The sequence below is a fragment of the Williamsia sp. 1135 genome, from assembly GCF_002095395.1.
Classification (GTDB): domain Bacteria; phylum Actinomycetota; class Actinomycetes; order Mycobacteriales; family Mycobacteriaceae; genus Williamsia.
Map to the genome: position 1 here is coordinate 173015 of NZ_MJEI01000106.1, position 55686 is coordinate 228700.

At 64.9% G+C, this 55686-nt stretch carries 62 protein-coding genes (1 of these 62 running past the window's edge); 45 read left to right on the top strand and 17 right to left on the bottom strand.

Features of this window, described 5'->3' with window-relative positions; translation table 11 throughout:
• The 3 genes from rhaI to BFL43_RS25330 form a co-directional block, all read right to left on the bottom strand.
• Positions 1–941, bottom strand: the 5' portion of a protein-coding gene (gene rhaI, locus BFL43_RS25320; RefSeq protein ID WP_084895921.1) for an L-rhamnose isomerase. Its footprint begins 229 nt before the window's first position; 941 of the gene's 1170 nt are visible here — the first part of the coding sequence; its start codon is at positions 939–941; its stop codon lies off the left edge, out of view.
• 1 nt (position 942) lies between these two features.
• Entirely contained in the window at positions 943–2337 is a 1395-nt protein-coding gene (locus tag BFL43_RS25325) for an MFS transporter (protein WP_240498478.1), read from the bottom strand.
• Between the two features lie 95 nt (positions 2338–2432).
• On the bottom strand, positions 2433–2750 hold the full coding sequence (locus BFL43_RS25330; RefSeq protein WP_084895923.1) for an L-rhamnose mutarotase: 318 nt from the start codon (positions 2748–2750) through the stop codon (positions 2433–2435).
• Positions 2751–3081: 331 nt separating this feature from the next.
• Between BFL43_RS25330 and infA the strand changes: the two genes are divergently transcribed.
• The 8 genes from infA to truA all read left to right on the top strand — a co-directional run bounded on the left by infA (position 3082) and on the right by truA (position 7803).
• Positions 3082–3300: a translation initiation factor IF-1 gene (gene infA, locus BFL43_RS25335; protein ID WP_020109371.1), complete on the top strand. Its 219-nt coding sequence runs from the start codon at positions 3082–3084 to the stop codon at positions 3298–3300.
• A gap of 84 nt (positions 3301–3384) precedes the next feature.
• A complete protein-coding gene (gene rpmJ, locus BFL43_RS25340) occupies positions 3385–3498 on the top strand; it encodes a 50S ribosomal protein L36 (protein ID WP_040515091.1) in 114 nt (37 codons plus the stop codon).
• 180 nt (positions 3499–3678) lie between these two features.
• Positions 3679–4047 (top strand): 30S ribosomal protein S13, encoded by a 369-nt coding sequence (gene rpsM, locus BFL43_RS25345; protein ID WP_084835438.1) that lies wholly within the window; start codon positions 3679–3681, stop codon positions 4045–4047.
• A 3-nt stretch (positions 4048–4050) separates the two neighbouring features.
• Positions 4051–4458 carry a 30S ribosomal protein S11 gene (gene rpsK / locus BFL43_RS25350; RefSeq protein WP_084835439.1) on the top strand — a complete coding sequence of 136 codons (408 nt, stop codon included), beginning with the start codon at positions 4051–4053 and terminating at the stop codon, positions 4456–4458.
• Between the two features lie 22 nt (positions 4459–4480).
• Positions 4481–5086 (top strand): 30S ribosomal protein S4, encoded by a 606-nt coding sequence (gene rpsD / locus BFL43_RS25355; protein ID WP_084835440.1) that lies wholly within the window; start codon positions 4481–4483, stop codon positions 5084–5086.
• A 103-nt stretch (positions 5087–5189) separates the two neighbouring features.
• Entirely contained in the window at positions 5190–6245 is a 1056-nt protein-coding gene (locus BFL43_RS25360; RefSeq protein WP_084835441.1) for a DNA-directed RNA polymerase subunit alpha, read from the top strand.
• Between the two features lie 52 nt (positions 6246–6297).
• Positions 6298–6879, top strand: a complete 582-nt coding sequence (gene rplQ / locus BFL43_RS25365) for a 50S ribosomal protein L17 (protein WP_084835442.1) — start codon at positions 6298–6300, stop codon at positions 6877–6879.
• Between the two features lie 81 nt (positions 6880–6960).
• The gene (gene truA / locus BFL43_RS25370; RefSeq protein WP_084895924.1) at positions 6961–7803 is read left to right on the top strand and encodes a tRNA pseudouridine(38-40) synthase TruA; all 843 of its coding nucleotides are present in this window, start codon (positions 6961–6963) and stop codon (positions 7801–7803) included.
• Between the two features lie 81 nt (positions 7804–7884).
• Here the strand turns inward: truA and BFL43_RS25375 are convergent, their stop codons facing one another.
• Positions 7885–8370, bottom strand: coding sequence for a TM2 domain-containing protein (locus tag BFL43_RS25375; protein ID WP_084895926.1), 486 nt, complete (start codon positions 8368–8370; stop codon positions 7885–7887).
• A gap of 30 nt (positions 8371–8400) precedes the next feature.
• Positions 8401–9954 carry a MinD/ParA family protein gene (locus BFL43_RS25380; RefSeq protein ID WP_143695553.1) on the bottom strand — a complete coding sequence of 518 codons (1554 nt, stop codon included), beginning with the start codon at positions 9952–9954 and terminating at the stop codon, positions 8401–8403.
• A 192-nt stretch (positions 9955–10146) separates the two neighbouring features.
• Here BFL43_RS25380 and BFL43_RS25385 point away from each other — a divergent pair, with 192 nt between their 5' ends.
• From BFL43_RS25385 to ahcY, 15 genes are all read left to right on the top strand, one after another.
• Positions 10147–10458 carry a hypothetical protein gene (locus tag BFL43_RS25385; RefSeq protein WP_084895930.1) on the top strand — a complete coding sequence of 104 codons (312 nt, stop codon included), beginning with the start codon at positions 10147–10149 and terminating at the stop codon, positions 10456–10458.
• The gene (locus tag BFL43_RS25390) at positions 10455–10820 is read left to right on the top strand and encodes a YbaB/EbfC family nucleoid-associated protein (protein ID WP_084895932.1); all 366 of its coding nucleotides are present in this window, start codon (positions 10455–10457) and stop codon (positions 10818–10820) included. Before BFL43_RS25385 ends, BFL43_RS25390 begins: the two co-directional genes overlap by 4 nt.
• Before the next feature lie 98 nt (positions 10821–10918).
• On the top strand, positions 10919–11236 hold the full coding sequence (locus tag BFL43_RS25395; protein ID WP_084895934.1) for a type VII secretion target: 318 nt from the start codon (positions 10919–10921) through the stop codon (positions 11234–11236).
• Positions 11237–11255: 19 nt separating this feature from the next.
• Positions 11256–12584 (top strand): hypothetical protein, encoded by a 1329-nt coding sequence (locus tag BFL43_RS28720; protein WP_240498480.1) that lies wholly within the window; start codon positions 11256–11258, stop codon positions 12582–12584.
• A gap of 40 nt (positions 12585–12624) precedes the next feature.
• Positions 12625–12930 (top strand): PE family protein, encoded by a 306-nt coding sequence (locus BFL43_RS25420; RefSeq protein WP_084895944.1) that lies wholly within the window; start codon positions 12625–12627, stop codon positions 12928–12930.
• A gap of 20 nt (positions 12931–12950) precedes the next feature.
• On the top strand, positions 12951–13994 hold the full coding sequence (locus tag BFL43_RS25425; RefSeq protein ID WP_084895946.1) for a PPE domain-containing protein: 1044 nt from the start codon (positions 12951–12953) through the stop codon (positions 13992–13994).
• A gap of 5 nt (positions 13995–13999) precedes the next feature.
• Positions 14000–14821: an ESX secretion-associated protein EspG gene (locus tag BFL43_RS25430; RefSeq protein WP_240498496.1), complete on the top strand. Its 822-nt coding sequence runs from the start codon at positions 14000–14002 to the stop codon at positions 14819–14821.
• A 130-nt stretch (positions 14822–14951) separates the two neighbouring features.
• A complete protein-coding gene (locus tag BFL43_RS25435; protein ID WP_084895950.1) occupies positions 14952–15272 on the top strand; it encodes a WXG100 family type VII secretion target in 321 nt (106 codons plus the stop codon).
• Between the two features lie 70 nt (positions 15273–15342).
• Positions 15343–15633 carry a WXG100 family type VII secretion target gene (locus BFL43_RS25440; RefSeq protein ID WP_084895952.1) on the top strand — a complete coding sequence of 97 codons (291 nt, stop codon included), beginning with the start codon at positions 15343–15345 and terminating at the stop codon, positions 15631–15633.
• Between the two features lie 220 nt (positions 15634–15853).
• Positions 15854–17392, top strand: coding sequence for an amino acid permease (locus BFL43_RS25445; RefSeq protein WP_206186747.1), 1539 nt, complete (start codon positions 15854–15856; stop codon positions 17390–17392).
• A 176-nt stretch (positions 17393–17568) separates the two neighbouring features.
• Positions 17569–18813, top strand: coding sequence for an alkane 1-monooxygenase (locus tag BFL43_RS25450; RefSeq protein ID WP_084895956.1), 1245 nt, complete (start codon positions 17569–17571; stop codon positions 18811–18813).
• The gene (locus tag BFL43_RS25455; RefSeq protein WP_084895958.1) at positions 18810–18974 is read left to right on the top strand and encodes a rubredoxin; all 165 of its coding nucleotides are present in this window, start codon (positions 18810–18812) and stop codon (positions 18972–18974) included. Before BFL43_RS25450 ends, BFL43_RS25455 begins: the two co-directional genes overlap by 4 nt.
• A gap of 9 nt (positions 18975–18983) precedes the next feature.
• Complete coding sequence (locus BFL43_RS25460; RefSeq protein ID WP_030164608.1) at positions 18984–19163, top strand: rubredoxin; 180 nt, start codon at positions 18984–18986, stop codon at positions 19161–19163.
• A gap of 52 nt (positions 19164–19215) precedes the next feature.
• A complete protein-coding gene (locus BFL43_RS25465; RefSeq protein WP_084895960.1) occupies positions 19216–19872 on the top strand; it encodes a TetR family transcriptional regulator in 657 nt (218 codons plus the stop codon).
• 41 nt (positions 19873–19913) lie between these two features.
• Entirely contained in the window at positions 19914–21392 is a 1479-nt protein-coding gene (gene ahcY / locus BFL43_RS25470) for an adenosylhomocysteinase (RefSeq protein WP_084895962.1), read from the top strand.
• A gap of 87 nt (positions 21393–21479) precedes the next feature.
• Here ahcY and BFL43_RS29090 read toward each other — a convergent pair whose 3' ends face one another.
• The 4 genes from BFL43_RS29090 to BFL43_RS25490 form a co-directional block, all read right to left on the bottom strand.
• Positions 21480–22331 (bottom strand): hypothetical protein, encoded by an 852-nt coding sequence (locus BFL43_RS29090; RefSeq protein WP_168176726.1) that lies wholly within the window; start codon positions 22329–22331, stop codon positions 21480–21482.
• A gap of 22 nt (positions 22332–22353) precedes the next feature.
• Positions 22354–23208 carry a hypothetical protein gene (locus BFL43_RS25480; RefSeq protein ID WP_084895966.1) on the bottom strand — a complete coding sequence of 285 codons (855 nt, stop codon included), beginning with the start codon at positions 23206–23208 and terminating at the stop codon, positions 22354–22356.
• A gap of 200 nt (positions 23209–23408) precedes the next feature.
• Positions 23409–23891 (bottom strand): hypothetical protein, encoded by a 483-nt coding sequence (locus BFL43_RS25485; RefSeq protein WP_084895968.1) that lies wholly within the window; start codon positions 23889–23891, stop codon positions 23409–23411.
• Positions 23892–24026: 135 nt separating this feature from the next.
• The gene (locus BFL43_RS25490; protein WP_084895970.1) at positions 24027–24662 is read right to left on the bottom strand and encodes a dTMP kinase; all 636 of its coding nucleotides are present in this window, start codon (positions 24660–24662) and stop codon (positions 24027–24029) included.
• Between the two features lie 103 nt (positions 24663–24765).
• Here BFL43_RS25490 and mtrA point away from each other — a divergent pair, with 103 nt between their 5' ends.
• From mtrA to BFL43_RS25540, 10 genes are all read left to right on the top strand, one after another.
• Positions 24766–25443, top strand: coding sequence for an MtrAB system response regulator MtrA (gene mtrA, locus BFL43_RS25495; RefSeq protein ID WP_084835465.1), 678 nt, complete (start codon positions 24766–24768; stop codon positions 25441–25443).
• A complete protein-coding gene (mtrB, locus tag BFL43_RS25500) occupies positions 25440–27083 on the top strand; it encodes an MtrAB system histidine kinase MtrB (RefSeq protein ID WP_084895971.1) in 1644 nt (547 codons plus the stop codon). The genes mtrA and mtrB overlap by 4 nt, the downstream gene beginning before the upstream one ends.
• Positions 27076–28842, top strand: a complete 1767-nt coding sequence (lpqB, locus tag BFL43_RS25505; RefSeq protein WP_084895973.1) for an MtrAB system accessory lipoprotein LpqB — start codon at positions 27076–27078, stop codon at positions 28840–28842. The genes mtrB and lpqB overlap by 8 nt, the downstream gene beginning before the upstream one ends.
• A gap of 122 nt (positions 28843–28964) precedes the next feature.
• Complete coding sequence (locus tag BFL43_RS25510; RefSeq protein WP_084895975.1) at positions 28965–29654, top strand: ComF family protein; 690 nt, start codon at positions 28965–28967, stop codon at positions 29652–29654.
• 384 nt (positions 29655–30038) lie between these two features.
• On the top strand, positions 30039–30698 hold the full coding sequence (gene raiA, locus BFL43_RS25515; protein ID WP_240498497.1) for a ribosome-associated translation inhibitor RaiA: 660 nt from the start codon (positions 30039–30041) through the stop codon (positions 30696–30698).
• A 129-nt stretch (positions 30699–30827) separates the two neighbouring features.
• Entirely contained in the window at positions 30828–33647 is a 2820-nt protein-coding gene (secA, locus tag BFL43_RS25520; RefSeq protein WP_084895978.1) for a preprotein translocase subunit SecA, read from the top strand.
• A gap of 161 nt (positions 33648–33808) precedes the next feature.
• Positions 33809–34321: an Rv3235 family protein gene (locus BFL43_RS25525; RefSeq protein WP_084895980.1), complete on the top strand. Its 513-nt coding sequence runs from the start codon at positions 33809–33811 to the stop codon at positions 34319–34321.
• Between the two features lie 79 nt (positions 34322–34400).
• On the top strand, positions 34401–35828 hold the full coding sequence (locus BFL43_RS25530) for a wax ester/triacylglycerol synthase family O-acyltransferase (RefSeq protein ID WP_346425996.1): 1428 nt from the start codon (positions 34401–34403) through the stop codon (positions 35826–35828).
• A gap of 31 nt (positions 35829–35859) precedes the next feature.
• Positions 35860–36384, top strand: coding sequence for a hypothetical protein (locus tag BFL43_RS25535; protein WP_084895982.1), 525 nt, complete (start codon positions 35860–35862; stop codon positions 36382–36384).
• Between the two features lie 122 nt (positions 36385–36506).
• On the top strand, positions 36507–37628 hold the full coding sequence (locus BFL43_RS25540) for a ferredoxin reductase (RefSeq protein ID WP_084895984.1): 1122 nt from the start codon (positions 36507–36509) through the stop codon (positions 37626–37628).
• Positions 37629–37722: 94 nt separating this feature from the next.
• Here the strand turns inward: BFL43_RS25540 and BFL43_RS25545 are convergent, their stop codons facing one another.
• A complete protein-coding gene (locus BFL43_RS25545) occupies positions 37723–39177 on the bottom strand; it encodes a DEAD/DEAH box helicase (RefSeq protein ID WP_084895986.1) in 1455 nt (484 codons plus the stop codon).
• A gap of 416 nt (positions 39178–39593) precedes the next feature.
• Between BFL43_RS25545 and BFL43_RS25550 the strand changes: the two genes are divergently transcribed.
• Both BFL43_RS25550 and BFL43_RS25555 read left to right on the top strand, forming a co-directional pair.
• Positions 39594–40892 carry a fatty acid desaturase gene (locus BFL43_RS25550; protein ID WP_084895988.1) on the top strand — a complete coding sequence of 433 codons (1299 nt, stop codon included), beginning with the start codon at positions 39594–39596 and terminating at the stop codon, positions 40890–40892.
• Positions 40893–41002: 110 nt separating this feature from the next.
• A complete protein-coding gene (locus BFL43_RS25555) occupies positions 41003–42256 on the top strand; it encodes a fatty acid desaturase (protein ID WP_084895990.1) in 1254 nt (417 codons plus the stop codon).
• 76 nt (positions 42257–42332) lie between these two features.
• On the opposite strand, the gene rsgA is transcribed toward BFL43_RS25555, so the two are convergent.
• Together rsgA and aroA are read right to left on the bottom strand one after the other, a co-directional pair.
• Complete coding sequence (rsgA, locus tag BFL43_RS25560) at positions 42333–43325, bottom strand: ribosome small subunit-dependent GTPase A (protein ID WP_084896183.1); 993 nt, start codon at positions 43323–43325, stop codon at positions 42333–42335.
• On the bottom strand, positions 43322–44584 hold the full coding sequence (gene aroA / locus BFL43_RS25565; RefSeq protein ID WP_084895992.1) for a 3-phosphoshikimate 1-carboxyvinyltransferase: 1263 nt from the start codon (positions 44582–44584) through the stop codon (positions 43322–43324). Before aroA ends, rsgA begins: the two co-directional genes overlap by 4 nt.
• Positions 44585–44742: 158 nt before the next feature.
• Here aroA and BFL43_RS25570 point away from each other — a divergent pair, with 158 nt between their 5' ends.
• From BFL43_RS25570 to BFL43_RS25580, 3 genes are all read left to right on the top strand, one after another.
• Positions 44743–45492, top strand: a complete 750-nt coding sequence (locus BFL43_RS25570; RefSeq protein WP_143695555.1) for a hypothetical protein — start codon at positions 44743–44745, stop codon at positions 45490–45492.
• Between the two features lie 97 nt (positions 45493–45589).
• Complete coding sequence (locus BFL43_RS25575; protein ID WP_084895996.1) at positions 45590–46327, top strand: SOS response-associated peptidase; 738 nt, start codon at positions 45590–45592, stop codon at positions 46325–46327.
• Entirely contained in the window at positions 46324–46722 is a 399-nt protein-coding gene (locus BFL43_RS25580) for a DUF5313 family protein (RefSeq protein ID WP_084895998.1), read from the top strand. The genes BFL43_RS25575 and BFL43_RS25580 overlap by 4 nt, the downstream gene beginning before the upstream one ends.
• Before the next feature lie 10 nt (positions 46723–46732).
• On the opposite strand, the gene BFL43_RS25585 is transcribed toward BFL43_RS25580, so the two are convergent.
• Positions 46733–47635 (bottom strand): NADP-dependent oxidoreductase, encoded by a 903-nt coding sequence (locus BFL43_RS25585; RefSeq protein ID WP_084896000.1) that lies wholly within the window; start codon positions 47633–47635, stop codon positions 46733–46735.
• Positions 47636–47748: 113 nt separating this feature from the next.
• Between BFL43_RS25585 and BFL43_RS25590 the strand changes: the two genes are divergently transcribed.
• Positions 47749–48144 (top strand): helix-turn-helix domain-containing protein, encoded by a 396-nt coding sequence (locus BFL43_RS25590; protein ID WP_084896002.1) that lies wholly within the window; start codon positions 47749–47751, stop codon positions 48142–48144.
• Positions 48145–48147: 3 nt separating this feature from the next.
• Here the strand turns inward: BFL43_RS25590 and BFL43_RS25595 are convergent, their stop codons facing one another.
• Positions 48148–48627 (bottom strand): aminoacyl-tRNA deacylase, encoded by a 480-nt coding sequence (locus BFL43_RS25595; protein WP_084896004.1) that lies wholly within the window; start codon positions 48625–48627, stop codon positions 48148–48150.
• Positions 48628–48770: 143 nt separating this feature from the next.
• On the opposite strand from BFL43_RS25595, the gene BFL43_RS25600 reads away from it, so the two are divergent.
• The 4 genes from BFL43_RS25600 to BFL43_RS25615 all read left to right on the top strand — a co-directional run bounded on the left by BFL43_RS25600 (position 48771) and on the right by BFL43_RS25615 (position 51870).
• Entirely contained in the window at positions 48771–49460 is a 690-nt protein-coding gene (locus BFL43_RS25600) for a sigma-70 family RNA polymerase sigma factor (protein ID WP_276206122.1), read from the top strand.
• Positions 49457–49765 carry a mycothiol system anti-sigma-R factor gene (gene rsrA / locus BFL43_RS25605; RefSeq protein ID WP_084896007.1) on the top strand — a complete coding sequence of 103 codons (309 nt, stop codon included), beginning with the start codon at positions 49457–49459 and terminating at the stop codon, positions 49763–49765. The genes BFL43_RS25600 and rsrA overlap by 4 nt, the downstream gene beginning before the upstream one ends.
• Before the next feature lie 335 nt (positions 49766–50100).
• Complete coding sequence (locus tag BFL43_RS25610; protein WP_084834957.1) at positions 50101–50319, top strand: biotin/lipoyl-binding carrier protein; 219 nt, start codon at positions 50101–50103, stop codon at positions 50317–50319.
• Between the two features lie 54 nt (positions 50320–50373).
• Positions 50374–51870 carry a histidine kinase N-terminal domain-containing protein gene (locus BFL43_RS25615; RefSeq protein ID WP_084896009.1) on the top strand — a complete coding sequence of 499 codons (1497 nt, stop codon included), beginning with the start codon at positions 50374–50376 and terminating at the stop codon, positions 51868–51870.
• Positions 51871–52009: 139 nt separating this feature from the next.
• Here the strand turns inward: BFL43_RS25615 and BFL43_RS25620 are convergent, their stop codons facing one another.
• Together BFL43_RS25620 and BFL43_RS25625 are read right to left on the bottom strand one after the other, a co-directional pair.
• Positions 52010–52264: a WhiB family transcriptional regulator gene (locus BFL43_RS25620; protein WP_084896011.1), complete on the bottom strand. Its 255-nt coding sequence runs from the start codon at positions 52262–52264 to the stop codon at positions 52010–52012.
• A gap of 268 nt (positions 52265–52532) precedes the next feature.
• Complete coding sequence (locus tag BFL43_RS25625) at positions 52533–53513, bottom strand: diacylglycerol kinase family protein (protein WP_084896012.1); 981 nt, start codon at positions 53511–53513, stop codon at positions 52533–52535.
• 112 nt (positions 53514–53625) lie between these two features.
• Between BFL43_RS25625 and BFL43_RS25630 the strand changes: the two genes are divergently transcribed.
• On the top strand, positions 53626–54096 hold the full coding sequence (locus tag BFL43_RS25630; RefSeq protein ID WP_084896184.1) for a hypothetical protein: 471 nt from the start codon (positions 53626–53628) through the stop codon (positions 54094–54096).
• A 33-nt stretch (positions 54097–54129) separates the two neighbouring features.
• On the opposite strand, the gene BFL43_RS25635 is transcribed toward BFL43_RS25630, so the two are convergent.
• Positions 54130–54792 (bottom strand): acid phosphatase, encoded by a 663-nt coding sequence (locus BFL43_RS25635; RefSeq protein WP_084896014.1) that lies wholly within the window; start codon positions 54790–54792, stop codon positions 54130–54132.
• Positions 54793–54858: 66 nt separating this feature from the next.
• Between BFL43_RS25635 and BFL43_RS25640 the strand changes: the two genes are divergently transcribed.
• Positions 54859–55650 carry an AAA family ATPase gene (locus BFL43_RS25640; protein WP_084896016.1) on the top strand — a complete coding sequence of 264 codons (792 nt, stop codon included), beginning with the start codon at positions 54859–54861 and terminating at the stop codon, positions 55648–55650.
• The last annotated feature ends 36 nt before the right edge of the window (positions 55651–55686 follow it).

Below are 55686 nucleotides of genomic sequence, written 5' to 3' on the forward strand. Positions count from 1 at the left end.
AGCGCGCGGGCGGTCATCTCCTGCACGTTGAGCACCGACCGGATCTGACCGGGGATCTTCTCTTCGACGTTGTGGCACTGATCGAGCATCAGGGCGACCGGTGACCCGGTGGCGAGGCCGCCGCCGCGGATGACCTCGAACATGATGCGGAACAGCTGGAACGGATCTGCCGCACCGACGATCAGGTCGTCGTCGGCATAGAACCGCGAGTTGAAGTCGAACGAACCGAGCTTCCCGAGCCGCAGCAACTGCGCCACGATGAACTCGATGTTCGTCCCCGGCGCGTGGTGGCCGGTGTCGAGGCAGACCAGGGCACGTTCGCCGAGAGCGCTGACCTGGGCGTAGGAAGTTCCCCAGTCGGGCACATCCGTCATGTACGTCGCGGGCTCGAAGAACTTGTATTCCAGCACCATTCGCTGCTCTTGACCGATGTGCTGGTAGATGGTCGCGAGTGACTCCGCGAGGCGATCCTGCCTGCCGCGGATGTCACCCTGGCCCGGATAGTTCGTGCCGTCGGCGAGCCAGATCTTCAGGTCGCGAGAGCCGGTCTCGTTCATCACCTCGATGCATGCGAGGTGATGATCGATCGCTTTTTGCCGCACATGCTTGTCGGTGTGGGTCAGGCTGCCGAACTTGTAGTCGTCGTCCTGGAAGGTGTTGGAGTTGACCGTTCCCAGGCCGACTCCCAGGTCGGTGGCATAGGTGCGAAGCGCCCCGAAGTCGTCGACGAGATCCCAGGGGATGTGGAGTGCGACCTTCGGTGCCAGTCCGGTGAAACGGTGCACGGTCGCGGCGTCGGCGATCTTCTCCTCGACGGTGCGCGGGGTGCCGGGGGTGCCGAAGACCTTGAACCGCGTCCCGGAGTTCCCGAACGCCCAGGAGGGGAGTTCGATGGCCAGATTCTGAAACGTTTCAATTGCGTCGGAGTCGAAGTTTCTCATGTCAGTTTCCTCCTGCGTTGCCTGCTGACGCCGGCACGTTCACCGTCGGGGACGGCTCCTGTCGAACCGGATCCCGTCGAGCTGCAGGTGTGGTGGTCGTCAGTTCGGGACTGATCGGCTCGCCGTAGCGCTCGATCTCGATGTCCTTGAGCTCCTTGCCGCGGGTGTTGGGGGCCCAGACAACCCCGACGATCAGCGAGGCCGTCAGGCAGATCATCAGGATGAGTCCGACCCAGGCCAAACCGGTGGCGGCGAGCAGGGTGGGGAAGAAGTAGCTCAGCAGGCCGGTGGCCGTGCGGACCACGAAGAACATGATGCCCTGGGCGCTGGCCCGGTAAGGGGTCGCGAACAATTCGCTGGCCCAGAGGCTGTAGAAGGCCTGCGCACCGACACCGCTCGAGATGCCCCAGCAGATCGCGAAGATGAGAAGGGTGGTCATGCCGCCGTCGGTGAACAGGACCAGCACGCCCCAGGCGAAGATGCCGGGGATCGCGCCGAGAGCAAAGAGCAGTCGCTGCGACATGTGGTCGGCGAGCCGCATGAAGACGAAGTAGGTCGCGAGCACTGTCATGCCCCAGACCAGCACCTGCAGCAGGTTCTGCTGGACCTCGCTCTCGAGGCCTGCGGTCTCGTAGACGCGCGGCATGAAGATGCCCGCCTGGCCGGCGACGGTGTTCCAGAAGCCGTAGATGCCGATGAGCACGAGTAGTGCGGTGATGTTGACCTTCTTGGAGAACAGGCCGCGCAGTCCTTCGCCTCCCGAGGCGGACGTCTGCGGCGCGTCGACGTTCTCGCGGCCCTCGTCCTTCCAGATCTTCGACTCGACCAGGCCTTGACGGATCCACCAGACCACAGCGGCGACGACGAACAGGTGGAGGAAGATGATCCGTGATCCCAGGAGTCCCAGCGGGGCGAGCGCGGCGGCCAGCGCGAAGCCGACGAGCGGTCCGACCGACCAGGCGAGCTGGGCGGTGCCGACGTGCTTGGCGCGAGCGCCAGAAGGGGCCTGCTCGGCAATGTAGGTCCACGACGCGGGGACGCCGGCGCCGACCGCGATACCGGTGACCACGAACGCGATCATCAGCATTCCGAAGTTCATGGCGAACGCGGCCAGCAGAACGCCGACCATGTAGACGATCAGGTCGTAGGTGTAGATCGCCTTGCGGCCGTAGCGATCACACAGCGGACCGCCGATCGCGGCACCGATCGCGGCACCGAAAGCGTTGGCGCTGAGCGCGGCGAGCAACCCGACGGCGAAGTTGCTGATGCCGAACTCGTCCTGCCAGAAGCCGAGGGTGGTGGCGATGGCGATGATCGAGCCGGCCTCGATGTAGTTGGACATGGCGACCGAGATGGTCGCCTTCCAGCCGGTGGTCTTCTTTGCCCCGATTTTCATGGGGTCTCCTTCAGGGGTTTATGAGATGGGAGGGTACTGCGGCACAAAACGAGGGAAAAACGAGGGAAAAAACGAGGGAAAAAACGAGGGGAGGGTCACGCGAGGTGGAAGTAGTCGTCGAGAACGGTCATGGCGGTGTCTGGATCGGTGCCGGTGTCGAAGTACTGGGCCATCCGGCTCTGCCACTTCTCGTTCACCGCGGTGTTGGCCATCAGCTCGCGGGCCCGGTCGAAATCATCGGTTTCGAGGTATCCGACGACGAGTCCGTCGTCGGGCCGCAGGAACAGCGAGTAGTTCTGCCAGCCGGTCGTGCGCAGGGCCTCGAGCATCTCGGGCCAGACGTCCTGGTGGGCGGCGAGGTAGTCGTCGATGCGGTCTGGTTGCAGATTCATCGTGAAACACACTCTTTGCATGCGGGGCCTGTCGGTGATGAACGTATTTGAAACGTTTCAATTTGTGAGTGGAGTCACGGTAAACCGCCGAATGTGATCGCGTCAAGAGGGACTTTTGAGCCGGCGTCGACGACCGGGGGTGGGGGATATCGGACTTATTTGTCCTGAGCAGCGCAGCAGCGTAAAGTAGATCAACGGTGCACCCGCGCCGGGTTGTTTTCGTGCCCAGATCCGCAGAACTCTGTCGAGTCCTCTGCCAGCTGTCACTCGAATATCCGGGACACGGGCGTGCCATGAAGGTAATCGAACAGAACTGTTCAGGTGTGGTGAACACACCAGAATCGTGGAGGCTATGGCCAAAGAAGGCGCGATCGAGGTCGAGGGTCGAGTTGTCGAACCCCTGCCCAATGCAATGTTCCGCATTGAGCTGGAGAACGGCCACAAGGTGCTCGCCCACATCAGTGGCAAGATGCGGCAGCACTACATCCGCATCCTGCCAGAGGACCGCGTGGTCGTGGAGCTGTCGCCCTACGACCTGACCCGCGGCCGCATCGTTTACCGGTACAAGTAAAGGCTTCCCGGACACCTCCGGGTAAGAACACCAGCTGTGGTGCAGCTTTGCGCTGCGCCTCGGGGCTTTGAAGGAGATCGAGACGTGAAGGTTCAGCCGAGCGTCAAGCCGATCTGCGAGAAGTGCAAGGTGATCCGGCGTAACGGCCGGGTCATGGTGATCTGCGACAACCTGCGTCACAAGCAGCGTCAGGGCTGATCAGCACCCTCGCAAGATCGCTTGCAAGAGCGAGACACAACTGAATACAGGCATGAGAAGACCTTCCAGCACCAGCGGCGATAAACGGATCACCGCCTACCCCCGGCACGGAGGCCGGGGCCCCTCGCAGAGCAGGGGACGGACTGGGAGCAGACCTCCGAGAACCAAAGGAAACGCCACATGGCACGTGTTGCTGGTGTAGACCTCCCGCGCGAAAAGCGCCTGGAGATCGCACTGACTTACATCTATGGAGTTGGTCGTACCACCTCCAAAGAGATCCTTGCCGCGACCGGTCTCAGCGCCGATCTGCGGGCCAAGGATCTCACCGACGAAGACGTTCTGAAGCTTCGCGAGTACCTCGAGGCCTCGGTCAAGGTCGAAGGTGACCTGCGCCGTGAGGTGCAGGCCGACATTCGTCGCAAGATCGAGATCGGCTGCTACCAGGGTCTGCGTCACCGTCGTGGACTGCCTGTCCGTGGACAGCGCACCAAGACCAACGCCCGGACCCGTAAGGGCCCGAAGAAGACCATCGCCGGGAAGAAGAAGTAATCCATGCCTCCTAAGTCACGTAGCGCCGGCCCCAAGAAGGGCACTCGTCGTCGCGAGAAGAAGAACGTCCCGCACGGCAGCGCGCACATCAAGAGCACGTTCAACAACACCATCGTCTCCATCACCGATCCGGCCGGCAATGTCATCGCCTGGGCGTCTTCGGGCCACGTCGGCTTCAAGGGTTCGCGTAAGAGCACCCCGTTCGCCGCGCAGCTCGCCGCCGAGAGTGCTGCCCGCAAGGCGCAGGAACACGGCGTCAAGAAGGTCGACGTCTTCGTGAAGGGCCCGGGTTCGGGCCGCGAGACCGCAATTCGATCACTGCAGGCCGCCGGCCTCGAGGTCGGCACCATTTCCGATGTCACCCCGCAGCCGCACAACGGTTGCCGTCCGCCCAAGCGGCGTCGGGTCTAACGGGAAAGAAGAGGACTAGAAAATGGCTCGTTATACCGGACCCGCAACCCGCAAATCTCGCCGTCTGCGCGTCGACCTCGTCGGCGGAGACCAGGCGTTCGAGCGTCGCCCCTACCCGCCCGGCCAGCATGGCCGCGCGCGGATCAAGGAGAGCGAATACCTGCTCCAGCTGCAGGAGAAGCAGAAGGCCCGCTTCACCTACGGCGTGATGGAAAAGCAGTTCAGTCTCTATTACAAAGAAGCCAACCGTCGCAACGGCAAGACCGGTGACGAGCTTCTGCGTCTGCTCGAGACCCGTCTCGACAACGTCGTGTACCGCGCCGGACTGGCTCGTACCCGTCGTCAGGCCCGTCAGATGGTCAGCCACGGACACCTCACCGTCAACGGTGTGAAGGTCGACGTCCCGAGCTACCGCGTCTCTCGCTACGACATCATCGATGTCCGCCCGAAGTCGTTGCAGACCACGCCGTTCCAGATCGCCAAGGAAATCCAGGGCGATCGTCCGGTGCCGGGCTGGTTGCAGGTCGTGCCCAGCACGCTGCGCATCCTGGTGCACTCGGAGCCTGAGCGCGCACAGATCGACGTGCCGCTGCAGGAACAGCTCATCGTCGAGTTCTACTCCAAGTAGTCCACGAACCAGCCCAGCGCTGATTCGGTTTCCGCGGCAACCGCCGCACAGTTTCATTGTCTAGGGCGTCATATAGCGGGCGTTCAAGAGGAGAAGAAGATACATGCTGATTTCACAGCGACCCACACTGTCCGAAGAGATCATCGCGGAAGACCGCTCGAAGTTCGTCATCGAGCCGCTTGAGCCAGGATTCGGTTACACCCTCGGTAACTCGCTCCGTCGCACCCTGCTCTCGTCGATCCCCGGCGCTGCTGTCACCAGCATCCGGATCGACGGGGTGCTGCACGAGTTCACCACCGTCCCGGGAGTCAAGGAAGATGTCACCGACATCATCCTGAACCTCAAGGGCCTGGTCGTGAGCTCGGAAGAAGACGAGCCGGTCACCATGTACGTGCGCAAGCAGGGACCCGGCGCGGTCACCGGCGCCGACATCGTGCCCCCGGCCGGCGTCACCGTGCACAACCCGGATCTGCACATCGCCACCCTGAACGACAAGGGCAAGTTGGAGATCGAGCTCGTCGTCGAGCGCGGTCGCGGCTATGTCCCCGCCGTCCAGAACAAGGCGTCCGGCGCCGAGATCGGCCGTATCCCGGTCGACTCGATCTACTCGCCGGTGCTCAAGGTCACGTACAAGGTGGAGGCCACCCGCGTCGAGCAGCGCACCGACTTCGATCGGCTCGTTCTCGATGTGGAGACCAAGAACTCCATCACCGCGCGGGACGCGCTGGCCTCGGCCGGCAAGACCCTGGTCGAACTGTTCGGACTCGCTCGTGAGCTCAACGTCGAAGCCGAAGGTGTCGAGATCGGACCCTCGCCCGCCGAGGCCGATCACATCGCATCGTTCAGCCTTCCGATCGAGGACCTGGAACTCACCGTCCGGTCGTACAACTGCCTCAAGCGTGAGGGAGTGCACACCGTCGGCGAGCTCGTGGCCCGCACCGAATCGGATCTCCTCGACATCCGGAACTTCGGCCAGAAGTCGATCGACGAGGTCAAGGTCAAGCTGCACGCGCTCGGCCTGGCACTGAAGGACAGCCCGGCCAGCTTCGATCCGTCCCAGGTGGCCGGATACGACGTTGCCACCGGCACCTGGTCCGACGACGCTGCATTCTCCGACGACGCTGCCGGCGAAGACTTCGCGGAAACCGAACAGCTCTAACCAGACCCCAGCTCACGACCGAGAGGTCGAGAGCGAACCCTAGGAGTTCGAAATGCCCAAGCCCACAAAGGGTACCCGCCTCGGCGGGTCGGCTTCGCACCAGAAAGCGATGCTGGCGAACCTCGCCACCTCGCTCTTCGAGCACGGCCGGATCACCACGACCGAAGCCAAGGCGAAGAAGCTGCGTCCCTACGCGGAGAAGCTGATCACCCACGCGAAGGCCGGTAACCTGGCCCATCGTCGTGAGGTGCTCAAGGACATCCGCAACAAGGACGTCGTGCACACCCTGTTCGCCGAGATCGGCCCGTTCTACGCGGATCGTCCCGGTGGCTACACCCGCATCATCAAGACGCTGCCACGCAAGGGCGACAACGCCCCCATGGCAGTCATCGAACTGGTGAAGGAAAAGACCGCTTCGTCGGAGGCCGACCGCGCGACCCGCGCAGCCGCCTCCAAGAAGAAGGCCGATGAGGCTGTCGTCGAAGCCGATTCGGCTGACGACAACGTGGTCGAGGCCGTGGAGGCCGACGCCACCGATGCCGAGGTCGAGAACGCCGAGGCAGTTGCCGAAGGTCTGACCGATGAGACGACGGCCAAGAGTGCCGCCGAGATCGTCGACGAGGACAAGAAGTAAGACGCCTGCGCGTCAACATTTTCTGGCGAGCCCGTCACCGGTACATCCGGTGGCGGGTTTCGTCATAGTAGAAGGGCCGTTATGCGGTTGCGGATGCAGATCGGCTACGACGGAACCGATTTCGCAGGTTGGGCCAGGCAACCCGGACAGCGGACGGTGTGTGGGGTTCTCGAAGAAGCGCTGAGTACGGTGCTGCGTGAGCCGGTCACCCTCACTGTTGCAGGCCGCACCGACGCGGGCGTTCATGCGACGGGCCAGGCCGCACACTTCGACGTCAGCGAAGCATCGTTTCAGACCCGGTCGATCGCGGGGGATCCGGGAAAGCTGGTGCGCCGACTGGCGAAGATGCTGCCCACCGATGTGCGGGTCAAGGACATCGACGAGGCCCCCGTCGAATTCGATGCGCGGTTCTCCGCGCTCCGCAGACACTACGAATACCGGTTGGCCGATGACCCGTGGGGCGCCGAGCCGGTGTCGGCCCGGACGACCGCGGCGTGGCCTCGCCCGCTGAATGCCGATCTGCTCGAAGAAGCGTCGGGTGTGTTGTTGGGGCTCAACGACTTCGCTGCGTTCTGCCGCCGCCGCGATGGGGCCACCACCGTGCGCGAGCTGCAACATTTCAGCTGGATGCGCGACGACTTCGGGGTCCTCGTTGCGCAGGTCAGCGCCGATGCATTCTGTTGGTCGATGGTGCGTTCACTCGTCGGGGCGGTTGCGACCGTGGGTGAGGGCCGCCGATCAGTGCAGTGGTGTGCGGGACTCCTACAGCAACGTAGCCGCTCGAGTGAGGTCCCGGTGGCGGCGGCATGCGGTCTGAGTCTGGTCGGTGTCGACTACCCGGCCGATAGCAGGTTGGCGCAGCGCAATGCCGTGACCCGCGAAACCCGTACCGCGATCGACCCGAACGGCTGCTGCGGCGACTGACCCCGTCCCGAAAATGGGCTGTTCTGGCGAACAAAACCGCAGGTGGAGTCCGCCAGAACAACACATCATCGGTGCACGGAGTCAGTCTCGCAGTTTGAGTCCGCGGGAATCGCGGACGCTTCCGGTGAAGATCATGATCGCGTCGACGATCACCCAGATGCCCAGCCCCAGCAGGATGATGTAGCCGATCAGGACGATCGCGAGCACCCACCCCGCGATCAGAGCGCACAATTGCCCGATCGCGATGCCGTTGGAGCCGATGTAGAAGCGGCCGGCGCCGAAGCCGCCGAGGAACAGTTGCAACAGACCGGCAACCACTTTCGACTTGTCCGAAAGGGGTTCGCCGGTGTACGGATCGCGTCCGAAGGGCGCGCCCGGATCGCCGGAGAATCCGGCGACAGGGCCGAACCCAGCAGGCCCGTACGTGGGTTGTCCGTAGGGGGCAGGCGCCGGATACATCGGCATCGGTGCCTCGTAGGGTGCCGGGTATCCCGGCGAACCCTGATGTGGCTGGCCGCTCTGCCACTCCGGTTTGCCTGAATTATCGTATGGCCCTGGGTAACTCATCTTTTCACCTTACTGGTCGGCCGGGGGAGATCAGGAACTGGTGTACGGCTCGTTGCGTCTGATCGTGGTCGACGGGAAGTCGTCCGCCACCGTGGCCGCCATCTCCACCAACGCCCGCCGTGTCGGTTTGCCGAGGAGATCGAGGTCGACCTCCGCGCCCTCTGCGAGATGATCGTCGAATGGGATCTGCTGAACCGCGCGGCATCTGGTCAAGAAGTGTGCGCTGAGCTGATCTGTGTCGATGGACGATGCGCCCGGACGTGAGGAGCTCAAGACCACCACTGCACTGCTGACGAGGTGCCCGAAACCGTGTGCCTGAAGCCAGTCGAGCGTGGCCCCCGCACTCCGGGCACCGTCGATCGCCGGTGAGGTGACGAGGATGAGCGCGTTGGCCATATCGAGAACACCGTTCATCGCCGAATGACTCAGGCCGGTACCGCAGTCGGTGATGATGATGTTGTAGAACCGCTGTAGAACGGTCATCACACCGCGGTAGTCGGTTTCGCTGAACGCTTCCGCGACGGCCGGATCGCGCTCTGAGGCAAGAACTTCCAGCCTGCTCGGCGCCTGTGAGGTGTGGGCACGCACATCGGAATAGCGGTAGATCGACTCGTCGGACAGCAGATCGCGCACCGTCGAACGGGTTTGCTGCGGAATCCTCTGGGCAAGTGTGCCCAGGTCGGGATTGGCGTCGACGGCGATCACGCGATCACCCCGCAACGATGCAAAGGTCGAACCCAATCCCACTGTGGTCGTGGTCTTGCCGACCCCGCCCTTGAGGGAGAGCACCGCGATGCGATAGTCGCCGCGGACGGGTTGGTTGACGCGCTCCAGTAATTGTTTGTAGACCAGGTCATCTGGCGACTCACCCGGATTGATGGTGCCCGCGGACAGTTTGTGGACCGTACGCCGCCACCCGCTCGCAGGGGCGCGGCGTGCTTTGCGGAGCAGGGCGACCTCATCGAGACTGGCCGGGCCGTAACCACCGTTGCCATAGGGGGGAGGTTGTCCGTAGCCGGGCTGTTGCAGACCGGGTTGGGGTGGGCCGGGCCGAGATGGATACTGCTGTCCGGGAACAGGTTGCGGCGGCCCGGGCTGCGGCGGGCCCTGCTGGGGAGGTCCGGGTGGTGGGGCATAGGCCGCCGGCGGCGCAAAGCCCTGGCTGTGCCGGGGTTCTGCTGCGAACTGAGCCGGACCGGCCGGTGGCGCGGCGTGGGGAGGCCCTTTGGTGTGCAGGGGGGCGGGTGCGAATGCCGCGCCCGGTGCCTGCGCGGGAATCCCGTAGGGCTGCGGCTGTGGGTACGCAGGTGGTACCTGCGCAGGCGGCCCCTGCTGAGGCGGAGTGGGTTGCGCATCCACCGGCGGAGGTGCGGGGGCGGCCTGACGGTCGGTCGCGGCGGTCCACTGCGGAGGCACGTCGTCAGCACCGTGCCGGGTGGGCTCGGCGTCGGCGTTCGGCAGCGCCGGCGATGGATCTGGCTGTCGCGCTGGGGTTTCCGGTCGTTCGAATTGCGAAAGATCGATGTCGGCGTCGGCCTGCAACCATGGCGGCGGCGCCGGCACATCGGCATTGTTGTAGCTCACGGAACAGCCCCCTGTTGGCACGCTCGGTCTTCTGCGGCAAATCGACGCAGGCAAACTGTGCACTTCTAGCCGCCCCCGACCGTTTGTTAAGGGGAGCATAGACCAAGAGAAGAAGCGGTGAATGTCTGAGCACCACTTCGCCGGTGTTGTGGGTATCCTCTCCAGCCAGGGGTCGAACAAGGGGGGACATCCATGGCTGCGGCGACTTCGCGCACCGGGACCATCACAGTGGTGACGACAGATCAGGGCTTGCCGACGGCGGTTCGGCTCGAGTCGACGGAGTTACGCAAAGATCCGTCGGCCCTGGCCGCAGAGGTGCTACGGCTGTGTCAGCAGGCTGCCATGCACGCGGGGGTGGCGCGTCGCGAGGAGCTCAGGGCAAGCGGCGTGAGCTCCGACATCATCGACCACATGAACCTGCCGAGGGCCGACGATCTGGCGCGGGCCGAGTATCAGGACGACGCCGACGCGAGCGCGCCGAGCAGTTGGATGAGGTCGGTATGAGTTGGGCGATGGATGAACTGGAGGCCAGGGCCCGGCGGCAACTCGACGGACTGCACGAGGTCAACGAGCGCCTGGCCGCGATCTCGGCGCGTGAGACATCGCCGGGCGATCACGTCACCGCGGAAGTCGACGGGGTGGGGACGCTGACCGGGTTGTGGTTCGCGCCGTCTGCGCTGACCCTGGGCTCCGATGCGCTCGGTGAGCTGATCGTGGCTACTGCCGGGGTCGCAGCAGGTCGGGCATTCGCCCGCCGTGCGGCGATACTCGAGGACTTCAACACCTCGTTCGCCGAACTCGTCGACTCGCGTCCGGCATCACTGACATCGACTCCGTCGACGCGGGGAACCGGATCGGGGTCGTAGGCGTCAGATACGTCAGATGCCGCAGCCGGGGGTCTGGCACGCCGGCATCTGCGAACCAGTTCGTGAGTAATTCCAGGTTCACACCACATGGGGGAAGAATGTCCGAGATCACCGCGGTACCAGCCGCGATAGAGGCTTACGCAGACACCGCCGCGGTGATGTCCGCCGCGGTGGCCACCGCCGGGTCGATCAACGCGGCTGCCAATGTCGCGACGATGGTTCCGGTGTTCGGACTCATCGGCCAGGAGTTCCTGCTCGCTTTCGCGCAGGCGCAGGCCAGCCACCTGCTCGCGGTGGGTCAGCTCGCGGCCGTGCACGCGGGGACCGCAGCCGCCGCCCTGGCGACAGCCGCCGAGTTCACCGAGACCGACGACGGAGCGGGCAGCCAGTTCAGGGCCATCGAGTCAGCGCTGTAGCGACCGGTCGGGGGACCACGTGAGCACACCGAACTTCACACCGAATCCTGTGGCGGCGCCGCTGGATCCGACCATCCGCGAACTCGTCGAGTCGAGTCCGCTGGGTCCGATCCTGGATACACCGGTCAGCAAGGTCCTCGCGGATCTCGGCCTGCCCGGCCTACCGGAATTGTCGGCCATGCCGCCACTGCCGGGTCTTCCGCCGCTGCCGCCACTCGATCTGAGTGTGTTGATCAAGCCGATCACCGACCTGCTCGGTGGCTTCGGGACAGGCAATCTCGGTGGGGGAGATCTTGATCCGACGATGATCCTCGAGGGCCTGTCGCAGATACTAGAGATGTCCATGGGGATGGGCTCGGGCGCACTCGAGGCTCTCGACCAGGTGTGGACCGGGCAGGCGGCCGCGGCCACCACGGTCAAGGGCGCGCAGGCAGGCGCTGACACCGCGGCGTTGTCCACCCAGGGCGGGGTGATGTCGATCGACACCCAGGGCGCCGCCGCGATCGTGGGCACCGGGCTGTCCCTGGTCCAGGGGATCATCGCCAAGACGATCGGGATCATCGCCGCGTCGGCGCCGATCCTGGTGACACCACCGGGTCAGGCGCTCGCGCTGGGCGTCGCGGCCGAGGGGCTCGCCGAGGCAACCGCTGTGGTCACGGCCACGCGGGCCCAACTTCTCGCACCCACGAGCCACATGGTGTTGAACGGGCAGCCCGTCCCGGTGACGGGTGCCCCCGCCGCCGGACCCTCGCCCTTCTCCATCGCGAGCACAGTGCTCGACGGGGTCGGTAAGCCGATGGTCACCGGGGTAAGCAAACTCGGCACCATGACCAGTTCAGCGGGTGGCCAACTCCTGAAAAGCCATGAGGCTCAACTGAAGAGTGCGTATGCCACCAAAAACGGTGAACTGGCGACAACAGTTCCTGCCGGACTCGCGGGTCTGCGGGGTGCAGGTGGCGGTGGCGGTGGTGGCGGCGGCTCGGGGCCCGGCGGCGGTGGTGGACCAAGTCCGCTCAGTGCACGGACGGCGCCGGGTTTGATGAGTGGGCCGAGCCCGGAGGGGGCGGGAGGGCCATCGAATCGCAATCAGAGCACCGTCGTGCCCGCCGGAATGGGTGGTCCGATGGCTCCGATGGGCGCGATGGGAGCCGGACGCGGCGCCGGCGAGTCGGATGATCAGCACGAGACCGCCGACTACCTGGTGACCGAGCTCAACGGGAGCCGCATCATCGGGGAGATCTCAGATGTCGCACCTGCCGTGATCGGCGAGACGCAGACAACTGACCCTGCGCCGTCGCCGGATGTGCGGCTGCGGCTGGGTCCACCGGCCCGCGATCACGAAGTCTGACCAATCAAAATTTCTGACCTGAAAGCAACGGGGAGCAACAGTGGGCAGCGATCAATTGAATGTGGATTCCGACGAGTTGTTGAGGGCGGCCATCGAATTGGACACGCTCGCCGACGGATTGGAGGTAACGCTGGCGCAGGAGAAGCCGAACTTATCGGTCGATCCGGCGGGGCGCGACGAGGTATCGGTTGCGGCGGCCACCACCTTGTCTGCGGTCGCCGAGACGTTTGTCGGGGGTGCCTCTGTAGGCGTGCACGAGCTCCGGAAGATCGCCGCAGTACTGCGTGCGCAGGCCGTCGGATACCGGGGGGCCGAGGAGACGATCGAGGAGGCCTTCCGCCTCTGATCAGGCGGTGAGGACAGACGATGACAGGTTTCACGAATGTGGTCTGGCAGGCCAGACCGACCGAGCAGTTGGCGAAGGATCTCGGCGACGGCGCCGGGGTGGGTTCGTTGGCAGATGCCGGTGCCGGCTGGACCCGGTTGTCGGTAGTCCTCGCCGACTCCGGTGCCGACTATCTGAGAATCATGGCCAGGCTGGGTATTTCGTGGGAATCGGCGCACTCCGATCACGCGTTCGCAAAGCTCGGGGCACTGGCACCGTGGTTCGTCGATGCGGCCACGGCCGCGGCAGACAATGCCGGACGGGTGGCGGCTCAGTGCGCGGCCACCACAGTCGCCCGGCTCGCCATGCCGAATCTCCCCGAGATCGAGGTCACCAAAGGGGTGCGGGACACGGCCGCGGCGGTGGGAGCAGCGCTGGGCAGCCCCATCGGGGGTGTGGCAGCCGACGCCGAACGTGCCCTGCACGACCAGAAGCAACGAGCTGCCCGCGTGATGGAGGCCTACGAGTCGGCGTCGGAGCCACTGGCCCGTCCATGGACGGAAACCCTTCCGCCGGAGATCGTCTCGTCCGTAGCACTGACATCGGAGGAGGCTTCCCGGCAGCACCGCTCCGTGCCCGAGGCGCCGGTGTCGCCGACGGTGCCAGGTGGATCGGTGGGAATGGGGCCTGTGGCGATGCCGGTCACCGTCGCCGCGCCTCGCGAGAAATCGCGATTCGCGGCCACGGTGGTGGCGGGGTCGAGTGTCGGGCCGATCGTCGCGGAGCCAGCGGCCTCCACCACAGCGCCCAGGCCGGCGTCTCCGCTTCCGCCGATGGCTCCGATGGTGGGCGGTCTCGTGCCGAACAGCGAAACACCCATACGTCAACCGCGTTCGGTTCCGTCGGCGGGTATCGACCCCGCCGGAACCGAGACCGCGAACACCGCGATCGACTGGGCTCATTTCGATCAACCTGCAGCCGCCGCCGTCGAGCATTCTGATCCCCGGTACAGCAGCGGTGTGCTCGATCTGCATACGAACACATCGATTCCCGCCGTGCTCGGCGCCGGGGACCAGGACCGGTGAGCGACATGTGGACGATGGAGACCGCGCCCGGTTATGAGCTGACCGACGACCACCTGGATCATCTCGGAATGCTTCTCGGGCATCAGACGTGGCCTCTGGTCTTGGCCATCGAACCCGGGTACGAGTATGTCTCGGCGCGTGATGCCGCACTGTCGTCGGCCGTCGACGAACTGACCTCACTGGGGATTCTGTGCGACGACCCGCATGCACACCGAGGCGTGGCCGAACCACTGGCGGATGCGCTGTCGATACTCGCCAATCCGGAGATGCTGATCGAGACAAGGGTTTTCGGTTCCGAAGGATGTGCGCGGTCGTGTCTCGCCCGGCAGGGTCCCAGACATGTACTGGCCAGGCGCACGGGCGTGGGTGTCGAGGTCCGAGAAGTACCCGTTCACTCCGTGAGGGATGTGGGTGCCATCGTCACGAAGCACCTCGGGGTGGCGGATACATCGGCCCTCCCGGCGTTCAGCGCTCCGGCCGGCGAATTGCGTGTACGACTCGATCGCGCACGGTCCGCGGCGGACTACTCGGATGCGTTGCACGCCATGGGCGCAGGCGATCAGGTGGCCGCAGGCTACGCCGCCGCGTTCGAATCGTGCACAGCCCATGCCGAGATCGTTGCCATCGAGTCAGGGCAGGGGCGGACGGTTCGATCCGCCGGTGCCGTCGCGATATACGACACCGCGCGTGGTCGGATTCTCGCCGGCCCGAGCACGTCGCCGGACGGACGGATCTGGACGACGTTGTCGGGCGGTAGCCCACACAAGATTTCTCAGGCAGTCGAGCTTCTCGTGGAAACACTGCCGTCGGGGAGGTGGTTGCCGTGATCCGAAGGGCACGGGCGGGCGCAGGTCGCGAAATCGATCTTCGTTCGCCGCGTCTGCGGGGGCGGAACCAGACGTTAGATCCGTGGACATCATCTGATGCCGCGGCAGCCATACAAGAAGGGGAAGAAAGATGACCAACGGTCTCGAACTCGACGTCTCGGCCGGCCTGGCCTCGACAAAATCGGTGGGGGACATCGTCGCCGACATGGGTACGGTTCTCGCCCGTATCACGGCCGACGCCGACGAAGCGCTCGCTCTGTGGAAGGGCAATGCCAGCGGTGCATTCCAGAACGCGGTGACCGCCTGGAAAGACGAGGCAACCCAGCTGCAGACGGCTCTCGAAGGTCTCAAGACCTCGCTGTCCACCGGTTTCAACGGCTACGACGCCGAAGACCAGGACACCGCGGGCACCTTCAACAACGTCTCGGGTGGCTCGGGCCTCCGCCTGTAGAGCCTCCGCCTTCAGAGCGACCGCTCGTAGACACCCGACCACCACACACTCATATCGAGAGGACCTACCCATGAGCATCATCCAGTACAACTACCCGCGGATGGAAGAGCTGGCCGCACAGTTGAACAGCAACTTCAACCAGCTGGAGCATCTGGCGACCACTCTGAAGTCAGAAGTTGCCCGGCTGCACGAGAATTGGCAGTCACAGCAGGCCTCACAGGCGTACGGCTCGGCTCAGCAGACCTGGGATACCAGCTTCACCGACTCCCGCACCCTGCTGACCGCGCTGTCGTCGAAGGTGACGGAAGCGTCGACCAACATGCAGGCAGCGGATCAGCGGACGGCCGGCTACTTCAGCTGACCACCCGTACCACCCGAAACCCGTCGAAGTGTTGCTTCGGCGGGTTTCGGCGTCTGACGGGCTGTCGGTTCGCGACGGACGGAAGCGCGTTTGAAGTCGCTCGGCGCGGGGGATACGACTCGCGTCCTGTGATTGCCTAACAGTTACCCTTCCGGTCCGATAGTTTCGCATGCAGACCCTGCGCACCCCGCAGCGTCTTCCCGTCAAGTGAGGAGCTGTAGTGAGCAATCCGCTGACACGGACAAAATCCGTTGAGCAATCCATGGCTGACACCGAAGAACCCGGTTCACAGCTGAAGAAGAGTTTGACCTGGTGGGACCTCACCGTTTTCGGTGTCTCCGTCGTCATCGGCGCCGGTATATTCACCATCACCGCGTCGACTGCTGGAGACAAGGCCGGCCCGGCGATCTCGCTGTCGTTCGTGATGGCCGCCATCGCCTGTGCGCTGGCGGCACTCTGTTACGCCGAGTTCGCCTCCACGGTCCCGGTGGCCGGATCGGCCTACACCTTCGGTTACGCCACGTTTGGTGAGTTCTTGGCGTGGATCCTCGGCTGGGACCTCATCCTCGAGTTCGCGGTCGGATCCGCGGTGGTCTCCAAGGGATGGTCCAGCTATCTCGGAACGGTCTTCGGGTTCTCCGGGGGCACAGTGGAAGTCGCCGGTCTGGACGTCGACTGGGGTGCGCTCGTCATCGTCACGGTGATCACGACGCTGCTGGTTCTCGGTACCAAGCTGTCGTCGACGTTCAGCGCGGTGGTCACGACCATCAAGGTCGCCGTCGTGCTGCTGGTCATCGTCGTGGGCTTCTTCTACATCAAGGCCGACAACTACAAACCGTTCATCCCCGAGTCGCAACCCTCCGATTCCGGAGGCAAATCGGTGGATTCCACTCTGTTCTCACTCATCACAGGCGGCGGCGACTCAAATTACGGCTGGTACGGCGTCCTCGCGGCGGCATCCATCGTGTTCTTCGCGTTCATCGGCTTCGATGTGGTCGCCACGACCGCGGAGGAGACGAAGAATCCGAGAAAGGATGTCCCGCGCGGAATCCTGGGTTCCCTGGCCATCGTCACCGTCCTGTACATCCTGGTCACGGTCGTGGTGACCGGCATGCTCAACTACAAGGAACTCGCGACTTCGGCGGGTGACGGAGAACCGAAGAATCTGGCTTACGCGTTCGGTGAGAACGGTGTGACCTGGGCCGAGAAGGTGATCTCGATCGGTGCGCTGGCGGGTCTGACCACGGTCGTCATGGTGTTGATGCTCGGTCAATCTCGGGTGCTCTTCGCGATGGCCCGAGACGGCCTGCTGCCCCGGGGGCTCTCCAAGACCAGCAAGTTCGGAACCCCGGCCCGAATCCAGATCATCGTAGGTGTTGCGGTCGCGGTCGTCGCGGCGTTCTTCCCGATCGACAAGCTCGAAGAGATGGTCAACGTGGGCACCCTGTTCGCCTTCGTCGTCGTGGCCGCCGGCGTGATCGTGCTGCGCAAGACCCGGCCCGACCTGCAGCGAGGCTTCTCGGTGCCCTGGATGCCGGTGATCCCGATTCTTGCGATCATCTCGTGCGTCTGGCTGATGCTGAACCTGTCGGCTCTGACCTGGATCCGCTTCGTGATCTGGATGGTCATCGGTGTTGTCGTCTACTTCGCGTACAGCCAGCGGCACTCGCTGGTCGGCAAACGCGAGCGCGGCGAGATGTCAGACGAGGTCGGCGACGCGACGCGTGCCGCAAATCTCGAAAAACGCGGCGAAGGCTGACCTTCCCCACGGCCCCGAAGGGCCCCCGCCCGAGGTATCTCCTCCGGCAGGGGCCCTTCTTTGTGAACTGGGGCACTTTACAAACTAGCTCATATGTATAGACAGGCGACGAAGATGGCGGTACTGTCCATAACAGGTTCCAGTTAGTCGTGTTCGATTCCGCAAGGAGGCAGTTGATGAGCACCGATCTCACGACCGGGGGTGCCGGTGGCACCGACACCGGGCCGGCGCCCGAGCAGTGGCGCGACAAGAAGCGCCACCTATGGCTGTTGGGTCTCGTCCCGCCGACCGCACTCTTCCTCGCAACCGCGTTGGTCGCCGGGTTCAATGGGCTCGGACTCGACGCGGTATCGCCGGTCTGGTGGTGGATCGGGCCTATGCTCGTCTACGTCCTGCTGCCGATCCTCGATGTGTTCTTCGGCCCGGACGGCCAGAACCCGCCCGAGGAACTCATGGAGCAGTTGGAGAACGACAAGTACTACCGCTATTGCACGTACGTCTACATCCCGTTCCAGCTGGCCAGCCTGATCTTTGCCTGCTACCTCTGGACCGCCAGCGATCTGAGTTGGCTGGGGATCGACGGCGGTCTGGGGATCGTCTCCAAGCTGGGGATCGCGCTGTCGATCGGCGTCATGGGCGGCATCGGGATCAACACCGCCCACGAATTGGGTCACAAAAAGGATTCACTCGAGCGCTGGTTGTCGAAGGTCACTCTGGCGCAGACGTTTTACGGTCACTTCTACATAGAGCACAACCGCGGCCACCATGTGCGGGTGGCGACTCCGGAGGACCCGGCCAGCGCAAAGTACGGAGAGACCTTCTGGGCCTTCCTGCCGCGCAGCGTGTGGGGGAGCCTGAAGTCGTCGTGGAAGCTCGAACGAACCCGGATGCAGCGACTCGATCACTCGGTGTGGAACATCCGAAACGACGTGCTCAATGCGTGGCTGATGTCCGTCGTCCTGTGGGGTGTCCTCGCGGCCGTCTTCGGCTGGCAGATCTTGCCGTTCATGGTGATTCAGGCCATCTACGGTTTCAGCCTGCTGGAGACGGTGAACTATCTCGAGCACTACGGACTGCTCCGGCAGAAGACCGAGAGCGGTCGGTATGTCCGGGCGGCCCCGGAGCACAGCTGGAACTCCGATCACATCTGCACCAACATCTTTCTCTATCACCTGCAACGGCACAGCGATCATCACGCCAATCCGACCCGGCGCTACCAGACGCTTCGGAGTTTTGACGAGGCCCCGAGTCTGCCGAGCGGCTACGCAAGCATGATCACGCTGGCCTACTTCCCGCCGATCTGGCGAAAAGTGATGGATCACAGAGTGATCGAGCACTACGCCGGCGACCTCTCGAGGGCCAACATCGTGCCCCGCCGGCGCGAGAAGATCTTGGCGAGGCACGCGGGCGGTGCACGGTGAGCGCCTTTGGCTGTCCGGTCTGCGACTACGTCTACGACGAGGCCGCCGGAGCTCCCCGCGAGGGGTTCTCACCCGGGACCAGCTGGCAGGACGTGCCCGACGACTGGCCATGCCCTGACTGTGGTGTCCGCGAGAAGGTCGACTTCGAGCCGAGAACTTAAGGAGAAGCAGTGAACTACAAGCTGTACGTCTGCATGCAGTGCGGGTTCGAGTACGACGAGGAAAAGGGTTGGCCGGAAGACGGCATCGCCCCCGGGACCCGGTGGGATGACATCCCGGACGACTGGAGCTGCCCGGACTGCGGGGCGGCCAAGGCGGACTTCTACATGGAGGAGGTCACCCGCTCGTGACCGGAGACGCAGCGCAGCGGAGCTCGACCAGGTGACCGCTACGCTGGCGGGTATGCCTGATGTGTCCGCCGGTGTGGTGTCCGCTGCGGGAGGACCGGCATTGTCCTATGCGCAGGCCACCAAGAAGCTGCTGCGTAACAGCTTGCTCGACGGTATGCGCGACCTCTTGCGTACGCGGGACTGGTCGTCGGTGACGATGGCGGATGTCGCCCGTGCGGCCGGGGTCAGCAGGCAGACGGTCTACAACGAGTTCGCCTCTCGGCAGGGGTTGGCCGAGGCGTATGCACTCCGCCTCACCGACCACTTCGTCGATCAGGTCTCCGAGGCGGTTCTGGCCCATGAGGGCGAAGCGAAGATAGCCCTGGCGGAGGGTTTTTCGAGATTCTTCGCCATCGCGGCGGATGACCCGCTGATCCAGTCGTTGTTGACCGGGCAGGCCAAGCCCGACCTCTTGCGGCTCATCACCACGGACGCCGATCCTCTCATCACCACCGCGAGCGCGCGGATAGTCGCGCTGCTGAGGACCAGCTGGATACAGGCCGAGGAGACCGCCGCCGTCCGTATCGCCAGGGCCATCGTGCGGATGGCCTTGAGTTATGTGTCGATGCCCCCAGAGGCCGACCGCGATGTCGCCGACGATGTGGCCGAGATCTTCGGGCCGGTCGTCGATGCCGCAGCCGGGGGTGGGCGCCGGGAGTCCACCGGTTAGCCTGGTAGGCAACATTCAGGTGGGACTTTGAGGAGTGGTATATGACATCGGTCCAGAACGGCCCGCTCACCGCGGAAAGCCGCAACGGCATCGACTTCAAGGTGGCGGATCTCTCGCTGGCCGAGTACGGCCGTAAAGAGATCGGCTTGGCCGAGCACGAGATGCCGGGTCTGATGGCCCTGCGTCGTGAGTACGCAGATGTGTTGCCGCTCAAGGGTGCTCGCATTTCCGGTTCGCTGCACATGACAGTGCAGACCGCGGTCCTGATCGAGACGCTGGTCGCGCTCGGTGCCGAGGTCCGTTGGGCGTCATGCAACATCTTCTCGACCCAGGACGAAGCGGCCGCGGCCATCGTCGTCGGGCCGTACGGCACGGTCGAGGAGCCTAAGGGCGTTTCCGTGTTCGCGTGGAAGGGCGAGAGCCTCGAGGAGTACTGGTGGGCCGCCGAGCAAATGCTCACCTGGCCCGGCGAACCGGCGAACATGATCCTCGACGACGGCGGAGACGCCACCTCGCTCGTCCTACGCGGCGCGCAGTTCGAGAAGGCCGGCACCGTCCCGCCGACCGACGACGATCTGGACTCTGCCGAGTACAAGGTCTTCCTCGCGCTGCTGCGCGAGCGTTTCGAGACCGACAAGGGCAAGTGGTCGGCGATCGCCGAGTCGGTTCAGGGTGTCACCGAGGAGACCACCACCGGTGTGTTGCGGCTCTACCAGTTCGCTGCGGCCGGCGAATTGGTGTTCCCGGCGATCAACGTCAACGACTCGGTCACCAAGAGCAAGTTCGACAACAAGTACGGCACGCGCCACTCGCTGATCGACGGCATCAACCGTGGCACCGACGTCCTCATCGGCGGCAAGAAGGTCCTGATCTGTGGCTACGGCGACGTCGGCAAGGGCTGCGCTGAATCCCTCGCGGGACAGGGCGCACGCGTGCAGGTCACCGAGATCGATCCGATCAACGCGCTGCAGGCACTGATGGACGGCTATGACGTCGTCACCGTCGAGGACGCGATCGGCAATGCCGACATCATCATCACCTCGACCGGCAACCTCGGGATCATCACCTTCGATCACATGAAGCAGATGAAGCACCAGGCGATCCTGGGCAACATCGGTCACTTCGACAACGAGATCGACATGGCAGGCCTCGAGTCCTCCAAGGACATGACCCGCATCAACATCAAGCCGCAGGTCGATCAGTGGATCTTCCCGGACGGTAAGGCGATCATCGTCCTGTCCGAGGGCCGGTTGCTGAACCTCGGTAACGCCACGGGTCACCCGTCGTTCGTCATGAGCAACAGCTTCTCGAATCAGGTCATCGCCCAGATCGAGCTGTGGACCAAGAACAACGAGTACGACAACGAGGTCTACCGCCTGCCCAAGGTGCTCGACGAGAAGGTCGCGAAGATCCACGTCGAGGCACTCGGTGGAACGCTGACCAAGCTCACCAAGGAGCAGGCCGAGTACATCAACGTCGACGTCGAGGGTCCGTACAAGGCGGAGCACTACCGCTACTGACACCCGGCACACCAGAAATGGTGGGTTTTGGCGACCGCGAACAGCGGAAATACTCGCCAGAACCCACCATTTTTCGGTTTCGCGGGGCTAACCGGTGATGATGTCGTCCCCGCCGGTGCTCGGTGCGGTGCTGGACCGTCGCTCCGACAGGCTCGGGCAGAACCGCCACTCACCGTCTTCCATCTTGAACGCCCAGTGGATGTCGCCGACCTCGCTGTCGATGGCCATCTCACCGTGGACCTTGCCGACCTTGCCGTCGACGTTCACATCCTGGACGTCGATGGAGGCGAAGATGCTGCCATTGCGATCGAAGAGTTCTTCGTAACCCGCCCTCGACTCGGTGCGTGAGTCGGCGTCGCACGCCATGTCATGTAATCCGCCGGCATCCTGATCGTTGATCAGCTGAACGCGTTTCTCGGCCGCGGCCTGCACGGCGTCCTCGTCGCCGGTGCCACCCGCATCGCCCGAGGTGGTCGTCGTCGACACCGAGGTGGACGGATCGGCGACCGGATCGCTGTCACCGGAACCGGTGAGGGTCACTGCGGCGACGGTGGCCCCGGCCAGCACCACCAGCACGGCGATCACGGCGGCGATGATCAGACCGGTGCGGGTCTTTCGAGGCGGCTGCGGCGGCGGCGCGCCCCAGGGGCCCTGCGGTCCCTGCGGGCCGGGAGGAAACTGCGCTCCGGGCGGACCGAAGGCACCGGGCGGTCGACCCGGACCCTGAGCACCCGGCCCCTGAGCACCTGGACCCTGAGCGCCTGGACCTCTGCCGTAGGGCGGCTGCTGCGATGGCTGACCCTGCGACCAGTACGGATCACCCGGACCCCGATCAGGCTGCTGGGGCCTGCGCTGTCCAGGTTGCTGTGGCGGCCGGCCCCCCGGACCTGGCTGGTCGGGAGTGCCCCATCCCGGCGGGCCGGTTGGCGGATAACTCAACAAGTCCTCCCTCGGGCACCGATCAGATCTTGCGGGTGGTGCAGATCTTCCAGTCCCCTAAACGGTTTTCCATCTCGAATGTATATCGGTTGGTCTCGAGCGCGGACTGGTCGGCCGGGTTGACGAAGGTCAACGAGACGGTGGCCTCGGCCGAATCGCCGGTGACCTCGATACCTGTCACGGAGTTCAGTTTCATCCCGGCGGTGTCACTGTTGTCGGTCTGGATCTCTCGCACCGTGGCCTGCTCGGCGCCACAGGTCACGGAGATCGCTGTGTCCCAGTCGCGGTCGGTGAACGCGGTCGTGTAGGTCCGGATGGCGGTCTCGACCTCCTCCTCGGCCTGCGCCACGGACGACTGCGACGACGTCGTCGTCACCGATGAGGTGGGGTCGGCTCTGGTGTCGGAGGAATCGTCGCCGCCGAGAACCACGAACAGCACCACGGCGAGCACGATGACGACCACGGCAGCCGCCGCGATCCCGATGATCCATGGCGTCTTGTTCGACTTACCGCCGCCCGGAGGTGGTCCATAACCACCAGGGCCACCCGGCCCACCGGGAGGCGGATTGTTCCCGTACTGCTGATAACCGGCCGGATACTGGCCGGTCTGTCCCTGCTGCGGGTAGTCGGAGGTCGGCGGGTACTGCGGCTGCGGCTGATTGCCCCAGTCGGGGGCGCCGCCGGGCTGGCCGCTCCAGGTCGGCTCGGATGCGGACTGGCCACCCCAGGTCGGCTCCGACGGAGGTTGGCCACCCCAATTCGGCTGGTTCGGCGTTCCGCCCCAGGGCTGCTGTGAACCATCGCCCGGTCCCTGGCCCCACTGGGGATCGCCCTGGTTGTCGCCGGATCCGTAGGGACCTTGTGGTGGTTGCGTCATGAGGGACCTCCGGCGAGAACGTGAGCGATGGACCACTGCTCGGGGCGAGTGTGAATAGCGTTTGGGCAGCGGTGCTTTGCTGCTGATGGAACCTTACTGGGCGCTTCGGACAGCCAACAACACCGTCGAAATCAGACACAAACACTGATGCTGACATGTGATGTTCATGCCCGTCACCCGGCCGGTGAGGGGCGCGGCGATCAGACGTGGAGCAGATCAGCCGACTCATTGCCCGGATCGCACATCTGCCAGCCGGTTTCGCCCTTTCGGAACATGCTGACCGTATCCGGCCGCAACTCGATCGCGGCGAGGTCGGCGCCGGTGAACTCCACCTGGACACGGGCCGTCGCCAGCGTCGAACCGATGCGCTGAATGTCGGTTATCCGGGCGACACGCAGTATCCGATTGCCGGTGCGGGGGCCGAGGGCCTCGACGATCAGACCGGCGACCTCGCCCTGCTGGCGGCAGTACGTCAGTTGCAAGGCGGCGGCGTCGCGAGCGTTCAGAGCGTCGATCTGCTGCTCGACCACGGTCCGGATCTGGGTGGCGTCGTCGGCCGGATCGGATCGGATGGTCAGCGCGAACCAGACCAGCGCGAGATTGGCCACCAGTACCGCGATGGACAGGACAACGGTCTGCCGGACCGGAACGTGGTGAACCGGGTGCAGCATGAAGTGACTCATCGGCCGACCTCCCATCGGACCGGCGGTCGTGGCCGGTCCAACGCGTGCGTCGTGTGTGACGCTAGTTGCCGACAGGGGAGGGCCGGCGCACATAACGGTGGCCGTCGCTGAGTCTTGACCAGGTCGTTACCGCGGTCAGATGGCGATGAGTCGATCCGCGAGGTCCGGGTCGGGTTCGGTGCCCAGGCGTGACCACGGAGACATCCATCCGCGTTCGGCGAGGTCGCGGTAGACGATGCCGGTTCGCTCCTGCAGGTCATGGTCGCGCTCGTAGTGGTCGCGGGTGCGGGAGGCGTCGTTCTCGGCGCGCGACTGTGCGCGTCCGATCGCGACATCGGTCGGTACGTCCAGCAACAGATGGTGATCGGGGACCGGTAAACCGAAACGTTCGAACTCGAGGGTCGAGACCCAGTTCACGACCTCACCGTCCGCGTCCTGTCCCAGTCGGGCGGCGCTGTAGGCGGCATTCGAGGCGACGTAGCGGTCCAGGATCACCGCGTCGTTGGCGGACAACAACTTCCGGAGCTCGGCGTCGGCGTCCCTACGGTCGAGTGCGAAGAGCAGTGCCATGGCGTGAACGCTCGAGCGCAGGTCGCCGTGCTGTCCGTGCAGTGCCTCGGCGGCGATGTCCGCGGTGACCGACTCGGAGTAACGCGGAAAGGTGAGCGTCGCGATTCGGTAACCCTCTGTGGCCCAACGGTTCACGAGCCCGGTCACCAACGTGTGCTTGCCCGCTCCGTCCACACCTTCGACTGCAATCAATACGCCCACATTCGAAGGGTAACCGCGTCTGGTGGATAACAGCCGCAGCCGAGCCGCTCCGCGGTCGGCGCGTCAGCCACAATTAATCACGATTCGGTGACACCATGAGCCCATGAAACCCAGGATCCTGGTTGTCGACGATGATGCTGCATTGGCGGAGATGCTCACCATCGTGTTGCGCGGAGAGGGCTTCGAGCCCTTCGTGGTGGGCGACGGCACCCAGGCACTGACCGCGGTCCGCGAGATCCGTCCTGATCTGGTGTTGCTCGATCTGATGCTGCCCGGGATGAACGGGATCGACGTGTGCCGGGTGCTGCGTGCTGACTCCGGTGTACCGATCGTGATGCTCACCGCCAAGTCCGACACCGTGGACGTCGTGCTGGGTCTGGAGTCGGGTGCCGACGACTACATGATCAAGCCCTTCAAACCGAAGGAACTGGTCGCCAGGGTCCGGGCGCGTCTGCGTCGCACCGAGGACGAGCCCGCGGAGTTGCTGTCCATCGGACCGGTCGAGATCGACGTCCCCGCGCACAAGGTCGTCCGCGAGGGGGTGCCCATCTCGCTCACCCCGCTCGAGTTCGATCTGTTGGTCGCACTTGCCCGCAAGCCGCGGCAGGTCTTCACCCGCGACGTGCTACTGGAACAGGTCTGGGGTTACCGGCATCCGGCCGACACTAGGCTGGTCAACGTGCACGTACAGCGCCTGCGGGCCAAAGTAGAAAACGATCCGGAAAACCCTGAAGTGGTTCTCACGGTGAGGGGGGTCGGCTACAAGGCCGGACCACCGTGATCGGACGCCCTCGGCGTCGTATCAATGGCACGTTCGGGCCATCGATGCGGCGAGTGGGCTCGGTCGGGAGAGCAGTCGGGCAGCTGTGGCGTCGTTCGCTCCAGCTGCGCGTGGTGGTGTCCACCCTCGTGCTGTCCTTCGTCGTGTTGGTGATCCTCGCCTTCGTGCTGACCAGCCAGATCACCGACCGCCTACTCGACCTCAAACTGCAGGCCGCCACCGAAGAGCTCGAGCGCACCCGGGTGACCGTCGAACGCGACCTCTCGGGCGCGGACGGCAACACTTCTCTGACGAACAGATTGCGGCAAACCCGCTCGATCCTGACCGACCGCGATGTCGATTCAGGCGACACCTCCGGTGTGGTCGGTACCTTCGACACAGTGTTGCTCGCACCTGGATCCGGCCCCGCAGGACCAACAGGCGTGGGTCCGATCGGTGAGATCCCCGAGAATCTGCGGCAGATGGTGCAGGGCGGCCAGATCGCCTATCGCTACTCCTCGGTGACCGGCTCCGGCGGAGCCCAGAGTCCGGCCCTGATCATCGGGACCCCGACGAACTCCGACATCCCGGGGCTGGAGTTGTACCTGGTGTTCCCGCTGACCAACGAAGAGAACACAGTGTCGCTGGTGCGCGGCACGATCTTCACCGGTGGTCTGGTCTTGCTCGGTCTGCTGGCCGCGATCGCCATCCTCGTCTCGCGGCAGGTGGTCATACCGGTGCGGTCGGCCTCGAGGATCGCGGTGAGATTCGCCGACGGCCGGCTCAAGGAACGCATGCCGGTGCGCGGTGAGGACGACATGGCCAGACTCGCCATGTCGTTCAACGACATGGCCGAGAGCCTGTCGAAACAGATCACCCACCTCGAGGAGTTCGGCGGTCTGCAGAGGCAGTTCACCTCCGATGTCTCCCATGAGCTGCGTACCCCGCTGACCACGGTGAGAATGGCTGCGGACGTGCTGTTCGAGAGTCGCGAGGACCTCGAACCGGTGCTCAAACGTTCGGTCGAGTTGCTCGACATGGAACTCGACCGATTCGAGACCCTGCTGGGCGAATTGCTCGAGATCTCGCGCCACGATGCCGGTGTCGCTGAACTCGCCGCAGACAGGCTGAACATGACCATCCCGATCGACGCGGCGGTCAAGACAGTGCGGCACCTCGCGGACGAGACCGACACCGAGTTGATCCTGGACCTGCCGGCCGAGCCGGTGATCGCCGAGATCGATCCGCGCCGCGTGGAGCGGATCCTGCGAAATCTGCTCGCCAACGCCATCGACCACGGGGAGCAGCAGCCCGTCACGCTGACGATGCGCACCGACGGCGACGCGGTGGCGGTCACCGTCCGTGACCGGGGTATCGGACTGCGACCGGGCGAGGAGAAGTTGGTGTTCAACCGGTTCTGGCGGTCGGATCCATCGCGGTTCCGCCGCTCGGGTGGAACCGGACTCGGTCTGGCGATCAGCGTCGAAGACGCCCGCCTGCATCAGGGTCGGCTCGAGGCCTGGGGCGAACCCGGCAAGGGTGCCTGTTTCCGGCTGACGCTGCCGCTGGTCCGTGGCCACAAGGTGCTCGGCAGTCCGTTGCCGCTCAAACCTCCGGGCCGGGGCAGGACCGCGCGAGATCAGGGGCAGGGCAATGGCTGAGCGACGGTTTGGCCTGGCCCGTCGCCCCATCGCGTTGCTGGTCGGCATCGTTGCGATGGCGTTGCTGTCGGCGTGTGTGTCGATCCCGAACAACTCGAGTCCGCAGCCTCTCGGATCCCTCGAACGGCATCAGCCGACCCGCAATGTTCCGACCCCGCGCCCCGGGATGGACCCCGAGACACTGGTCCGCGACTTCCTGAAAGCCTCGGTGCAACCCGGTTCGGGCCACTTGGCAGCGCGGCAGTTCCTCACCCAGGACGCCTCGAACTCCTGGGACGACCAGGGCGGGGCCCTGTTGCTCGACGAGATCAATGTGCTCAGCGACGACCGGACCGATGACACGATCACCGTGCGGGTCAACGGCGAGAACACCGGCGAACTGCAACCGAGCGGGCAACTCATCCCCAGCTCCGGACGTATCGAGACGCGGTTGTCGCTGCGCCGCGTCGACGGCCAGTGGCGAATTGACGGGCCGCTGCCGGTCGGGGTGATGATGGACCGCGAACAGTTCGAGGCCTCCTACCGCCCGCACGTTCTCTACTACCCGAGCACCGACGACGAGCATCTCGTCGCAGATCCGCGCTGGCTGTACGCCGGGGCCGACCAGCTCTCCGACCAGCTGATCGGGTTGCTCATCGCGGGGCCGGTCGAGGATCTGCGTGGCGCGGTGACCAATGAGTTCCCGGCCAGGTCGTCGCTGCACGGTTCGATCGAGTCGTTGCCCTCAGGGGGCATCCGACTCGATCTCGCCGGGCTCAACGGACTCGGCGATGCCGACCGCAACCGGCTTGCTGCTCAGATCATCTGGACGTTGAGCGACTCCGACATCTCAGGTCCCTACGTGATCGACGCCGATGGAGCCCCGCTCAACGAACGCCGTGCCGCCGGGTGGCAGACCCGCGACGTCGAATCACTCGACCCGAGCCCGTCGGCGGGGCCGCTGGGGCTGCACATCGTGCGCGGCGGATCCCTGCAGGCCGTCGCGGACAACACCGTCGCGCCGGTGCCCGGACCGTTGGGTTCGACCAAGAGTCTGCTGGCCGCCGACATCTCCGCCGATGCAGGCCGCGTTGCCGCCGTCTCGCAGAACGTCGCGCCCGGGCCCGCTCCGCGACTGTCCCTGGCGATCGGCGACTACGGCGCAGACATGACACCGGTACTCGAAGGCGAGACGATCACCCGCCCGTCGTTCGCCGGCGACAGCCGGACCGTCTGGGTCGTGGTCGACGAGAATCGGGTCACCCAGGTGACGGAGAGTCCGGACGCCGGCCAGGTGACCGAGGCCGAAGTGGATTCGACCGCGATCCGGTCGGTGGCCCAGGGAGCGATCACCGAGTTGCAGATCTCGCAGGACGGCGCCCGGGCGGCGATGATCGTGGGCGGCCAGGTCGTCCTGGCGATCGTCGAGCGACGCGCGGACAACAGGCTGGTGCTCTCCAACCCTCGTGGCGCTGCTGCACTCAACATCGCGGGCGCGGTGTCCCTCGACTGGCTGAGCAGCGAGACCCTGGTCATCGCCCGCAACGCGGCGGACGGTCCGGTGGTGCAACTGCGTATCGACGGGACGCCGCCGGGGGCGCTGCCGAGTGGCAATCTCACCCCGCCGGTCACGTCTGTGGTCGCCGGGCAGTCGACGATCTACGCTGCTGACAGTCGTGGGGTGCTGCGTCTGGGCAGTACCAACGACGAACCGGACCAGTACTGGAGCGAGATCACCCCGACGATGGGGTCGAACGCGATACCTGTTCTGCCGCATTAGATTCGACGTTTCACCTCGCGCGGGGGCCTCGGCCCTGTGGATGGCGCGGTGACCTGTGGACAACCCGCCGCGACACCCGGCTGCGTGCTGGCCGTGGTCTTCATCGAGGTGATGATGGGCGGATGCGTGCGCACAACGCCGCTGCCCGGATCGCCGGCGCCGTGGTGGACCTGGTGATCCCGACGGTGTGCGGGGGATGCGGGGCGCCGGGCACGCGGTGGTGCCCACGATGCGCCCTCGTGTTCGCCGACGCCCCGATCGAGCTGCGGACCAGCGTGATGCTGCCGGTCCCCGCCTACGCGCTGGGCCGATACACCACAGCGCGCAGACGAGCGATCCTCGAGTTGAAAGAGCACGGGCGCACCGATCTCGTCGACCCGATCGGGCTCGCGCTGGCGACCGCCCTGCGGACGCTGGACCGGTGGTCGCAGTTGCCGAGGTCGGCGCGCCTTGTCCTCGTCCCCGCACCGACCCGATGGTGGGCCGCGCGCCGCCGGGGCGGGGACCCTGTCACCGCGCTCGCGGCGGCGGCGGCCAAGGAACTCGGGTCCGGGGTCTGTGTGATGCCCACGTTGTTCACGTCGTCCTGGGCGCGGGATTCGGCAGGTCTGTCGGCGCCTGAGCGTGGTGAGAACCTGTCCGGTGCCGTCCGGTTGCGACGGGGTGCCGATCTCTCGGCGTTCGGCGGGGGAGTCGCCGTCGTGCTGGTCGACGACGTGCTCACGACCGGCAGCACCGCCGCACACTCGATCGAGGTCTTGCGACGAGCCGGGATCGAGGTGCACCTCGTCCTCGTGGTGGCCGCCGCGTAAGGAGCCGAAAGTGCCGAAATTATTGGTAGGCATAGCCATTGGTACAGACCGGCTGGCGCGGTGGCCTGTTGCGTCCCGGTTCGACGCGTAAGTGAACATGCGTTGCCGAAATTGTGGCGAACACCTGCCCGGCAGACTAACGTCGGGGGTGCACTCTCAGATGCCAGAGGTCAGATCACCCACCGGGTGACGTGGGGAGGTGAGGCCCAACTCTCAGACCGGTATGTGGCCGAGTGCGGTCGCGGTATCGGAAGTCCTGTTCACCAACCCAGGAGGTACGCCGCAGTGACGACAAGTGTCGGCAAGAATGCCGTTTCAGCCAACAATGTCAGCCCCGATCCGGGTTCAGACCCGACGACCAGCGCCGATCCCTTCGACCCGGGCATATATGTCCGATCCGACTCAGACGAACTGTCCCGACCCGACGCCGAAGTGCAGGTCAGCGGCCGGAACGTCGAGATCCCCGAACATTTCCGAATCCACGTGATGGACAAGCTCTCACGCGTCGAACGCTTCGACCCGTCGATCTTCCGATTCGACGTCGAGCTCCACCACGAAAAGAACCGCAGACAGTCGAAGGTCTGTCAGCGCCTCGAGATCACCGCTGTGGGTAAGGGCCCGGTGGTGCGAGGCGAAGCGTGCGCCGAGAACTTCTACGCCGCGCTCGACGCGGCCCTGAACAAGCTGCAGTCCCGACTCCGCCGGACCAAGGACCGCCGCAAGGTCCACCACGGCTTGCGTACCCCGATCTCGGTGGCGGAGGCCACCGCCGCGGCCGACCCGATCCTCAATGGCGAGGCCTTCAAGCAGACGGACTCCGCAGACGACGACCGCTGGGCCGATCACATTCCCGAGGCCGCGGGTCCGGGACAGATCGTGCGCATCAAAGAGCATGAGGCGATCCCGATGACCGTCGACGATGCGTTGTACGAAATGGAACTGGTCGGTCACGACTTCTTTCTGTTCCATGACAAGGAAACCGACAAACCATCCGTCGTCTACCGTCGGCACGCCTTCGACTACGGACTGATCCGCCTCGCCTAGCGGCTCAGCGCGGGGTTGATCGGCCTCGCTGGGCCACCCCTGCCACGAGCGTGGCTACCATGGAGTCCGACCTGCGGGGATCTGTAGGTCGGATTTCGTGTGTAGTCGATCGGATTGAGGATAAAACCAGTGCTCAACAAGCTGCTGCGCGTCGGTGAAGGCCGGATGGTCAAACGCCTGGATGCGATCGCTTCGCATGTGGAGACGCTCGACAAAGAGATCGAGGCTCTGTCCGACGAGGAGTTGCGGGCGAAGACCGACGAGTTCAAGAAGCGGATCGCAGAGGGTGAGACGCTCGATGAGCTGTTGCCCGAGGCGTTCGCGGTCGCCAGGGAAGCCTCGTGGCGGGTGCTCTCGCAGAAACACTTCCACGTCCAGATCATGGGTGGCGCGGCGCTGCACTTCGGCAACATCGCCGAGATGAAGACAGGTGAGGGCAAGACGCTCACCTGTGTGCTGCCCGCCTATCTCAACGCGCTGGCCGGCGACGGCGTCCACGTGGTGACCGTCAACGACTATCTGGCCAAGCGTGACTCCGAGTGGATGGGTCGCGTGCACCGCTTCCTCGGACTCGAGACCGCCGTGATCCTGACCGGCATGACGCCGGACCAGCGTCGGGAGGCCTACAACGCCGACATCACCTACGGCACCAACAACGAGTTCGGCTTCGACTACCTGCGCGACAACATGGCGCACTCGCTGGCCGACCTGGTGCAGCGCGGGCATCCGTTCGCCGTGGTCGACGAGGTCGACTCGATCCTCATCGACGAGGCCAGGACGCCGCTGATCATCTCGGGCCCCGCCGACTCGTCGAGTAAGTGGTACGCGGAGTTCGCGCGGATCGCCCCGCTGCTGAAGAAAGACGTCCACTACGAGGTCGACATCCGTAAGAAGACCATCGGTGTGCACGAGGAAGGTGTCGAGTTCGTCGAAGATCAGCTCGGTATCGACAATTTGTATGAGGCCGCGAACTCGCCGCTGGTGAGCTACCTGAACAACGCCATCAAGGTCAAGGAGCTGTTCGAGAAGGACAAGGACTACATCGTCCGGAATGGTGACGTGCTGATCGTCGACGAGTTCACCGGCCGTGTCCTGGACGGGCGCCGATTCAACGAAGGACTGCACCAGGCGATCGAGGCCAAGGAACGCGTCGAGATCAAGGCCGAGAACCAGACGCTTGCCACCATCACGCTGCAGAACTACTTCCGCATGTACGACAAGCTGTCCGGCATGACCGGTACCGCCCAGACCGAGGCCGCCGAGCTCGACCAGATCTACAAATTGGGTGTGCTGCCGATCCCGACGAACAAGCCCATGGTCCGGGTTGATCAGACCGACCTGATCTACAAGACGGAAGAGGCGAAGTTCGACGCGGTGGTCGATGACATCACCGAACGGCACGAAAAAGGTCAGCCGGTCCTGATCGGTACGACCAGCGTCGAGCGGTCGGAGTATCTGGCCCGCCAGCTCAAGAAGCGTGGGATCCCGCACAACGTTCTCAACGCCAAGTTCCACGAGCAGGAAGCGCAGATCATCGCCGAGGCAGGCCGCAGCGGTGCGGTGACGGTGGCCACCAACATGGCCGGCCGCGGCACCGACGTGGTGCTCGGTGGCAACCCGGACATTCTCGCCGACATCCGGCTCCGCAAGGCCGGACTCGACCCGGTCGACACGCCGGAGGAGTACGAAGCCGCGTGGGACGAGGTGATCGCTGCGGTGAAGCAAGAGGTCGCCGAGGACGCGGCGAAGGTCAAGGAGGCGGGCGGGCTGTACGTGCTCGGCACCGAGCGTCACGAATCGCGGCGGATCGATGACCAGCTGCGTGGTCGTTCCGGCCGTCAGGGCGATCCCGGTGAGTCTCGTTTCTACCTCTCGCTCGGCGACGAGCTGATGCGTCGCTTCAACGGCGGAGCGCTCGAGTCGATCATGAACCGCGTCAACCTGCCCGACGATGTGCCGATCGAGGCAAAGATGGTCACCAAGGCCATCCGCAGCGCACAGACCCAGGTGGAGCAGCAGAACTTCGAGGTTCGTAAGAACGTCCTCAAGTACGACGAGGTGATGAACCAGCAGCGCAAGGTGATCTACTCCGAGCGCCGCACGATCCTCGAAGGCGAAGACCACAGCGAGCAGGTCAAGCGGATGATCGACGACGTCGTCGGTGCCTACGTCGACGGCGCGACCGCCGAGGGCTACGTCGAGGACTGGGATCTCGAGCAGCTGTGGACCGCGGTCAAGACGCTGTACCCGATCGAGCTCGATTACAAGGAGATCCTCGAGGAGAACGAGTTCGGCGAGCGCAAAGAGATCACCGCCGAGGAACTGCGCGAGACCCTCGTGGCCGATGCCCATGCGGCATACGACAAGCGCGAGAAGGAGATCGAGGGCATCGCAGGCGACACCGCCATGCGTCAGCTCGAACGCACGATCCTACTGAGTGTGCTCGACCGGAAGTGGCGCGATCACCTCTACGAGATGGACTACCTGCGCGAAGGTATCCACCTGCGGTCGATGGCCCAGCGTGACCCGGTTGTCGAGTACCAGCGCGAGGGTTTTGACATGTTCACGGGCATGCTCGAAGGCCTCAAGGAGGAATCGCTCGGATTCCTGTACAACGTCTCTGTCGAGACCACACCTGCGCAGCCGGCCGCAGCTGCGCCTGCGGTGTCCACGACGAAGGCTCCTGCTGCCCCGGCACCGTTGCCGACCGAGCAGGCAGCGCCGAAGCAGCCTGCACCTGCTGCGCTACGGGCCAAGGGAATCGAGGACGACAACAATTCTCGCCTGACCTACAGCGGACCCTCTGAGTCCGGTGGCACGTCGGTCCGTCAGGCGGGTGGGTCGTCGAACGGTCAGGCCGATGGGACCCGCAAAGAGCGGCGTGCGGCGGCGCGGGCAGGGTCCAAGGGGTCGGGCTCGAAGCCCCCGAAGTCCCGTAGGAAGCGCTGACGCTCGCAGGAAACGCTGACGATCTGAGTTCGTGGGGAACCCGGGTGCCGTAGTACACGTCGTACTGCTGGTACCCGGGTTTTCTTGGTACCGGGCCGGCGATGCCGGTCGGTGTCGCGAACTCGCCGGGGGGCGTAATGACTTCAGCTCGCAGTGCCCAGATGACCTATATCGACCAGCCGCCCGAGCGCCTGCGGGTGATTCCGGTGCCGCGGTACGAGCCCGAGGCCCGCGAATCGGCTTCGCGGTTCCGAGAGCCTCTGAGGGCGCCCACCCGGCAACCGACCGCGCCGCCGCGTCCGGAGGCCGTGAACGTCGAGATACGGCAGTTCGCCACCGGAGCAATCAAATTGGTGCTGGAGGTCATGGATCGAAGGCGACCGATCGGGCAGTTGGGCAGGGTGGCCCTGCCACACATCGCGGATCAGTTCCGAGTGCTGTTGGCCTCGGGAAGTGCTACCAGGGCGCCGGCGACCTCCACCCTGTTGCGGTTGCACAGCCAGAGTTCCCGGCCGGACGCCGCGGAGATCACCGTGGTCTATCGCCGCGGGGAGCGCGTGCACGCCATGGGCGCGCGGGTGGAGAGGCGTTTGATCACGATGCCCGCTGCCACGCCGACCGCACCCCGACGCAAACAGTGGCGCTGGATGCTGGTCGCGATCACCGTCGGGTGAATCGCGCTGCCGTGGGTGACCTCGCCACGCCCTTGCCGTGACTGCGCCCGCAACTCACCCGGCGGCTACGATTGCCGATGTGAACCGGCTGTCGCCTCAGGACTCGATGTTCTACTACCTGGACGAGCGCGGCGCCACCACTCAGGTGGGATCGCTGCTGATTCTCGAGCGCCACCCGGGTGGTCTGGACTACCCCACGTTGCTCAGCACGGTCGAAAGCCGGTTGCAGCTGGTCCCGCGGTACCGGCAGAAGATTCGTGAGGTGACGCTCGGTCTGGCACGTCCGGTGTGGGTGGACGACCGCGAGTTCGACATCACCTACCACGTGCGCAGATCCGCGCTTCCGAGTCCGGGCGCCGACGACCAACTGCACGACCTCGTCGCGCGGTTGATGTCGCGGCCGCTGGACCGCACGCGGCCACTGTGGGAGATGTATCTGGTCGAGGGGCTCGCCGACGACCGGATGGCGATCCTGACCAAGACCCACCGGGCGTTGGTCGACGGGCACGAAGCGCTGGAGATCAACCAGATCATTGTCGACGACACCCGCGAATCCCCGGCGATGCCCGAAGATCTCTGGTTGCCGGACCGGGAGCCCGGCAGTGGAGAGCTCGTGGTCGGTGCGATCACGGATGTGCTGACCAGGCCGTGGGAGATGGTCGATCAGGTCCGCGCGGCGACCAACCAGGTCGCCTCGGTGGGCCAGGCGTTCCTCGGTGCTGCCCGCCGGGTCGAGACCGTCATGAAGATGGCCACCAGTTCGGCGCCGCCGAGCCCGTTGAACGGTGGGACCGCACCTGCCCGGCGGTTCACCGTTGCCTCCTGTTCCGCCGATGACTGTGTCGACATCGCCGAACGCCATGGGTGCGCACCGAACGATGTCATCCTGGCCGCGATCGCGGGCGCGTTGCGGCGCTGGCTGCTGTCGAGGGAGCAGGCCGTCGACCAAGTCGAGACGGTGCGGGCGATGGTTCCGTTGTCGGCGTATCCACTGGTGGGCGACGCCGCCGAGTTCGATGCCGCCGACTCCGGCAGCTCGACGGAGTGGATGGCGGGTGGACTGCATGGCTTCGTCACCGATCTCCCTGTGGGAGAGCCGAACCCGGCAGTGCGTTTGTCGCAGGTCGCGCAACTGGCCGACCGTCACTCGCAGTCGAACCGACGCGGGGCCATGGGTATGGAGCCATGGATCCCGGAAATCGGCCCGGCGACCTTCCATGCCATGAGTGCCCGGGCGGCGGCATCGTTGTCGCGGCGCGCGTTCAACGTGCCGATCACGATCGCACGCGGCCCCAGGGCTGCGCAGTACCTCGCGGGTAACGAGGTCCTGGCCATCTATCCGGTGCCGGTCATGGTGCGCAATCGCGCTCTGGCCGTGGGGCTCACGTCATACAACGGGCGAATCTATTTCGCCTTCAACGCCGATCGGACAGTGATGTGGGACCTGGGTGCGATGACCGAGTACCTCACCGATTCGTTCGAAGAATTACTTCCCGGCACAAGGTGATCCACGCCCGCCGTGCCCCGAGAAAGGTCACATGAGAATTTATCTGCCCGCCACGCTGTCGATGCTGGTGGCGCTCAACGAAGCCGGCGACTTCCGTCCGGTGGGAGGCACGGCGTTCGCCCTCACCCCCGCTCTGCGTGAATCGTATGTCGACGGTGACGACGAGGAACTCGCTGAAGCCGCGATCCGTGAGGCCGCGAGGGCGTCGCTGCGGCTCATCGCCGCCGACAGCGACGACGAGCCCGCCGAGTCTGCGGATGCACCGGCGTTACCCGCGCGTCGAGTTGTCATCGCCGCCGACGTCGAAGAGGTGAAGTTGCGGCCGGATCTCGATGCTGCGGTCGTGAAAGTCGGCGGACTGGTATCGCTTTCGGCTGTCGCCTCGATTCTTGTCGACGGCGCAGACGCCGAGGACAAGGTGATCAGGGCTGTCGCGTTGGTCGATTCCGCGGACCTCGGGGACGAGGACTCAGAGCTCGCCGTCGGCGACGTCGAAGACTTCGACCTGGGTTGGTACGCCACTCAGGAGCTTCCGTTCCTGCTCGAGCTGCTCTGACCGGGACAACGTCGGCGGTGACTGATGGTCCCAGGTGACCGACCTCATCTGGCGCGACGCCGTCGCCTAACCTACGGTTGCGTAGGTTAGCGTGACACGGGCTCGTCGAATGGAGGCATCAAGTGGGTTGGCGTGAACGATTGGAAGAGCCGGTACGGGACGTCGCGAGTCGCCACCGGGCGATGAACACCATTCGCGCGCTCGCGGCCCGGGTCACCACGCCACTGCTTCCTGACGACTACCTGCACCTGGCCAACCCGCTGTGGTCAGCGCGCGAGCTGCGCGGCAAGATCGTCGAGGTCCTGCCCGAGACCTCGGACTCGGCCACGATCGTCATCAAGCCGGGCTGGGGCTTCTCCTTCGACTATCAGCCCGGCCAGTACATGGGTATCGGCGTGCTCGTGGAGGGCCGCTGGACCTGGCGGTCGTATTCGCTGACGTCGGTGCCGCGCACCTCGGGTGAAGGGCGCAGCAAGCTGGTGTCGATCACGGTGAAGGCGATGGCCGAGGGGTTCCTCTCCGGCCACCTGGTGAACGGACTGGCGCCGGGGACGGTCGTGCGCCTGGCCGCACCGCAGGGCGAGTTCGTTCTCCCGGCAGAGCTTCCCGAGAAACTGCTCTTCGTCACCGCCGGAAGCGGCATCACACCGATCATGTCGATGTTGCGCACAATGGCCTCACGAAGGCAGCACACCGACGTCCAGTTGATCCACTCGGTTCCGACAGTCGATGACGTGATGTTCGGGCAAGAATTGAAGGAGCTCGAGGCGGAGGGTCTGTTGCGCGCGCACATTCAGCTGACCCGCACCGAGGGCAAGATCGACGACGCGCGGCTGGACGAGCTCGTCCCGGACTGGGCACAGCGACAGACGTGGGCGTGTGGTCCTGCGCCCCTACTGGATTCGCTGACCCACATGTGGACGCAGGCCGGCCTGCGCGATCACCTGCACATCGAACGGTTCGCGCTCGAGCGGGGAGAGGTCGGTGCCGAGGGTGGGACCATCACGTTCGCGACCACCGGCAAGACCACCACGGTCGACGGCGCAACGACGCTCATGGCGGCGGGAGAGGCAGCGGGGGTCCAGATGCCGTTCGGTTGCCGGATGGGCATCTGCCAGAGCTGTGTCGTCATGCTCGGCAAAGGCTGTGTGCGCGACCTCCGCAGTGGCGTCGAACATGTTGAGGGCGAACGTATTCAGACGTGTGTCAGCGTCGCCGCGGGCGACTGCACGCTCGAGGTCTGATCCGAACGCACAAACCCACCTCGTCTGGGCAAACCCACTCGTTGCAACGAGTGGGTTTGCCAAGAACGGGTGGGTTTGTTTGTGGTGCCGGGGTCTAGCGGGCGCTACCGGAACCGGTACGGCTGGTGCTGGTGCGACGGCTGCCGCCCTGGCCGGTGTGGCCGCGGGTGCGACCGTTCTCAGCGCGACCACCTTCTGATCGGGCGCTCTGTCCGCGGCCACGACCCTCGTAGGGTGCGGAGCCGTTGGCGGTCGGACGGGCCGGACGACGGCCGCCGCCGGAACGGCTGCTGCCGGGCGCCTTGGCGGTCCGGTTCGGAACGTTCGTGACTGCCGGGGGCGCCACCAGATCGGCAGGCTCGCCGACGAGTGTCTTGAGCTGCTCGGAATCGGAGGTCACCTTGATCGGGGTGGCCTTGATCGCGGCCTTGCGCAGCAGCTGCGACATGTCGCGGCGCTGTTCCGGCAGGGTCAGGGTGACCACGTCGCCTGCGCTGCCTGCGCGGGCAGTACGGCCCGAGCGGTGCAGGTAAGCCTTGTGCTCGGTGGGGGGATCGACGTGGACGACGAGCTCGACGTCATCGACGTGCACGCCGCGGGCTGCGACGTCGGTGGCGACGAGAACACGCGCCTTGCCGCTGGAGAAGGCCAGCAGGTTACGGTCGCGGGCACCCTGCGAGAGGTTGCCGTGCAGGTCGACGCTGGGGATGCCGGCATCGGTGAGCTGCTTGGCCAGCTTGCGGGCCTGGTGCTTGGTGCGCATGAACAGGATCCGACGGCCGCGGCCCGAAGCGAGGGCGAATACGACGCCCTTCTTCGAATCCTGGCCGGACACCTCGAAGATGTGGTGGGTCATCGCCGAGACGTGCGAGGTGGCCTCGTCGACCGAGTGCATGACCGGCTGATCCAGGAAGCGCTTGACCAGCTTGTCGACGCCGTTGTCCAACGTCGCCGAGAACAGCAGGCGCTGTCCACCGGTCGGGGTGGCGGTGAGGATGCGGGTGACGCCGGGCAGGAAGCCCAGGTCAGCCATGTGGTCGGCCTCATCGAGAACGGAGATCTCGACGCGGTCCAGACGCACGAGGCGCTGGCGCATGAGGTCTTCGAGCCGACCGGGGCAGGCCACGACGATGTCGACGCCGCCGCGCAGTGCAGAGGCCTGACGGCCCTGCGGCACGCCACCGAAGATGGTGGTCACGCTCAGGCCGAGGGCGGCTGCCATCGGCTGGACCACGGCGGTGATCTGCGTTGCGAGCTCGCGGGTGGGAGCAAGGATCAGGCCACGGGGGCGGCCTGCACCTGCAGAGGTGCCTTCAGCGAGACGAGCGACCATCGGGATGGCGAACGCCAGGGTCTTGCCGCTTCCGGTCTTACCGCGTCCGAGGACATCGCGTCCGGAGAGGCTGTCCGGCAGGGTGTCGGCCTGGATGGGGAAGGGGGCGGTGATGCCGCCGGCGGTCAGCACCTTCACCAGGCGCGGGGGTACGCCGAGGTCGGCGAACGACGCCGTGGCCGGGCTGGTTGCGGTGGAATTCAAAACAGGAGTCATCAAAAAATCACGTTTCCGTTTTACGCGGTGTCTCGAGCACGATTCACCGCTGGTGGGCGCGACTGCCGCACGCCTGGGCCGGTTCAAACTCGGCCACCGGTGTGGGTGGGCAGTAACGATCGCCGTGTGAATAGCTCAGTGGGTTTGATCGACTCATAAAGATGGCACCGAATCTCTCCGGCAGCCATATCACGAGGAAGCAGTTCCACGACGGTTCCGCGCATTTGGCGCGGAGTACCCGACAACTATAGCTCGCAGCTGGAGCAAAAGTGGACTCGGCGGAGGCGTGAGGTGAGTCTCACCCCACTGGACAACTTACGGTTCCGGAACCTACGATGGCGTAAGTTACGTACCCGTAGGTTGCTCTCAGCTTCGACGCTGACCCTCCGTGAAGAGTACCCAGAGGAGTTTTTTCGATGGCTATTTCCGACATTCCCGAGTACGCCCACCTGACCGACGCCGATGTCGAAGCGCTCGGCGCGGAGTTCGATGCCATCCGCCGCGACATCGAGGCCGACCGCGGTGAACGCGACGCCAAGTACATCCGCAACACCATCCGATTCCAGCGGACCCTCGAGCTGTCCGGCCGGGCCCTGCTCTTCGGTGCCCGCGACCGCAAGCTCTGGGCGCTGGGCGCCGGCGCTCTCGGTGTCTCCAAGATCGTGGAGAACATGGAGCTCGGCCACAACGTCATGCACGGACAGTGGGATTGGATGAACGACCCCGAGGTGCATTCGACCAGCTGGGAGTGGGACAACACCGGCCCGTCGGCGCACTGGAAGCACACCCACAACTACATCCATCACAAGTACACGAACGTCCTGGGCATGGATGACGACGTGGGCTACGGACTGATCCGGGTCACCCGCGACCAGCGGTGGAAGCCGTTCAACCTGGGCAACATCCCTTTCAACACGTTGCTTATGCTGTTCTTCCAGTACGGCGTCGCCGTCCAGCATCTCGAGCTCGGTCGCGTCGCCGCCGGCAAGCATCCGAATCCGGAGGCCTTCAAGAAGGACCTGAAGGACGTCGGTATCAAGGTCGGTAGGCAGATCAGCAAGGACTACGTCGTGTACCCCGCATTGGCCGGCGGTGCCAACCGGTCCTGGAATGCCTGGGGACGAGCGATGACCGCGACCTTCGTCGGCAACACCATCCGCAACATCTGGACCAACGCCGTGATCTTCTGCGGCCACTTCCCGGACGGCGCGGAGAAGTTCACCAAGCGCGACATGGAGAACGAGACACAGGCGCAGTGGTACTTGCGGCAGATGCTGGGCAGCGCGAACTTCCATGCCGGTAAGCCGATGGCCTTCATGAGCGGAAACCTCTGCTACCAGATCGAGCATCACCTGTTCCCCGATCTGCCGAGCAACCGCTTGGCCGAGATCTCGGTTCGGGTCCAGGCGCTGTGCGAGAAGTACGATCTGCCGTACACCACGGGACCGTTCCTGGTGCAGTACGGAAAGTCGTGGCGGACGATCGCCAAACTGTCGCTACCGAACAAGTACCTCAAGGCCACGGTTGACGACGCACCCGAAACCGCATCCGAGCGACGGTTCAAGAATGATCCCGAGCAGCGCCTCGTGGCGTCCATCGATCCTGCGACCGGTAAGCGCAGCGGTCTGCGCAGTGCGATCAAGAACCTTCGTCGCAAGCGGTCTCCGGTGACGAAACTGCGTCGCGCCCAGGCCGACGGCGTCCGGGCTGCGTGATCTGCGTCTCCGGTTCGCCAGTACGCCGGAACGTATGGACAATGAAACAACACATCACGTCCAGGCCTGCTGCGGCCGGGAACTACGCCGGCGAGGAGTAACCACGCGCAATGGCAATCACTGACATAAACGAATACGCGCATCTCACCGAAGCCGACGTCGAAGCACTCGGCGCCGAACTCGATGCTTTGCGACGCGAGATCGAATCCGATCGTGGAGTGCGCGACGCGCGGTATCTGCGTCGAACGATTGCGGCACAGCGGATTCTGGAGGCCGGCGGTCGACTGACCCTGCTGGGCAGTCGCAATCGCGGATTCTGGCTTGCGGGAACCGCGATGCTGTCGGTGGCCAAGATCATCGAGAACATGGAACTCGGCCACAACGTCATGCATGGCCAGTGGGACTGGATGAACGATCCAGAAATCCACTCGACGTCCTGGGAATGGGACATGGTCTGTGCCTCCGAACACTGGAAGCACTCCCACAACTACATCCATCACAAGTACACGAACGTGATCAACATGGATCACGACGTGGGTTACCGGCTGCTCCGGGTCACGCGCGACGAGCCGTGGCAGTGGAAGCACGCGACCCAACCGCTGGCGAATCTGCTGCTGGCGGCCACGTTCGAGTGGGGCATCGGCCTTCACGACCTGGAGATCAAGGAATATCTCGCCGGCAACAAGCCCAAAGAGATCGCTGTTCCCCAGATCAAGGCGTTCGGCAGGAAGGTGGCCCGGCAGCTGGCCAAGGACTATGTGATCTTCCCGCTGCTGTCCGGCAAAGCCGCCCGTCGCACGTTGACGGCCAACCTCACCGCCAACGTCGTCCGGAACTTCTGGGCCTACGTCGTCATCTTCTGCGGGCATTTCCCCGACGGCGCCGAGAAGTTCACGGAGGAGACACTGGTCGAGGAGACCCACGGTCAGTGGTATCTGCGGCAGATGCTCGGCACCGCGAACTTCAAGGCCGGACCCGCGATGGCGTTCATGAGTGGCAATCTCTGCTACCAGATCGAGCACCACCTCTACCCGGACCTGCCGTCCAACCGTTACGCCGAGATCGGCGTCCGGATCCGCGAGCTGTGCGAGAAGTACGACCTCCCGTACACCACGGGGTCGTTGTCTCGGCAGTACTGGCAGACATTCCGGACCATCAGCAAGCTGTCGCTGCCCGACCGGTTCCTCAAAGCGACCGCGGACGACGCGCCCGAGACCGCATCGGAGAAGAAGTTCACCGGTTTGCGGTCGGCTGCGGCCGTCCGGGGCAAGCAGTTGGCCGCCGCGGGTGAAGAGAAGCGAGCCGGTCTCAAGACCGCGATCGCTGAGGTTGCTGCCCGGCGAAAAGCAGTGCACGCCAGCTGATCCGCAAACGATCCACCTTTACGAAGACGCGCCACCTGTAGGTGGCTCGTCTTCTGATTTGCGGAGCGTTTGCGGGTCAGTCCCAGGGGTTGGCGACGCTGAGGGAGACGAGCAGTTCGCGCACCGCCATGGCGCGCCGGTGGTGCTGACCGGTCAGCGCGTCGAGGGCACATTCCGGGTCGGCCGGGGGACCGAAGTGGGTGCAGCCGCGTGGGCAGTTCTCGATCGCGGCGCTGAGGTCGTCGAACGCCCGGATGACGTCTTCGGGTCCGATGTGGGCGAGTCCGAATGACCGGATGCCCGGGGTGTCGACGGCCCAGCCGCCGCCGGGCAAGGGCAAGACAACCGACTGGGTCGACGTGTGCCGGCCCTTGCCTACCCCGGACACGACGGCCGTTGCCCGATAGGCGTCCGGGACGAGCCGGTTGATCAGCGTCGACTTGCCGACGCCACTGTGCCCGATCAAGGCGGTGATCTTGCCCGCCAGCAGTTCCTGAGCAGGCTCGATCGGATCGTCGCGGCCGGCGATCAGGACCGGCAAATCGAGATCGGCGAACGCGGCCCGGAACGAGTCGGGGTCGGCCAGGTCGCCCTTGGTCAGACACAACACCGGCGTGAGTCCGCCGACATACGCAGCAGCCAGGGCTCTTTCGACGAATCCGGTGCGTGGCGGGGGATCCGCAAGGGCCGTGACGATGAGGAGCTGGTCGGCATTGGCGACAACGATCCGCTCGTAGGGGTCTGTGTCGTCGGCGGTGCGTCGCAGGACGGTTCGGCGCTCGGCGACCCGCACGATGCGAGCGAGGGTGTCGGTCTTGCCGGACAGGTCACCGACGACAGACACGTCGTCGCCGACCACGATCGGGGTCCGTCCGAGTTCGCGTGCCCGCATGCACACCACCCGGGTGCTCGGATCTTCCTCGAGCACAACACCCCACCGGCCACGGTCGACCGAGACCACCATCGCGGTTTCGGCATCGTTGTGTTCCGGACGGGTCTTGGTACGCGGACGACTGCTCCTGCCCGGGCGCACCCGGACGTCGGACTCGTCGTACTGCCGCTTGCTCAACCGCGGATCATCCCGGCCCACATCGCAGGAAAGTCGGGGAGTGTCTTTTCGGTGGTCTGTACGTCGTCCACCTGGACACCGTCGGTCACCAGCCCGATCAGAGCGCCTGCGGTTGCCATGCGGTGATCTGCGTAGGCACGCCAGAGCCCGGCGTGCAGCGGTGCAGGATCGATGATCAGCCCGTCGGAGGTCTCGCTGCACCCACCGCCGAGCCTGGTGATCTCGGTGACCAGCGCGGCGAGGCGATCGGTCTCGTGCCCGCGCAGATGCGCGATCCCAGACAATTCCGAGCGCCCGTTGGCCAGGGCGCACATCGCGGCGACGGTCGGCGTCAGTTCGCCGACTGCGCTCATGTCCCAGGAAATACCCTGCAGCACATCAGGTCCGGTGATCGTCAGCATGCCGTCGATGACGACGCTCCGGCAGCCCATCGCCTCGAGGATGTCCACGATGACGGCTCCGGGCTGGGTGGTCCGCGCGGGCCACCGGGGCACGCTGATCTGCCCTCCGGTGACCGCCGCTGCGGCCAGGAATGCTGCTGCGTTCGACAGGTCGGGCTCGATCTGCCAGTCGACGGCGTGCACCGGCCCCGGGTCGATCCGCCAGCGGTCGGCAACCGTGGTGTCCACCACGACGCCTGCCTCGCCCAACATCTCGACAGTCATGTCGATGTGCGGCATCGACGGCACCGGCGCGCCGACGTGGTGGACCGTCAGACCGTCGGTGAAGCGTGTGCCCGAGAGCAGCAGCCCGGAGACGAATTGTGAGGACGCGGACGCGTCGACCGTGACGTCGCCACCCCGCACCGCCCCGGTGCCGCGGACGGTGAAGGGGAGCGCGCGGCCGTCGATGTCGACGCCGATGTCCGCCAGCGCGTCGAGGATCGTGTGGAGCGGACGGCTGCGGGCCTGCTCGTCGCCGTCGAACTCGACCTTGCCCTCTGCCAGGGCGGCGAGCGCGGGTACGAAACGCATGACCGTGCCGGCCAGTCCACAGTCGATGACGGCTCCGTGCATCGGTGCCGGCGTGATCGTGACGGTGGTGGGGTCGGCCGGTTCCGCCTCGACGCCGACACCGAGCGACTCGAGCGCGGTCAGCATGAGGTCGGTGTCGCGACTGCGCAGTGTCCCGGCCAGCGTCGAGGGGCCATCGGCATGCGCCGCCAGGATCAACGCCCGATTGGTGATCGACTTGCTACCGGGCAGGGTGACGGTGGCGTGCACTCGCGCCGGGGCGTACGGGGCATTCCATGCATTCACGTTGACAGTCTTTCATGTGGCCCGAGGTGCCCTGTTCGTCTCGCTGATCATGCCCCGTTCACCGCACAGATCTTGCCCCTGTCCGGCCGACGGCGACGAGTCTGCCGAATGACGGACAATCGGGGTTCTGACAGCGTTTTGCCCGCTATGTTCTTTTCATGAAACTTGCCCTTTCCCGTGGCGGCGCAGCGATCGCAGTCTGTGCGGCAGCACTTTTGACCCTGTCGGCATGTTCCGACGACTCGTCTGACAGCGCGGACTCTTCGGCGAGCGCCGCGCCCTCGAGCACCGCCGAGGCGGTCGCGGCGGAGCTGGACGCGCGAGCAGAGGACCTCATGCTCGCCGAGTCCGATTTCCCCGGCGGCGGTGAGTACGTCGTGCTGGACAAGGCGGCCATTGATGCCGACGAGGACTCCGACCCCGAGGTCACTCCCGCGAACTGTGCGGCCATCGTGGAGATGGACGAGGGCACCGACCAATTCGACAAGGCCAGGGTCGAGTACACCCTGACGGATGGCACCAGCATCGAGACCGAGGTGCTCCTCGGACAGAACGGCAGCCTCGACGACGTCGCGAGCGACATCGAGGCCTGCCCGGCGATGACCTTGCGTGGTCCAACCGACAACGGTGCAGAACTCGTCGCGGAGATGGAGAACTCCGTCGAAGACGTCGAAGGGAGCACGGTTCCGGCCAAGACCCTCGTGAGTACCGGCACCGCCACGGTCGGCGCCGACAGCGTGCCCATCACCATCCGGTCGACCGGCGCCTACGTGGACGGCACGACCGTGAGTGTTCAGGTCTCGCTGACCGGCGAGGGTGCCGCAAACTGGAACAGCGACGACGACGCGATCGTCGTCGATCTCCTCAACAAGCAAATCGCGAAGGTTCAGGAGGCCGCGGCCCAGTAGCCCGGTCACCGATCACAGACGACGGGCGCCCCTCGACTCGGTCGGGGGGGGCCTCGCCGTGTCGGTGATGTCGGTTCGCGGGTGGATAATGGGTCCCATGTGCGGGCGATACGCCACGACGGCGAGTACTTCTGATCTGGTTGCGGCCTTCGATGCCGCCTTGGCGGAGGACGACGCGAGCACGCTGGACCGACCGTCGTACAACGTCGCTCCGACCACGACGGTGCCGACGGTGCTCGAGCGAGCGGAGCGGTCTGATCCGGAAGATGCCGACTCCGAACCCGTCGTGACCCGGCAGCTGCGCCCCCTGCGCTGGGGCCTGGTGCCCAGCTGGGCGAAGGACCCCAAGATCGGTAGCCGCATGATCAACGCCCGCTCGGAGACCCTGACCGAGAAACCGTCGTTCAAGGCAGCAGCAGCGCGGCGGCGATGCATCCTTCCCGCGGCGGGATTCTTCGAGTGGACCAAGGATCCCGACGGAAAGAAGATCCCGTACTTCCTCCATGACCCCGACACCCCGATCCTGGGGTTCGCCGGGCTGTACGAATTGTGGCCCGACCCTGACAAGGCCAAGGACGATCCCGATCGATGGCTCTGGACCACCACGGTGATCACCCGGCCCGCGGCCGACGCCCTGGGGCACATCCACGACCGCACGCCGGTGATCGTCACGCCGGATCTGCAAGACCAATGGCTGGATTGCACCAGTGGAAAGGCCGATGTGGCCCGAGAACTGCTCGACGCCCTACCCGAACCCCACCTGGAGCCCTATCGGGTCTCGACCGATGTGAACAACGTCCGCAACAACCGTGCCGATCTCATCGAGCGCGTGTGAGCACCGGGCAACCCGCGACCAAACCGAACCCGTTCCAGGTCGTCAAGTACCTGCTCGGTCGTCCCCTCCCGGAATCGATGCGTGACTGGGTCGCTCGTGATGTGGTCGGACCGGGCAGCAGACGCCGCTACATCGTCCGAGGCGTACTGCCGTTCCTGCCGATCCTGCTCGCGTTCGCGCTGTTCGTTCCCGGCCCCTTCGTCTATCGCATCGGGATGATCGCGCTCCTGCTGGTCCCGCTGGTGTATTTCGAGATCGCGCTGATGGGTATCTATCGGCGTCATCTGCTGACCAGCAACGGACTCGACGGCAACCTCATCAACTTCAAGCAGCGGGCTCGGCGCGAGGTCACCCGCAACGAGTACGAGGCGAACTACCCGCGCAAGCCGGACTGAGCGAACCCGCTCAAGCCGTCACCAGCAGGCGGCCCGGGGCCGCTTTCGCCGCCACCGCGGCGTGGGCCTTCTCCACCTCGGCAAGAGGGAACTCGCCGGCGATGCGCAACGGGAGTCGCCCGGCTGCGACGTCGATCAGCAGTCCTGCCAATTCCGCGCCGTCGGCGTGGACGGAAACGGCCTCGACCTCGATCTCTCGTTCTGACGGTGGTACGGCGGCCGGGATCAAACCGACGTACTGGCCGGCGTCGACGATGAACGCGAAGAGATCGGTTCCGATGACGGCGGGGTCAAGCACCGCATCGAACCTTTGTCCCCGCACGTCTTCGAGCGATGTCGCGACGACGTCGGCGCCCGATTCCCGGAGGCGTTCGGCGTCGTCGGCTTTGCCCAGAGCAGTCACGGTGAGCCCCCGCCGGGCCGCGAGGGGTATGGCATAACTACCGACACCGCCCGACGAACCGGTGACCAGCAGGGTCTTGACCTGCGGACCCAGCAAGGCGATGGCCTGGGCCGCAGTCTGGGCGATCAGTGGTACCGCAGCGGCACGGGTGAGGTCGAGGCCGGCCGGCAGGGGTGCGATCGCATCGGCGTTCAGAACCACTTGTTCGCTGTACGTTCCGATGTCGGCGTCGAATCCGGTGCGCAACCCGACGACCTCGTCACCGGGACGGAATGCTCCGACCTCGGCCCCGACGGCGTCAACGACTCCAGAGACGTCCCATCCGATCCCGACGACAGCGTCCGTTGGGAGCAGGCCGAGGTTGTGGAACATGCCGTCCGCGGTGGCCACATCCACCGGGTTGACCGCGGCGGCCCGTACCCGGATCCGCACTTGCCCGGTGCCGGGTTCTGGAGTGGCGATGTCGGTGACCCGCAGGTCCTGGTTCCCCGTGGTGAGTACTGCGCGCATGAGATGTCCTTTTCATCGGATGAATGACTCTTGCGAAAACCACCCTGCCGCTGGCACTCTCTATTGGGAAGTAGGCACCTGAAAGTGCGTAACTGACCTGAAAGTGAGCCCTGATGCCCACCACCACCGCGTCCGCACGCAGAGATCAGGCAAAACGCGAGTACGACGCGTATGTGGCCGCATGTCCGAGCCGAATGCTCTTGGACCGGGTGAGTGACAAATGGGTGTCGCTGGTGCTGGTCGCACTCGGTGACGGGACCCTGCGATATTCAGAGCTCTCCCGCCGATTGGCAGGGGTCAGTCAGAAGATGCTGACGCAGACTCTGAGAGCACTAGAGCGAGACGGCTTGGTCGAACGCAACGTGACCGCGAGTGTGCCGGTGCGGGTGGACTACTCGCTGACACCCTTGGGAGATTCGTTGCGGGAGTTGATGTACGGGGTCAAGCTGTGGGCCGAATCCAACATGGATGAGGTGTTCGAGGCGCGAGCCCGCTACGACGAGCGGTGACCTTCAGGCGAGGATGTCGCCGACGACGGCGGCGCACACCCTGATGAGGTCGTCCGGGGCGAGTTCGATCTCCAGGCCGCGCTTCCCGGCGCTGCAGAACACGGTGTCCCACAGGTGCGCGCTGTCGTCGATGACTGTCGGGAGTGTCTTCTTCTGGCCGACGGGCGAGACACCGCCGAGTACATAACCGGTCACCCGCATGACGTCCTTCGGGTCGGCCATCGTCGCTTTTCCGGTGAGGTTCAAGGCTGCGGCGGCCGACTTGAGCGACAACCGTTCGGGAACCGGGATCACTGCCACCGCAAGCGTGCCCCCGACGTCGATGACGAGCGTCTTGAAGATCTGTTCAGGTACGGCCCCGACGCCGGCCATGTGCTCGACGGCCTCAGGTCCCCACGCCCCGTCCGAGGTGGTCGCGTACTTGTGAACACGGTGGTTGACGCCGCCCAGGTCCAGAGCCTTGATCGCCGCTGTTGCCGCCATAGCCGGTCATTCTCCCAGGCGATTTAGATGCAGCGTCGGCGAAAGTGGACATATCCGGAACAAGCCACCTCGGCGCGGTGTTGAGTCATCTGCGAAGGAGGTGTGGTGTGCACAGTAACTCGGAACAGACCGGGTCGGTAGGCTTGCTCGACAGACTTGATTTTCCCGCGGGTCTTGAAGGGATTGTCGTGACAGAAGCCGAAGCCACAGCCGAGACACCGGAAGAGCAATTCGCCCGATTCGAGCGTGATGCGCTGCCGTTGCTCGATCAGATGTACGGAGCCGCATTGCGCATGACGCGCAATCCCGCGGACGCAGAAGATCTGGTGCAAGAGACCTATGTGAAGGCGTTCACCGCCTTCAAATCGTTCAAGGCCGGTACCAACCTGAAGGCGTGGTTGTACCGCATCCTGACGAACACCTACATCAACGGGTATCGCAAGCGGCAACGACAGCCTGCGCAGTATCCCACCGATGAGATCACCGACTGGCAGTTGGCCGCGACGGCGGAGCACACCTCCACCGGGTTGCGATCAGCCGAGATCGAAGCGCTCGACGCGCTGCCGGACGACGACATCAAGGCAGCTTTGCAGGAGTTGCCCGAAGACTTCCGGATGGCTGTGTACTACGCCGACGTGGAGGGGCTGCCCTACAAGGAGATCGCCCAGATCATGGACACCCCGATCGGAACCGTCATGTCGCGTCTGCACCGTGGCCGTAAGCAGCTGCGGGAACTGCTCGGCGACGTCGCGCGCGAGCGTGGATTCAACAGAGGAACTCCCGGCCGAGGCGCCGGCGGCCAGGCCGACCAGGAACAGGAGATTGCCCGATGAGCACCGGAGACGTAGCGGGCAGCGGATCGCCCGAAGAGATCGATGAAACCGAGCGGCTCGATTGCTCGGCGGTGATCGCGGACGTCTGGCTGCTGCTGGACAACGAGTGCGACACGCACGCACGCGCACGCCTGCAATCGCATATCGACACGTGCGCACCCTGCCTCGAGCACTACGGCATCGAGCAGCAATTGAAGAGCCTGGTCAGCCGCAAGTGTGGCGGCGAGCAAGCTCCTGCCGGTCTGCGAGAGCGGCTGACCCTGGAAATTCGAAAGACCGTGATCATCCGCGAGACGCGCGGATAGTTTTCACTTCCTTCGCGCGCGCGGGACGATCACGGCCTGACAAAAGGGCCGAGCCCCGGTGAGGACCAACACCGATCAGGCGTTGGGACGCTTACCGTGGTTCGCGGCGTTCTTCTTGCGGGCCCGCTTCTTACGTCCACGCTTTCCCATGGCAGTCTCCTTCCGACAGCGATCCATTGTGACACGAGGAGTGGCATCGGCTGAAATGCGGCGACGCCTGCGGAGAAGCCCGGAGGACGCGGCCCGTGGAAACCGGGCGGCGCCGTTGCGATGAATCTGCTGCGCGCTTCGGTGCGATAGGTTGATACCGGAAAACCAACTCCGGGAGGATGGCGATGTCAGAAGAGGTCGTGGCAGAGATTGTGGCGAGCGTTCTCGAAGTGGTCGTCACCCCCGGTCAGACGGTGGATGCAGGCGACACTTTGGTGCTGCTGGAATCGATGAAGATGGAGATCCCGGTGCTGGCCGAAGAGGCGGGCACGATCACCGAGGTCAAGGTCAAGGTGGGCGAGGTCATCCAGGCCGGAGACCTCATCGCCGTCATCGAGAACTGAGAACGGCGGGAGAATTGAGAACCGCGGACCACTGAGACGTAGGTCCCGTTCCTGATGTCGACTCTGTCCGAGCTTCTCGCCGAGCACACCGAGCTGATCGGCTCCGCAGGTGCTCACCTGCAACGGGTGGTGGCCGAATGGCAACTCCTCGCCGATCTCTCGTTCGCGGACCTGCAATTGTGGGTGCATTCGCAGCGCAGCACCACCAAGGCAGACGGCGATGACGCCACGCAGATGGTGTGCGTCGCGCAGTGTCGCCCCAATACAGCGCCAACGGTCTTCCCAGCCGATGTGGTGGGTACCTCGATAGCCGTCGGTGACAATCCACAGGTTTTCGGAGCCTTGGCTTCCGGACGCATCCTGCGCGAGGAGGATCCGACCTGGGTGGGTTCGGTGGCGATCCGGCGAGAAGCAGTCCCGGTCCGGTTCGACGGCGCGGTGATCGCGGTTCTCGCCCGGGCGATCAATCTCACGCAGCCACGACTGCCCTCACCACTCGAGGTGTCCTACCAGGACTGCGCCAACGACCTGTGCCAGATGGTGTCCGAGGGGACCTTTCCGCAGTACGAGGGCAATCCTCGCGGCCTGTCGACCCCGAGGGTGGGCGACGGCCTCATTCGTGTCGACCAACACGGTGTCGTGCAGTACGCGAGCCCCAACGCACTGTCGGCCTACCACCGCATGGGGTGGAACTCCGAACTCGGTGGAAACGATCTCGCGGACGTCACCGTCTCTCTGCTGACCGACCCTTTCGAGTCGGAAGAGGCCGCTGCGATGTTGCGGGCCGCCGTTGCCGGCGAGGCCGGAATGCGGATCGAGGCGGACGCCCACCGTGCGACCGTACTCATCCGGGCGGTGCCGCTCCGGCCGCGGGGCGCCCTCGTGGGTGCGGTCGTCCTCGTGCGCGACGTGACCGAGGTCAAACGTCGGGATCTCGCGTTGATCAGCAAAGACGCGACGATTCGCGAGATCCACCACCGCGTGAAGAACAATTTGCAGAGTGTGTCTGCGCTACTCCGGCTCCAGGCACGGCGGACCTCCAACGCGGAGGCAAAGCAGGCGCTCGGCGAGGCCGTCCGTCGGGTGGCGTCCATAGCGCTGGTCCATGAGCTGCTGTCAGGGAGTGTGGACGAGGAAGTCGACCTCGACGTCGTGATCGACCAGCTGGTGCCCGTGATGGCTGATGTGGCCTCCGGGGGCAGTCAGGTCACCGTGCGGCGGATCGGCAAGATCGGCGTTCTGAAATCTGATCTCGCGATGCCGATGGTGATGGTGCTGACCGAATTGATCCAGAACGCGGTGGAGCACGGTTTCGCTCCGGAACAGTCCGGGCGGGTGCTCATCGATACCTCGCGAAGCACCCGTGAGCTTGTCATCACCGTGCACGACAACGGAATCGGGTTGCCGGACGGCTTCGACCCGTCGAAGTCGGACCGGCTGGGACTGCAGATCGTGCACACCCTGGTGCAGATCGAACTTGCGGGTCAGCTCGAACTGCGAGGCGGTCTTCAGGGTGGCACCGACGCGGTCCTGACCGTACCGTTGCGCTGAATTGCGTTGCAGCCCCGAGTGATTCCGAGCACATCGCGCGAAATCCTTCAGGCCCCAGAACAACACAAACCCGGTGGCTTGTGCCACCGGGTTGGTTGTCTGTTTGGTGGTCTCTGGGCTGTGACCACCCTCTCGGTTGCTAGACCGAGCTGCGGGTGCGGCTGCGTGCGTTACGCCGCTTGAGCGCACGACGCTCGTCTTCGCTCATCCCGCCCCAAACGCCTGCGTCCTGTCCCGACTCCAGTGCCCATGTGAGGCAATCAGCTGTAACCGCGCAGCGGTTGCAGACGAGCTTCGCATCAGCAATTTGCGCGATAGCCGGGCCACTGTTTCCCACCGGGAAGAACAGCTCCGGATCCTCGTCGCGACAAATTGCGTTGTGACGCCAGTCCATCCTACTGCTCCTTCAGGCGCCTCTTCGCGCCGCTCGTAACCGTCAGTTCATGTGTGCGTAGGTTTTGTTTCCGCACTGTTGCTTGTGAATACTTTCACGAATCCAGATGAAGTCAATGGTGCTGCGTTAACACGTGGGCAATGTCACTGTGTAGGGGGTGCCTTCATGGGTCCACCCACCTTTGTACTACTCTGCCGCCGGTTACGCCCGTGATTACGGCAGAAACCGGGTGTGACCTCGGACTCCTCCTGTGTGAAGAGTCACTGTTTCACGATTTGGGAGCGACAACCTCGACCGCGGCGGCCCGGCAATGCACCGTCAACGCGGTCCGTGTTCCAAGGTATTCGCCATCCATCTGCATGTCGATGGGTTCAGTGCTGGTGATTTCCACGGCGTCCACATCGTCGGCCCGCAGCAGATGCCGAACATGGGGTGTGGATCGCTTCGAGAGGAGTTGCCGTGCGAGCGGCAGGTTGCGGATCGGGTTCATCGACCGCGAGGCGAAGACGCCGAGACGGTTGTCGAAGTTGGTGCCGGGGTTGGTCTCGATGGGCCGGGTACCCAGATAGGTCCAAGGGCTCGCGTTCGAGACGAAGGCGAAGTGCACCCCGTCGACGGGATCGGCGTCGGGTATCCGGACGGTCAGCGTCGGTTTGTCGCGCGCAGCGCCGATGAAGGTCCGCACTGTCGTCCAGAAGTATCGTCCCGCCGTGGCCTGATGTCCGGCCGTGCGCTGCTCTTCGATCGACTTGATGACCCGGGCGTCCACACCGAGTCCGGCATTGAACAGGAACCACCGATTGTCGGTGTGCCCCAAGCTGACTCGCCGTCGCTGGCCGGCTGCGAGCAGATCCACGAGCTGCGCGGTCGCCTTGAGTGGGTCCGGGTCTATGCCCAGGGCGCGCGCGAAGACGTTTGCGCTACCGCCCGGAACCACGGCGAGAGCGGGTGATGGAGGACCGGCGGCCGGCACGTCGGGGGAGTCGAGCAGTCCGTTGACGACTTCGTTGACGCTGCCGTCGCCTCCGTGCACGACCACGACGTCATATCCTTCGGCCCGAGCAATCGCCGCCAGTTCGCCCGCATGACCACGATGCGTGGTGTGCTCCACCGTGACGTCGAATCCGGTCGAGGTGGTGACCGCGTCGCCGGGGCGTCGAAGCGATGCGGTCAGGGTGTCACGCAGCGCGTCCCGGCCGGCCTCGGTGGTCGAGGTGGCGAAGGGGTTGACGATCAGCATCGCGCGCACGAGAAGTGAGCCTAGCGGCAGACCACGCGGTCGTCCCCTTTCCGCTGCGTGTGTAGCCCTTCGCAGTCCTCTGGCGGAGGTGCGCTCGGCTGCAACCACTACGCTGGTCCGCGTGTCTGAAACTCCTCCTCCCCTCAATGTCCGCCGTGCCGGCGCGATAGTCACACTCGAAGGAGTGCTCGCTGTCGGGGCCGCGATCTGGATGGTGGTCAGGGAGCTGATGGGTCACAAAGAAGACTTCATCAGCGGTTATGGCACCGCGGCGTGGTTCGCGATCCTCGGTGGCGGCGTGTTGGCAGGCGGTGTCGCGCTGCTGACCGGGCGGCGCTGGGGTCGTGCGATCGCGGTGGTCGCACAGATCCTGCTCTTACCCGTCGCGTTCGCACTGATGACCGACAGCAACCTCCCGCTGATCGGCACTCCGCTGCTCGTGGTCCTCGTCGCGGCGCTGGTCTGTCTGTTCAGCCCGTCGGCGATGAAGTGGTTTGCGGCGGCATATGAGATCGACCCTCCGGCAGCGGACGTGGACGACTCCGCGCCGCAGTTGAAGAAGTCACCCGCGAAGAAGAAGAAGCGTCCCTGACCGGTTCGAGGCCCTGATCGCTCGTCGAGTAGGTCAGACCGTCGTGCGGACATGCGCCGGACGCCCGGCGTCCACGTAGTCGGCGCTGCGATAGCCGGTGATCCCCATCGACTGGATCTGCCGGGTCTCGCCGTCGAAGCCGAGGACCGCCACCGACGCCGGGAGCATGGCGAAATGCGCACCGAACTCGACAGGCGAACCGATCCAGCGGGCGAGCAGTGATCGGGAGAAGTGCCCGTGCCCGATCACGACGACGGACCTGGTGAGCAGGCAATCCAGGAGCTCGTCGATGACGCTGTCCATCCGGTCGCTCATCTGCCCGGGCGATTCTCCGCCAGGGCCGCCCCGGTTCCATACGGTCCACCCTGGATCGGTCTCGCGGATCTGCGGCGTGGTCAGTCCCTCATAGGTGCCGTAGTCCCACTCGGAAAACTCCTCGCCGGTGCGGCTGATCTCCAGTCCCGCCAATTCTGCAGTGTGCATGGCACGCCGGCGTGGAGAGGAGAGCACCAGTGGGTCGGTCAGCAGGAGTTCGTCGAGCGGTTCGCGCAGGCTCTTCGCCTGTTCTTCGCCGAGTTCGGTGAGGGCGATGTCACTCGATCCGGTGTGTCTGCCGGTCTTGGACCACTCCGTTTCGCCGTGTCGGATGAGGATGAGGCGATGAATGGCCGAGGCGGAAGCAGTCACTCCAGACATTCTGCCCGGTTGACGCATAGGGTCAAGGAAACGCAGAGTACTGCTCGAGGCGAAGGGGGTCAGGGAATGAGCAAGATACTTGCTGTGGCGAATCAAAAGGGTGGGGTCGCCAAGACCACCACGGTTGTCTCACTGGGTGCGGCGTTGGCCGACATGGGACTGTCGGTGTTGGTGGTCGATCTGGATCCGCAAGGGTGCCTTACCTTTTCGTTGGGGCATGATCCGGACAAATTGTCCATTTCGGTCCATGACGTCCTGCTGGGTGAGGGTGCCATCGCCGATACCCTGCTCGACACGGAAGACAAGGTGTCGCTGCTGCCGGCAACCATCGACCTCGCGGGTGCCGAGGCGCTGTTGCTGATGCGGCCGGGCCGCGAGTACGCGCTCAAGCGCGCGCTCAAGACCGTCGAGGGCGACTACGACGTGATCATCATCGACTGCCCGCCCTCGCTCGGGGTGCTCACGCTCAACGGGTTGACCGCCGCCGACGAGGTGATCGTTCCCTTGCAGTGCGAGACGCTGGCACACCGTGGGGTCGGGCAGCTGCTGCGGACGGTGACCGAGGTCCAGCAGATCACCAACCCCGACCTCCAACTGTTGGGAGCGCTACCGACGCTGTACGACGCGCGCACCACCCACAGCCGCGACGTGCTGGCCGATGTGTCCGACCGCTACGACCTACCGGTGCTGTCGCCGGCGATACCACGCACGGTGAAGTTCGCCGAGGCCTCGGCATCGGGTGTCAGCGTGCTGGGAGGCCGTAAGAACAAGGGGTCGCAGGCGTACCGCGAGCTCTCCGAGAACCTGTGGAAGCACTGGAACGGTGACGCAGATCTGGTGACGATCGAAGCGGTCTGACGGGAACCGCCTGGCCGGGCCGACAAAAGCACACGT

Excerpts from the sequence above, each read along its gene's own strand:
- BFL43_RS25325 (WP_240498478.1), bottom strand. The coding sequence starts at position 2,337 with ATGAAAATCGGGGCAAAGAAGACCACCGGCTGGAAGGCGACCATCTCG.
- BFL43_RS25330 (WP_084895923.1), bottom strand. The coding sequence starts at position 2,750 with ATGCAAAGAGTGTGTTTCACGATGAATCTGCAACCAGACCGCATCGAC.
- infA (WP_020109371.1), top strand. The coding sequence starts at position 3,082 with ATGGCCAAAGAAGGCGCGATCGAGGTCGAGGGTCGAGTTGTCGAACCC.
- rpsM (WP_084835438.1), top strand. The coding sequence starts at position 3,679 with ATGGCACGTGTTGCTGGTGTAGACCTCCCGCGCGAAAAGCGCCTGGAG.
- rpsK (WP_084835439.1), top strand. The coding sequence starts at position 4,051 with ATGCCTCCTAAGTCACGTAGCGCCGGCCCCAAGAAGGGCACTCGTCGT.
- rpsD (WP_084835440.1), top strand. The coding sequence starts at position 4,481 with ATGGCTCGTTATACCGGACCCGCAACCCGCAAATCTCGCCGTCTGCGC.
- BFL43_RS25360 (WP_084835441.1), top strand. The coding sequence starts at position 5,190 with ATGCTGATTTCACAGCGACCCACACTGTCCGAAGAGATCATCGCGGAA.
- rplQ (WP_084835442.1), top strand. The coding sequence starts at position 6,298 with ATGCCCAAGCCCACAAAGGGTACCCGCCTCGGCGGGTCGGCTTCGCAC.
- truA (WP_084895924.1), top strand. The coding sequence starts at position 6,961 with ATGCGGTTGCGGATGCAGATCGGCTACGACGGAACCGATTTCGCAGGT.
- BFL43_RS25375 (WP_084895926.1), bottom strand. The coding sequence starts at position 8,370 with ATGAGTTACCCAGGGCCATACGATAATTCAGGCAAACCGGAGTGGCAG.
- BFL43_RS25385 (WP_084895930.1), top strand. The coding sequence starts at position 10,147 with ATGGCTGCGGCGACTTCGCGCACCGGGACCATCACAGTGGTGACGACA.
- BFL43_RS25390 (WP_084895932.1), top strand. The coding sequence starts at position 10,455 with ATGAGTTGGGCGATGGATGAACTGGAGGCCAGGGCCCGGCGGCAACTC.
- BFL43_RS25395 (WP_084895934.1), top strand. The coding sequence starts at position 10,919 with ATGTCCGAGATCACCGCGGTACCAGCCGCGATAGAGGCTTACGCAGAC.
- BFL43_RS25425 (WP_084895946.1), top strand. The coding sequence starts at position 12,951 with ATGACAGGTTTCACGAATGTGGTCTGGCAGGCCAGACCGACCGAGCAG.
- BFL43_RS25430 (WP_240498496.1), top strand. The coding sequence starts at position 14,000 with ATGTGGACGATGGAGACCGCGCCCGGTTATGAGCTGACCGACGACCAC.
- BFL43_RS25435 (WP_084895950.1), top strand. The coding sequence starts at position 14,952 with ATGACCAACGGTCTCGAACTCGACGTCTCGGCCGGCCTGGCCTCGACA.
- BFL43_RS25440 (WP_084895952.1), top strand. The coding sequence starts at position 15,343 with ATGAGCATCATCCAGTACAACTACCCGCGGATGGAAGAGCTGGCCGCA.
- BFL43_RS25450 (WP_084895956.1), top strand. The coding sequence starts at position 17,569 with ATGAGCACCGATCTCACGACCGGGGGTGCCGGTGGCACCGACACCGGG.
- BFL43_RS25465 (WP_084895960.1), top strand. The coding sequence starts at position 19,216 with ATGCCTGATGTGTCCGCCGGTGTGGTGTCCGCTGCGGGAGGACCGGCA.
- ahcY (WP_084895962.1), top strand. The coding sequence starts at position 19,914 with ATGACATCGGTCCAGAACGGCCCGCTCACCGCGGAAAGCCGCAACGGC.
- BFL43_RS25480 (WP_084895966.1), bottom strand. The coding sequence starts at position 23,208 with ATGACGCAACCACCACAAGGTCCCTACGGATCCGGCGACAACCAGGGC.
- BFL43_RS25485 (WP_084895968.1), bottom strand. The coding sequence starts at position 23,891 with ATGAGTCACTTCATGCTGCACCCGGTTCACCACGTTCCGGTCCGGCAG.
- mtrA (WP_084835465.1), top strand. The coding sequence starts at position 24,766 with ATGAAACCCAGGATCCTGGTTGTCGACGATGATGCTGCATTGGCGGAG.
- lpqB (WP_084895973.1), top strand. The coding sequence starts at position 27,076 with ATGGCTGAGCGACGGTTTGGCCTGGCCCGTCGCCCCATCGCGTTGCTG.
- BFL43_RS25510 (WP_084895975.1), top strand. The coding sequence starts at position 28,965 with ATGCGTGCGCACAACGCCGCTGCCCGGATCGCCGGCGCCGTGGTGGAC.
- BFL43_RS25525 (WP_084895980.1), top strand. The coding sequence starts at position 33,809 with ATGACCTATATCGACCAGCCGCCCGAGCGCCTGCGGGTGATTCCGGTG.
- BFL43_RS25535 (WP_084895982.1), top strand. The coding sequence starts at position 35,860 with ATGAGAATTTATCTGCCCGCCACGCTGTCGATGCTGGTGGCGCTCAAC.
- BFL43_RS25545 (WP_084895986.1), bottom strand. The coding sequence starts at position 39,177 with ATGACTCCTGTTTTGAATTCCACCGCAACCAGCCCGGCCACGGCGTCG.
- BFL43_RS25550 (WP_084895988.1), top strand. The coding sequence starts at position 39,594 with ATGGCTATTTCCGACATTCCCGAGTACGCCCACCTGACCGACGCCGAT.
- BFL43_RS25555 (WP_084895990.1), top strand. The coding sequence starts at position 41,003 with ATGGCAATCACTGACATAAACGAATACGCGCATCTCACCGAAGCCGAC.
- BFL43_RS25570 (WP_143695555.1), top strand. The coding sequence starts at position 44,743 with ATGAAACTTGCCCTTTCCCGTGGCGGCGCAGCGATCGCAGTCTGTGCG.
- BFL43_RS25575 (WP_084895996.1), top strand. The coding sequence starts at position 45,590 with ATGTGCGGGCGATACGCCACGACGGCGAGTACTTCTGATCTGGTTGCG.
- BFL43_RS25585 (WP_084896000.1), bottom strand. The coding sequence starts at position 47,635 with ATGCGCGCAGTACTCACCACGGGGAACCAGGACCTGCGGGTCACCGAC.
- BFL43_RS25590 (WP_084896002.1), top strand. The coding sequence starts at position 47,749 with ATGCCCACCACCACCGCGTCCGCACGCAGAGATCAGGCAAAACGCGAG.
- BFL43_RS25595 (WP_084896004.1), bottom strand. The coding sequence starts at position 48,627 with ATGGCGGCAACAGCGGCGATCAAGGCTCTGGACCTGGGCGGCGTCAAC.
- rsrA (WP_084896007.1), top strand. The coding sequence starts at position 49,457 with ATGAGCACCGGAGACGTAGCGGGCAGCGGATCGCCCGAAGAGATCGAT.
- BFL43_RS25610 (WP_084834957.1), top strand. The coding sequence starts at position 50,101 with ATGTCAGAAGAGGTCGTGGCAGAGATTGTGGCGAGCGTTCTCGAAGTG.
- BFL43_RS25615 (WP_084896009.1), top strand. The coding sequence starts at position 50,374 with ATGTCGACTCTGTCCGAGCTTCTCGCCGAGCACACCGAGCTGATCGGC.
- BFL43_RS25620 (WP_084896011.1), bottom strand. The coding sequence starts at position 52,264 with ATGGACTGGCGTCACAACGCAATTTGTCGCGACGAGGATCCGGAGCTG.
- BFL43_RS25635 (WP_084896014.1), bottom strand. The coding sequence starts at position 54,792 with ATGTCTGGAGTGACTGCTTCCGCCTCGGCCATTCATCGCCTCATCCTC.
- BFL43_RS25640 (WP_084896016.1), top strand. The coding sequence starts at position 54,859 with ATGAGCAAGATACTTGCTGTGGCGAATCAAAAGGGTGGGGTCGCCAAG.